Source organism: Pseudomonadota bacterium (assembly GCA_018823135.1).
Lineage (GTDB): Bacteria > Desulfobacterota > Desulfobulbia > Desulfobulbales > CALZHT01 > JAHJJF01.
The window spans coordinates 1-43,627 of the sequence record JAHJJF010000089.1 but is presented as its reverse complement, the minus strand read 5'-3'; the positions used below and the strand labels follow the sequence as shown (position 1 = coordinate 43,627).

General features: G+C 49.3%; 32 protein-coding genes. 22 read left to right on the top strand and 10 right to left on the bottom strand.

What is annotated here, in order from left to right; genetic code table 11:
* Positions 1-13 precede the first annotated feature (13 nt).
* On the bottom strand, positions 14-901 hold the full coding sequence (locus KKE17_09710; GenBank protein ID MBU1710267.1) for a YkgJ family cysteine cluster protein: 888 nt from the start codon (positions 899-901) through the stop codon (positions 14-16).
* Between the two features lie 182 nt (positions 902-1,083).
* On the opposite strand from KKE17_09710, the gene KKE17_09705 reads away from it, so the two are divergent.
* From KKE17_09705 to KKE17_09670, 8 genes are all read left to right on the top strand, one after another.
* Positions 1,084-1,299 carry a twin-arginine translocase subunit TatC gene (locus tag KKE17_09705; protein ID MBU1710266.1) on the top strand — a complete coding sequence of 72 codons (216 nt, stop codon included), beginning with the start codon at positions 1,084-1,086 and terminating at the stop codon, positions 1,297-1,299.
* Positions 1,212-1,850, top strand: a complete 639-nt coding sequence (gene tatC, locus KKE17_09700; protein ID MBU1710265.1) for a twin-arginine translocase subunit TatC — start codon at positions 1,212-1,214, stop codon at positions 1,848-1,850. The genes KKE17_09705 and tatC overlap by 88 nt, the downstream gene beginning before the upstream one ends.
* A 929-nt stretch (positions 1,851-2,779) precedes the next feature.
* Positions 2,780-3,466, top strand: coding sequence for an acylneuraminate cytidylyltransferase family protein (locus KKE17_09695; GenBank protein MBU1710264.1), 687 nt, complete (start codon positions 2,780-2,782; stop codon positions 3,464-3,466).
* A 37-nt stretch (positions 3,467-3,503) separates the two neighbouring features.
* Positions 3,504-4,562, top strand: coding sequence for an SPASM domain-containing protein (locus tag KKE17_09690; protein MBU1710263.1), 1,059 nt, complete (start codon positions 3,504-3,506; stop codon positions 4,560-4,562).
* A gap of 29 nt (positions 4,563-4,591) precedes the next feature.
* A complete protein-coding gene (locus tag KKE17_09685) occupies positions 4,592-5,416 on the top strand; it encodes an SDR family oxidoreductase (protein ID MBU1710262.1) in 825 nt (274 codons plus the stop codon).
* Between the two features lie 39 nt (positions 5,417-5,455).
* Positions 5,456-7,732 carry an N-acetylneuraminate synthase family protein gene (locus KKE17_09680; GenBank protein ID MBU1710261.1) on the top strand — a complete coding sequence of 759 codons (2,277 nt, stop codon included), beginning with the start codon at positions 5,456-5,458 and terminating at the stop codon, positions 7,730-7,732.
* A 94-nt stretch (positions 7,733-7,826) separates the two neighbouring features.
* Positions 7,827-9,287: a B12-binding domain-containing radical SAM protein gene (locus KKE17_09675; protein MBU1710260.1), complete on the top strand. Its 1,461-nt coding sequence runs from the start codon at positions 7,827-7,829 to the stop codon at positions 9,285-9,287.
* A gap of 32 nt (positions 9,288-9,319) precedes the next feature.
* Positions 9,320-10,192 (top strand): class I SAM-dependent methyltransferase, encoded by an 873-nt coding sequence (locus KKE17_09670; GenBank protein MBU1710259.1) that lies wholly within the window; start codon positions 9,320-9,322, stop codon positions 10,190-10,192.
* A gap of 82 nt (positions 10,193-10,274) precedes the next feature.
* Here the strand turns inward: KKE17_09670 and KKE17_09665 are convergent, their stop codons facing one another.
* Entirely contained in the window at positions 10,275-13,163 is a 2,889-nt protein-coding gene (locus KKE17_09665; protein ID MBU1710258.1) for a DUF115 domain-containing protein, read from the bottom strand.
* Positions 13,164-13,287: 124 nt separating this feature from the next.
* Positions 13,288-13,470, bottom strand: a complete 183-nt coding sequence (locus KKE17_09660; protein MBU1710257.1) for a hypothetical protein — start codon at positions 13,468-13,470, stop codon at positions 13,288-13,290.
* 230 nt (positions 13,471-13,700) lie between these two features.
* On the opposite strand from KKE17_09660, the gene KKE17_09655 reads away from it, so the two are divergent.
* The 7 genes from KKE17_09655 (at position 13,701) to aroB (ending at position 24,016) form a co-directional block, all read left to right on the top strand.
* Complete coding sequence (locus tag KKE17_09655) at positions 13,701-16,625, top strand: flagellar protein FlaB (GenBank protein ID MBU1710256.1); 2,925 nt, start codon at positions 13,701-13,703, stop codon at positions 16,623-16,625.
* Positions 16,626-16,896: 271 nt separating this feature from the next.
* A complete protein-coding gene (gene fliD / locus KKE17_09650; GenBank protein MBU1710255.1) occupies positions 16,897-18,957 on the top strand; it encodes a flagellar filament capping protein FliD in 2,061 nt (686 codons plus the stop codon).
* Between the two features lie 134 nt (positions 18,958-19,091).
* Complete coding sequence (gene fliS, locus KKE17_09645; GenBank protein ID MBU1710254.1) at positions 19,092-19,601, top strand: flagellar export chaperone FliS; 510 nt, start codon at positions 19,092-19,094, stop codon at positions 19,599-19,601.
* A gap of 5 nt (positions 19,602-19,606) precedes the next feature.
* The gene (locus KKE17_09640; protein ID MBU1710253.1) at positions 19,607-20,017 is read left to right on the top strand and encodes a hypothetical protein; all 411 of its coding nucleotides are present in this window, start codon (positions 19,607-19,609) and stop codon (positions 20,015-20,017) included.
* A gap of 134 nt (positions 20,018-20,151) precedes the next feature.
* Positions 20,152-20,562, top strand: coding sequence for a flagellar protein FlaG (locus KKE17_09635; GenBank protein ID MBU1710252.1), 411 nt, complete (start codon positions 20,152-20,154; stop codon positions 20,560-20,562).
* A 731-nt stretch (positions 20,563-21,293) separates the two neighbouring features.
* Positions 21,294-22,574, top strand: a complete 1,281-nt coding sequence (gene sat / locus KKE17_09630; GenBank protein ID MBU1710251.1) for a sulfate adenylyltransferase — start codon at positions 21,294-21,296, stop codon at positions 22,572-22,574.
* Positions 22,575-22,945: 371 nt separating this feature from the next.
* Positions 22,946-24,016 carry a 3-dehydroquinate synthase gene (aroB, locus tag KKE17_09625; GenBank protein MBU1710250.1) on the top strand — a complete coding sequence of 357 codons (1,071 nt, stop codon included), beginning with the start codon at positions 22,946-22,948 and terminating at the stop codon, positions 24,014-24,016.
* A gap of 354 nt (positions 24,017-24,370) precedes the next feature.
* On the opposite strand, the gene KKE17_09620 is transcribed toward aroB, so the two are convergent.
* Positions 24,371-27,175: a formylglycine-generating enzyme family protein gene (locus KKE17_09620; GenBank protein MBU1710249.1), complete on the bottom strand. Its 2,805-nt coding sequence runs from the start codon at positions 27,173-27,175 to the stop codon at positions 24,371-24,373.
* A gap of 260 nt (positions 27,176-27,435) precedes the next feature.
* Here KKE17_09620 and KKE17_09615 point away from each other — a divergent pair, with 260 nt between their 5' ends.
* A complete protein-coding gene (locus tag KKE17_09615; GenBank protein ID MBU1710248.1) occupies positions 27,436-30,036 on the top strand; it encodes a topoisomerase DNA-binding C4 zinc finger domain-containing protein in 2,601 nt (866 codons plus the stop codon).
* Between the two features lie 41 nt (positions 30,037-30,077).
* On the opposite strand, the gene KKE17_09610 is transcribed toward KKE17_09615, so the two are convergent.
* Together KKE17_09610 and KKE17_09605 are read right to left on the bottom strand one after the other, a co-directional pair.
* Positions 30,078-31,811, bottom strand: coding sequence for an FAD-dependent oxidoreductase (locus KKE17_09610; GenBank protein ID MBU1710247.1), 1,734 nt, complete (start codon positions 31,809-31,811; stop codon positions 30,078-30,080).
* Between the two features lie 126 nt (positions 31,812-31,937).
* A complete protein-coding gene (locus tag KKE17_09605; protein ID MBU1710246.1) occupies positions 31,938-33,056 on the bottom strand; it encodes a hypothetical protein in 1,119 nt (372 codons plus the stop codon).
* Between the two features lie 504 nt (positions 33,057-33,560).
* On the opposite strand from KKE17_09605, the gene dsrA reads away from it, so the two are divergent.
* The 4 genes from dsrA (at position 33,561) to KKE17_09585 (ending at position 37,440) form a co-directional block, all read left to right on the top strand.
* Positions 33,561-34,841 (top strand): dissimilatory-type sulfite reductase subunit alpha, encoded by a 1,281-nt coding sequence (dsrA, locus tag KKE17_09600; protein ID MBU1710245.1) that lies wholly within the window; start codon positions 33,561-33,563, stop codon positions 34,839-34,841.
* Between the two features lie 62 nt (positions 34,842-34,903).
* Positions 34,904-36,031 carry a dissimilatory-type sulfite reductase subunit beta gene (gene dsrB / locus KKE17_09595; protein MBU1710244.1) on the top strand — a complete coding sequence of 376 codons (1,128 nt, stop codon included), beginning with the start codon at positions 34,904-34,906 and terminating at the stop codon, positions 36,029-36,031.
* A gap of 23 nt (positions 36,032-36,054) precedes the next feature.
* Complete coding sequence (locus KKE17_09590; GenBank protein MBU1710243.1) at positions 36,055-36,288, top strand: dissimilatory sulfite reductase D family protein; 234 nt, start codon at positions 36,055-36,057, stop codon at positions 36,286-36,288.
* 525 nt (positions 36,289-36,813) lie between these two features.
* Positions 36,814-37,440 carry a YkgJ family cysteine cluster protein gene (locus KKE17_09585; protein MBU1710242.1) on the top strand — a complete coding sequence of 209 codons (627 nt, stop codon included), beginning with the start codon at positions 36,814-36,816 and terminating at the stop codon, positions 37,438-37,440.
* Between the two features lie 197 nt (positions 37,441-37,637).
* Here the strand turns inward: KKE17_09585 and KKE17_09580 are convergent, their stop codons facing one another.
* The 3 genes from KKE17_09580 to KKE17_09570 are packed head-to-tail and all read right to left on the bottom strand — an operon-like array spanning position 37,638 to position 39,985.
* Positions 37,638-38,222, bottom strand: coding sequence for a tetratricopeptide repeat protein (locus KKE17_09580; GenBank protein ID MBU1710241.1), 585 nt, complete (start codon positions 38,220-38,222; stop codon positions 37,638-37,640).
* Positions 38,222-39,349 (bottom strand): PBS lyase, encoded by a 1,128-nt coding sequence (locus KKE17_09575; protein ID MBU1710240.1) that lies wholly within the window; start codon positions 39,347-39,349, stop codon positions 38,222-38,224. Before KKE17_09575 ends, KKE17_09580 begins: the two co-directional genes overlap by 1 nt.
* Before the next feature lie 3 nt (positions 39,350-39,352).
* Positions 39,353-39,985: a tetratricopeptide repeat protein gene (locus tag KKE17_09570; GenBank protein ID MBU1710239.1), complete on the bottom strand. Its 633-nt coding sequence runs from the start codon at positions 39,983-39,985 to the stop codon at positions 39,353-39,355.
* Between the two features lie 363 nt (positions 39,986-40,348).
* On the opposite strand from KKE17_09570, the gene KKE17_09565 reads away from it, so the two are divergent.
* Positions 40,349-41,767 (top strand): cobyrinate a,c-diamide synthase, encoded by a 1,419-nt coding sequence (locus KKE17_09565; protein MBU1710238.1) that lies wholly within the window; start codon positions 40,349-40,351, stop codon positions 41,765-41,767.
* 650 nt (positions 41,768-42,417) lie between these two features.
* Positions 42,418-42,726, top strand: coding sequence for a hypothetical protein (locus tag KKE17_09560; protein MBU1710237.1), 309 nt, complete (start codon positions 42,418-42,420; stop codon positions 42,724-42,726).
* 41 nt (positions 42,727-42,767) lie between these two features.
* Here the strand turns inward: KKE17_09560 and KKE17_09555 are convergent, their stop codons facing one another.
* Positions 42,768-43,118: a hypothetical protein gene (locus KKE17_09555; GenBank protein ID MBU1710236.1), complete on the bottom strand. Its 351-nt coding sequence runs from the start codon at positions 43,116-43,118 to the stop codon at positions 42,768-42,770.
* Positions 43,119-43,627: the final 509 nt, after the last annotated feature.

The window sequence follows — 43,627 nt, the reverse complement described above, 5'->3', positions numbered from 1 at the left end:
GGCGTAAGTTCAATCAGCCCTTGTTTTTCTTGAACACCGGCTCAAGCTCACACATTTCAGCATACTCGGCAATTTCCTGTTTGAATTCCTGCACATGAGGGCAATCCCAGATAGCCAGGATTTTCTTCCTGGCAACATATGCAGGAACCACCGTGCCGTTTTCGTCCCGATTCCGGTCCGGCAGCGGTTCCAGGAGATACGGGAAAATCTGCGGGCGTCGGCAGGTGACCGGCCGCTGATCGTATATGACACAACCCCCTGAGGTTCGGTCCAGATGAGGACAGGCAGTCTCTTTGGGAAGGATGATGCTCCAGCCGGTTTTCCAGTGGTAGAGAGCCTGCGGATTTTTATAAAAAGGGATGTTGTCCGGAGAAAACGGCGGTTCCGTCAGTGCCGACAGGTTTCGGCTTTCTGCAGTATCAATACACGGAAGATCGAAAAGATTTATTTCATCCGCAGCCAGAGGGATCTCAAAAAAGTCCTGCTGCATTTCGTTGCTCGGGCCAACACAGCAGAGATCGCACCGGCAGGGCCCGCAGAGCTGGCTGTTTATCGTTTCAAGTTCTCGGGTGATGATCTGCTGGCCAACCATCAGGGAGATTGCCTCGAAAACATCCTCCTGCTCATATTGTTCATTCAAGATTATCCATGGGACCTTTTCAGCCTTTTTGAGCATTTCAAAATTTTTGAGAATCGGCAGGTAGGGGCGCAGGATTTCTCCTGGAGCCGGGTATACGGCGCTAACTGTTTCAACCGGTTCGGTTAATTCATCCAGAACCGAGTCAACGGAAGTTGAAGGCAGGGCCAGGTAAAGAAATTGCACAATCCTGGCAATGGGCAGTATCGGGTGCTTCAGAAGATCAACGCCCTGGGAAGCTGAAGATGATTTTTCTGTAACCATCGCTGTCTCATTTCCTTGACCGGGAAGTCAGGCGGTATTACTATGCAGTGGATGTGGCAAACGATGGCGTGAAACTCATTGCATCGTCCTGTTCGCATAGCAATTCATCCCAGAGTCTGGGGACTTTTTGAAATTCGGACTGAAAAATATTTAAACTACTAATAATAAACTGTCAATAACCTATGGAAGAATTTCAGGAACAATCTTTAACCGAGCATCTGGCAGAACTGCGAAGCTGTCTGCTTATTTCTCTTGCTGCTGCCGGAGTGGGTTTTTCCATTGCTTATTATTATGTTGAGAAAATCGGCCACTGGTTCCTGAAGCCGCTTTACGAAGTTCTCCCGGAAAACTCCTCCCTGATCTTTACCTCGTATCAGGGCGCCTTTTTTTTTACCTGAAATTAGCCCTGGTTGCAGGGATTCTATTGGCAAGCCCGGTAATTTTTTATCAAATCTGGCGTTTTGTGGCCCCCGGGCTGTATCACCATGAAAAGCGCCTGGCGATCCCTTTTGCGTTGCTTTCGGCACTATGTTTTCTTGGTGGCACGGCCTTCGGTTATCTGGTTGTTTTTCCACCCGCCTTCAGTTTTCTCATGAGCTATTCCTCAGACATCCTGAGTCCGATGCCCACTGTTGCCGAGTATTTTTCGCTCAGCCTCAAGCTGCTCATCGCTTTCGGGGTGATCTTTGAGCTTCCGGTCTTCATGGTTTTGCTGGCGCGGCTGGGAATCGTCAATGCGTCATTCCTCAACAAGCAGCGGAAATATGCGATCCTTTCAGCGTTTGTAATCGCTGCAATCCTCACCCCCACCCCGGATATTGTCAATCAGTTGATGATGGCCGTGCCGCTTATCGTGCTGTATGAGATCAGCATTGTCGGCGTCTGGCTGTTCGGCGGGAAGAAATCGTCTCAGGACGATCTTCATGGAAACGAACTGGGTGGCAAGTGAAAAGGCGTTTGTCTTTTCCACAAATAAACTAGTTATCATGAAACCCACCACCTCAGATGGTGGACCCGGAAAGATTCTACCGATCCGGCGAAAAATCAGTTTTTTTGAAATCGCAGAATATCGAACAGAAAAGCGTAGACTCCGAGGAATGTCGAAGTGAACAACATGAAGTTCAAAGAAGAAGACCCTTCATGAAGAAAGTTCGCTCCTCGAAACGATGAAGGCCTGGAAGTATCTGGAGGGACTATCCTTCGTCATTCGCTATTGTGCGGTTCGATTTCGATATTCAAATCTGTAGTAGTTAGGCCCCCTTTTAAGGGGCTACCTGAGATCTTCAGCTACGCTGGAGGAAACTCACTCTTTGGCAGTCCATAAAATGTATTTCTACAGCGTCATACTCAAAGGCCGCATTTCCCCGTTCTGATCACCAACAGAAAACCTCATTAACTGTCTGACAGTGGTTTGTCTGGACCATTCAATACATCCATCTTTGAAAAACTGATTAATCAGGCGCATCCAATAAAGCTCAGATATGGTCAAGCCCAAAGGGAATGAACGCGTCAAGATAATGACACATTTTGCCGCCGAACCTTTGAAAAGAGGGAAAAATTTTCTCTATATAAAGGGTCTATAATACACGAATTTTTATAACGCATTGTTTTCGTTGCATTATTTTTTTGTGAATCCGCGGCATGTAAATTGCTCCATAATTTATGGATCAGAAAGTAATGATGCCTTGTCTGAAGCGCACACCCATGGAGAATAGCCATTAATTATGCTTCAGTGCTTATTAAACTGGAAGAAGTTTCCGATAAGTTATGCACTGATAAGTTTTTGTTTATGGGGTGAATTCGGTTGTGATGCATGATAACGGCAGGAAATTATATGGAGAATGTTCCAGGAAGAGAAGCTTTGCCAGGTGAAATTGGATGAGAACAATAGCCTTTGTGCCTGCACGATGCGGCAGCAAATCAATACCCCTTAAAAATATTAAGTCGTTCTGTGGAAAGCCGTTAATTTACTGGGTCCTCAAAGCATTGGACGGCGTTGATAGAGTTGATGAGACCCATGTTGCAACTGACTGTGAAGAAATCAAGGCAATGGTGAAAGGGTTCGGTTTTTCCAAGACAAAGATATACATGCGCGAGCCGGAAAACGCCCAGGACCATTCCTCAACGGAAAGCGTGATTCTCGAGTTTCTGGAAAATCAGCACACCGAAGATGATTGCACCTTCCTGCTAGTCCAGGCAACCTGTCCATTGACGCAAAGCAGCGATTTCATAAATGCTCTGGAAATTTATAGGAACAGAAAGGCGGATTCTCTTCTTTCTTGCGCGCGAGTGAAGATATTTCTTTGGAGTAGAGAAGGGAAGCCATTGAACTATGATTACAATAATCGGCCTCGCCGACAGGAAATTCAGGGTGAATTAATGGAAAATGGGGCATTTTATATAACAAGCGTAGGGAATGTCAGGAAAAACAGGAATCGTCTTTCCGGGAATATATCAATATATGAAATGCCTGAGTATACTGCAATTGATATTGACGATGAAGATGATTGGCTTGTCGCAGAAATGTTGATGAATAAGTATATACTGAAAAATGGTGTTGAATGAATTTCAATTCACACGTATTACAGATCGGGGTTAATCAATGATTGATATTCATTTTTATATGAAAGTCTATGATTTAAAGAAAAAGATCATGAACGGTGAAAGGTTTGACCGGGAATATGTCTTTAATAAGCTTGAGGAATGCAGAAGAACGGCGCCGGTAGTATATAATATCGAAACAACAAACGCCTGTAATATGCGCTGCCAGATGTGCCCCCGAACAACAATGATGACCCGGAAGGTTGAACGGCTCGGGACTGGGGTGTTTGAGAAAATCATCGAGGAATTCGAGCCTTTTTCCGCAGCGGAATGGGAGGAATGGCAGCGCTTCGTTGAAAAGAGTTACCACATAGACCGCAACGACATGAGTGAAAATCATTATTTTCTCCATGTCATTCCAAAGGTCATACAGTTGCACGGCTATGGCGATCCGCTGCTGGATACGGAGATGCCGAACCGCATCAAGCAGCTGTCGGCACGGGGTTTCACCTCGTACTTCAGTTGCAACCCGGCAAATATCGATGTGGAAAAAAACATTGAGATGTTCAAAAACGGTCTTGGCTATATCAAGTATTCCATCGAAAGCGTTGATGATTTCCTCCATAAAAAAATCCGGGGAGACGCCTCGAATTTCGAGGCAAGTTTCCAGAAAATCAAACAGATGCTTGCAGCCAAGAAAAAGTACGATCTGGGCACAACCATCGTCATCACCATGCTTGACCTGAAGCGCGACGACCAGGAAGAGGAGTTTGCAAAACTCCGTCAGGCCTTTGAACGGCTGGATGTCTATATTTATATGAAAAGCCAGGACCAGCAATGGTACCAGGGCAAAGATGAGGGGACCAACTCCCTGCACTGGACGGAATTCTGCCAGTTCCCCTGGTCGTCCATGACCATCAAGTCAAACGGTGAGGCGGCCATGTGCGTCGAGGATTTCAACAATGAGATCATCCTGGGCGATACGAGAAAGGAAACCTTAACCGAGATCTGGAACGGTGAAAAATACGGGCAATTTCGTCGAGCGCAGTTTGACTTGAAAAAAGGGATTAAATGCACTGAGCAGTGCGACATGAAGCTGGTGGGCGGCATGTGCCTGTGATTTCCCGCCGGGCGGGTTGAAAAGGAACTATGACAAACGGATTATTTTCCATCAAGGATAAGGTCATACTGGTCACCGGTGCTTTCGGCCTTGTGGGCCGGGAGATCACCGCAAGCTTTCTTGCGCATGGCGCCAGGGTCATCGTTGCCGGGCATAATCCGGCGCAGGTGAAGGATGTTGGCAATGAATTGGCTGAAAACTTTGATTCTGATTCTTTTCTGGTGTGTGCCCTGGATGTCACTGCCGCCGAAAGTATAGAAAAATGCCTGTCCTCGGGGCTCTCCAGGTTTGGGTCAATGGATGTGCTGGTCAACAACGCCGCGATAAACGCCAAATTCGACAAGGGGGTTGTGGACAAAAATTATTTCAGTCGATTTGAAAATTATCCGATAGAGCTGTTGAGAAGGTCTGTTGAAGTCAATCTTGTAGGCGCGGTGCAGATGGCGCAGGCAGCATGCAGGCAGATGCTGAAACAGGGACAGGGCAATATCATTAATGTCGCCTCATCTTACTCCCTCATTGCCCCGAACCAGCAGCTTTACGATTTCGGTGAGGATGATGTGCAGTTCAAGCCCGTTGATTACGTTGCCAGTAAATCCTTCATGCCGAATTTTACGCGGTATCTGGCAACATTTTATGCAAAGGATAACATCCGCTGCAATGCCATTGCCCCCCATGGAATATTTAACGATCATGACGATAAATTCGTTCACAATTTTGCACAGTTGTCACCCATGGGCCGGATGTGTGAAAAGTCGGAGATCAGCGGGCCGTTCATCTTTCTGGCCTCGGAGGCCTCAAGTTATATGACCGGCACGGTGGTTGTGGTGGACGGCGGCTGGACAGCATGGTAGCAGGGCGATTCATTCCCATGGTTTTCATGGAGGAAAAGGATGATCATTGATAAGAATTTTGCCGATTATATAGTTTTTTCGGAAGACTGTATCTCGCGGGCCTTGAAAAAGATCGGCCGCAATCAGCACCGGTTTATCATTGCTGTGAGTCAATCGGGGAATCTCGAAGGGATCATGACGGATGGCGATTTCCGGCGCTGGGTCATGCAGCAGGAGGACATCAGCCTGTCGCAGAAGGTCGAGAAAGCGATAAACCGGCAATGCGAATACGCCTATATCACTGATTCGCCGGACGCCATAAAAAAACGGCTGAGTGCAAAGATCGAGGTTATTCCCCTGGTGGACAGACAGCATCGGCTGGTTGCCCTTGCCAGGAAAAGAGAGCCAAATTTATTCCTCGGCGATTTTAAATTAACCGAAGATTCGCCGGTTTTCGTGATCGCCGAGATCGGCAATAATCATAACGGCAGTCTGGCAAATGCCAGAAAACTCATTGACCAGGCCATCCAGGCGGGGGCCGACTGCGTCAAGTTTCAGATGCGCGACATGGACTCGCTTTACAAGAATAATGGTTGCGCAGATGATGAGAGCGCCGATCTCGGCGCGCAGTACACCCTTGATCTCCTCTCCAGATTTCAATTGAGCCGGGACGACCTGTTTGAGGCCTTTGATTATTGCAAGGTCAAAGGGGTCATGCCGTTATGCACCCCCTTTGACCAGGTCAGTCTCGAATATCTTGAGACATACGGCATGCCGGCCTACAAGCTGGCATCGGCTGACCTGACGAATCATGACCTGCTGCGGGCCATGGCTGAAACCGGCAAGCCGCTGATCTGTTCCACCGGCATGTCCACTGAAACGGAAATCATCAAAGGGGTGGAGATTTTAAAGAAATACGGGGCGCAGTTTGTGCTGCTCTTGTGCAATTCCACCTATCCCGCGCCGTTTAAAGACGTGCATTTGAACTATCTGGACAGGCTCAAGGAAATCGGCGGATGCTATGTCGGCTACTCGGGTCATGAGCGGGGTATCTCCATTCCCATTGCCGCGGTGAGTCGCGGCGCCAAGGTAATTGAAAAGCATTTCACACTGGATTGCGATCAGGAAGGAAATGATCATAAGGTCAGTCTGCTGCCGGATGAATTCGGCGAAATGGTCAAATGCATCAGGGAAGTGGAGCAGGCACTCGGCACGAAAGAGGAACGGGTGGTCTCCCAGGGTGAGATGATGAACCGGGAGGTTCTGGGTAAAAGCCTGATAATAAACTGTGATCTGCCCAAAGGGGAGATCATTACTCCGGATATGGTGGAGGTGAAAAGCCCTGGCAACGGCCTGTCGCCCTACCGCAAAGGAGAGCTTGCCGGCACTCGAGCAAAGCATGATTTCAAGGCGGGCGATTTCTTTTTTCCCTCGGATCTTTCTCCAGACCATATCGCGCCGCGCAACTACGACTTCGGCCGGCCCATGGGTATTCCCGTCAGGTATCATGATGTCCATGAGATGCTGGGGCTCAGTAACTTTGATCTGCTGGAATTCCACCTGAGCTACAAGGATATGCTGATCAATATTCACGAGGTGTTTACCCAGCCATTTGAGGTGGATTTTGTCGTCCACAGTCCCGAGCTTTTTGCCGGCGACCATATTCTGGATCTCTGTTCATTTGACGAGGCGTACCGGCGCCGTTCCATTGTCGAGCTGCAGAAGGTCATTGATCTTACCCGCGAATTGAAGCAGTATTTCCCCAAAACAACAAGGCCGCTGATCATCGTCAATATCGGCGGTGCCACCCAGCATGCGCACCTGCAACCGAAACAGCGGCAGAAATACTATGAGAAATTTGCCAAAAGCCTTGCCGAACTGGATATGGCCGGGGTGGAAATCATCCCCCAGACCATGCCGCCTTTCCCTTGGCATTTCGGTGGTCAGCGCTATCAGAATTTATTCATGGATCCCTATGAAACCGCCGAGTTCTGTGCAAAACACAAGATGCGGGTGTGTCTTGACATATCCCATTCAAAACTTGCCTGTAACCATTTTAAATGGTCGTTTACCGAGTTTATCGAAATCGTCGGGCCGTATACGGCGCACCTGCATATCGTTGACGCCCAGGGCCTTGACAGTGAAGGACTGCAGATCGGTGACGGCGACATCGATTTCTTCTCTCTGGCAAGGGATCTCGGGGTTTTTGCGCCGGACGCATCATTCATCCCGGAGATCTGGCAGGGTCATAAAAACCACGGAGAAGGTTTCTGGGTTGCCCTTGACCGTCTGGAACAGTGGTTCAAGTCGGAGTATATTAAGAGGCATGCCGCCTAAGTCTGCAGATTCGGGCTGACCGGCAGGTGAATCATCCGGGCTGCCCAGAATAAATTATCCGTAAGAAATTGTTTTTTTCAATGAAGGAGTGCTTATGAAATCAACGGGAAAGGTGCTGTTCATAATCCATGATGTGTACCAGGAAGATAACCAGTTTCCCTTGGGCGTTGCCTATATGGCAGCCATGTTGAGAAACAGCGGCGCCGAGGTGACGGTGTGCTGTCAGGATATTTTTCATTATTCCAATGAGGAGCTTGCCGAAAAATATCTCAAGAGTCAGGAGTATGATCTCATCGGTATCGGCTTTCTGGCTGCGCGCTTCAAGGAAACCGTGGTCTCGCTTTGTGAGACGGTTCACAAATATAAGAAGGGGGCGAGGATTATTTTCGGCGGCCATGGCCCATCGTCGGAACCGGAGTATGTTCTGAAGAATACCCTCGGGGATCTTGTCGCCATCGGCGAAGCCGAACAAACCATCGTCGAAGTGCTGCAGTTGATAGTTGCAGGGCGGGATTTTCAGGATGTGAAAGGCATCGCCTATAAGGACGAAACCGGCGAGGTGCATATCAACGAGCGGCGGAAACCCATCATGCGGGTGGATGAAATTCCCTTTCCGGCATGGGACCTTTTTCCCATGGATATATACACCACCAATATGCAGTACCATCTCCAGGATGAGGATGAAAAAGCCATCCAGATCCTCACCGGCCGGGGCTGTGTCAATCGCTGTACCTTCTGTTACCGCATGGAGAAAGGGGTTCGCTTCAGAAGCATCGACAATGTGTTGACCGAGATGAAACAACTTTATGAGGGCTATGGCGTGACCTATTTCGCCATCCAGGACGAAGTGTTTATCGCCTCGGTGGCCAGGCTGCGGGAATTTGTCCAAGGCCTCAAGCGGTTCGGCCTGCTCAACCGGATCAAATACAATATCAATGCCGGCATCCGGGCCAATATCGCCACTGACGAGTTGGCAACATTATTGAAGAATTCCGGCTGCTGCTATGTGAATGTCGGGTTTGAATCGGTCACCCAGGAATGTCTTGACGATTTCAAGAAGAACACCACGGTCACCGATAATTTCACAACGGCGAAGCTCATGAAGAAGCACGGTGTTCCCATGGGAATCAACTTTATCTGGGGGATTATGAGCGATACCGCCGAGACCCTTCAAAAGAGCGTGGCGTTTATCAAGGAGTTCCAGAGTTATAACGAGTTGCGCACCATCCGGCCGATTACGCCGTTTCCCGGCTGTGAACTGTATGACTACGCCATCAGCAAGGGCCTGCTGGCGGGTCCTGAGGATTTTTTTAATAAATTCAAGAATTCTGACCTGCTCACGGTGAACTACACCAGTATCCCTGATCAGGAATTCTACACACTGCTCCTAGCGGCAAACAAGGAGCTGATCCTCGATTATTATCAGCATACCAACGGTGATATGGTGCAGGCGCAAAGGATGATCGACAACTTTGAAAATCTCTATTTCAAGGGTGAGGTGAAGTTCCGGGGCGCGCGGCATTTCGAAAGTAAGAAATTCAAAAAAGCGGTATAAGCGCTGTCGGACTGCGCTTCGAATTGATGATAATGTCTGCTCAACAGGAATGCTACCTCTGCAGGGAAACCGATTTTTCATACAGGCCCGGCAGCGTCCGTGACAATCCCGCCCTGAAGGTCTGCCAGTGCAGCGGCTGCGGACTGGTTTACCTTTCCTCCTTTGCTCACGCTGAAAAGGATTTTTATGAAGAATCCGGCATGCACGGCGAGGCGCCTCTGGATGTAGCCAAATGGATGGCCAACACCGCGGCGGACGATGAACGGCGTTTTCATTTTCTCGAACCGCATCTTTCAGGGAAAAGCCTCCTTGATTTCGGCTGCGGAACCGGCGGTTTCCTCCTCAAGGCGCGGAAAACGGCCCGCGAAGTTCACGGCGTCGAACTGGAAAAACGGCTGCAATCCCATTTCCTGAAAAACCGCCTGACGGTGTTTGAAAATATCGAGGATCTGCGGGAGAGGCAAGGAGCCGGCCGCTATGATCTGATTACCCTGTTCCACGTTCTGGAACACCTTCCGGATCCTAAATCCATGCTGCAGTCCCTGGGAACCCTTCTTGCCGATTCCGGTGAGATCATCATCGAGGTTCCCCATGCCGATGACGCCCTTCTGACCCTCTACGAATGCGAGCCTTTTTCGCATTTTACCTACTGGAGCTGTCATCTCTTCCTTTTTACGGTGAGCACCCTGGAAATGCTTGTACGGCAGGCCGGTTTAAAGCCGAACTACATAAGGCAGGTGCAGCGTTACCCGGTGAGTAATCATCTGTACTGGCTGGCCAGGGGAAAGCCCGGCGGGCATATGGTATGGAATTTTCTGGACTCTCCTGAGCTGCAGACCGCATATGCGAAGCAACTGGCTGAAATGGGAAAATGCGATACCCTGGTTATGAGTGTGTCCAGATGATTGTCTAAGCCCCATCATTCAAGCCAAAAAAAATCCCCGCAGGCATCGGCCCTCCGGGGATTTTTGTATGGATCGAGAGCGATCAGTGCACCTGGGGCGGCGTCGGCAGACCCGCCATCAACTTCTCCTTTAACGCCAGGTAGGCGGCCTTGGCTGCTTCCGGCTGGTTCATGGCGACGTAGCAATCACCGATTTTTTTGAGCAGTCCGGTATTTTCCGGCCAGGCCATGAAGCATTTTTCGTAGGCGAAGATCGCCTCGTCGAATTGCGCGGACTGATAGAGGTTGTCGCCGATTTTTTCCCAGAACCCGGCGTATGATTTGTCAATCGCAACAGCTTTTTCCAGGTGTTTTATGCCTTGCTGGAATTCACCGAGGCCAAACAGGATGCTGGCGACATTGTGGTGGACTGACGCATCATCCGGGGTTATCGCAAGAATCCGGCTGTATGAATTGAGAACACCGGCTGTGTCGTCTTCGCTGTGCTGGATAACAATCAATTGCTGGTAAAAGCCGGCAATCTGGCTGGGCAGGAGATTTGCCCGCAGGACATCGTGCTCTTCAATGTCGCGGCACCAGGTTTTAACGAGGTCAATGCAATCCAGATGGGCTGGGGCTTTTGATGGATCCTGGGCCGCCTTTAAACCCTCGCTGGCATGCAACCGGACCACGTCTATAAGAGGCTGGTAATCGGAACAGTAACGCAGGCCCTTGATCAGCATCCTTCGCCGGCTTTTGACGTCGATGATAAAGTTCCTGCCGTATTCACGGTACTCCTCAGCCATCTGTTCCTGAAAGGCCCGGATTTTTTCAGCGTATACAGGGGCGGCTTGAATAGCGGCGCCGAAATGCCGGTCCGCGGCATCGTATTGTACCAGGTGGGCGGCGATAATTCCTCTGTAGAAATGAACCTCGGCCGAGTCCTGCTCTGCCGGGGGAAGGGTTTCAAGGACTTTCTCCAGGAGGACGATATTGCCGGTTTCGTAGTAGTGGCGTGCAAGTTTCATGGAATCCTTCACATGGTCTGTGACGCCTTTGTGAATCCGCTTCAGCAGTCGGTTCTCTGCTCTGTGAAATTCAAGGGTTTCTGAAAAATGTTTTTTGAAAAGGGCCAGTGCCTTGCGGCGCACATCGTTAATTTCTTCATAGCACTCCATGCTGCCAATAAGCCACTGGGAATATTTTTCCGGTTCTCCCTGGATTTTTTTTAAGGCATGCTTTTTCCGTTCGGAGTCGCGGATGCCTGCCAGGGTTAAATCCCGGATGATCTGCCACAGGGTGAGCTCCTTGTCCAGGCTCTGGTGGCAGTCATTGACGGCGATTATTTTTTTCTGCAGATCCGGTGGAAGGGTTTGCGGGGTCAGAGGATTATCCTTGCTTCGTTTCTCCTGCTTAAGCAGTTTGATAGCCTGTTGCGATATGGGGCTGTTTGCCTTGATGGTTTTCTGCACGGAAATTATTTTTTCGAGAAGCTTCTTGTATGCTGCCAGTAACTGTCTGGGGTCCGGGTGCCAGTCCTTACTCTCAGGGGGATGGATCCGGGAATCGATTTCCTGCTCGTGGCGGCAGAAGCGGGCCAGTGATTCCTTGAGGGGCAGAACCTGAGTTCCTTCAATATGAACGCCGCCCTCGGTGGAATTGATGATTTCAAAACCTGCAGCATTACTGATCATTTTTTCAAAATGGAGCCGCATCTCAAAAAAAGACCGGTTGGTCGCTACCTTGCCGCCGTTGACGCCGTCTGACCATATCAGGCCGTTTTCCGAGCCGATGGCCAGGTCCATGGTTTCCTTGTGGGTGAGCGTCGTGTTGTCGGCATGGTCCTTGTTGTCGGTGTAGGCCAGGTCCTGGCCCACAAAGATGATCGGCGAACAGCCAAGGATTGTTGCTGCCTGGAGGTTCAGATGGGCAACTGTCGCTGCGCCGCCGGTGCGGAGATGTCCGCCAAGTAAATCAAGGAGCCACGATTCAATGGGCAGGGCGGTGAAGGTCCAGAATATTTTTTTTGCCGGAAAAACCCTGGCCACTTTGCTTGAAACCCATGGCATGGTGATGATGGAGACGTCTCGGCATTTATCGGCAACATGGGCGAATTTTTCAAAGATCAGATCCTGGGCATCAATGGTGGTGACGAAGTTGGGGGTGACGCCATGGGCCAGAAGGGCAGGGAGGGTGGAATCCACGGCAATGATCACCGCCTTGCCTTGAGCCTCTTTCAATTGATCAATATTTTTGTCCAGCGATGGCCCGCCGGCAACGATAATCGCCGGGATTCCCTTGAATCGATTATGCAGGCGGTCAATGAGGCAGTGATGGTGGATGGTCTTCATGTTCTCAAGGCGGTTGGTGAGGTAGGTCTTGCCGTGATAAATATTGGTGTTGCCCTCAACATTGGCCCGGTTGAATCTTTCAAACAGTTGGTTGTTCAGTTCTTTGTAACCGGTTTCGTGCAGGGCAAAAGATGGCAGATGCCTGAGGGTGTGAATATTCTCAAGCATTAATGCCCGGAAGGCCGGTGTCAGTATCTTGTCGACCTCGGGGGTCGGAGTGACGCTCAGCAGCACCCGGGGGTCGCTGAGCAAATCGGCAAGGTCGATGTGCTGCATTGCCTGGCGGAAGATGCCGGGGTCAAGCTCAAATATGGCAAGGTGGCGGATATGAGGACGTTCATTGATGATCGCCAGGGCGCCATGGCCCAGGCCCATGCCGAGGAGGCCGACAAGGCCCGTGGCCTCTTCCGGAACCTGCGTGAGGAAGTCATCTCCCGCTCCTTTGGGGTTTTCAGCGCTGTGCATGGTGACAGTCTCGCCATCCCGGCCTGTCACCCGGAGGTTGAGTTCTCCTGATGCAGTTTTGTATACCTCGCCAACAGGATCGGGCGGCGATTCAGAAAAAGTTTCCCACTGGGCCGGGTGGTGTTTATGTAATAAGGCCATATTTGATTCAAAAAAATCTGGAAGTCTGTCTTCCATAGCATAATCTCCTTTAGGATTTTTACTTCCGTCAAAAAAACAACAGTGCATCAGTATATATATCGTCAGCTGCGACCTGTTTCTTAAATCTCTTTTCAATAAATCTGTTCAGTTCACAGGGTTTTTAGCCATTGCAGGCAGCCCTGGGCGATATTCTCTCCGGCGGCGTGCCGTACGTATTCTGAAAAACAGCAAGATACATGCCGCGCAACAGAATGATCGGGTAATTTCTTGCAACGCCTGATTTGTTTTTCCAGAGTCGAGTCAGGTTGACGAAAAAATGATCCCATGGGGAAAAAAGACTCAAGTCGTGCCATGAAGTGCCGATATGATAACTGAAGAAGGAGAGAAGGCATAACTCTGTATCCCGGGTTATGTGTTATTCTTTTTATGAAAATTATTTGAATTTAGAAACAGAGGAGGTGATGCCTGGGACTTGCAGAACAAGTGATGTTTAATTTTTACAGGACAAGCAAAAAAGTAATGAAGCGAAAAGGGAAAGGAATCCCGGAAAATCCATCATGGAGGAATTAAATTATGGCATTACGTATTAATACAAACGTGGCAGCGTTAAACGCCCACAAGAATATGATCAAGAATGATGATAATCTCTCAGCCTCGCTGGAAAAATTGTCATCAGGCCTGAGGATCAACAAGGCGGCGGACGATGCTTCCGGTATGGCCATTGCCGACTCCCTGCGGTCACAGGCCCTCGGTCTTGGCCAGGCAATCAGGAACGCCAATGACGCTATTTCCATGGTGCAGACTGCTGATGGTGCTCTTCAGGAGTCCATCAATATCGTTAACACCATAAAAACCAAAGCAGTCCAGGCGTCTCAGGACGGTCAGACCACGGAATCCCGGAAGGCGATTCAGGCTGATATCGACAAGCTGACGGAAGAGCTGGACATTATTGCCAAGACCACAGCATTTAATAATCAGAAACTGTTGTCCGGTAATTTTACCAACAAGAAGTTCCAGGTTGGTGCTTATTCGCAGGAAACGGTAAGTGTTTCCATTGCCTCTGCTGAATCAAGCAAGATAGGTCATGTCAATGCAAGTCGGCTGGATTTTTCAGGGACAGGAACTGCGGAGCTTGCTTTTTACAGCAATCTGCAGGACCAGACCTTCAGCCTGAATGCCATTAGCTTGAGTTATAATAATAACCGGGAAAACAGTCTGGGCGCAGTTAAAGATGCCATCAACAAACTGAGTGATGTTCTTGGGGTTACCGCAGATGCGGTTGTCTCTTCATCCACCACCGGTGCAATAGTGGCAGGGGCCACTGACTCGGATTTCGCCATCAACGGCATCACCATCGGTGCGATCAATGTTGCTGCCAATGACTCCGACGGTTCACTGGTAAAATCCATCAACCAGAAAACTTCTGAGCATGGTGTTATTGCAAGTGTTGACAACGAGGGCGCAATGACCTTGACCTCGGTTGACGGTCGAGCTATCCAGGCGACAAGCACAAGCATCTCCACCGGCAGCACAACCACCGGCGCCAATGCAATCTTTGGTGGCGACAGCCTGTCAACCCTTGGATACATCAATCTGATTCAGACTGGTGCTGCAGAGGTTCAGGTGAGTAACGGCGGGACAAGTGGGCTGGCTGTTACTACGGTAAATAATGTCGAGACCACTGGGAACTCCGCGGCAACAACCGCAGTTTCGACTTTAGCTGCAGGTTCCACCCTTGGTTCAGGAAGTGTTTTGAACTCGGGTACGGCGATCAGCAATAATATAACGGTTGCCGCCTTCACCGCTGGTGCGGGGACAACAATTGCCGGCGCCGGTTCGACGCTGAGATCCGGTACCAGCCTTGCGGCAGGGACTTCGGTTACCTCTGAAATCACCGTTGCCGCTACAGCAATTGCGGCCGGGGATACACTGGTTGCCGCCACCGGATCAATCCTGAATTCCGGGTCGGTAATCGGTTCTGCCACGACGATTAATTCAGTTGCGCTAATCTCTGGCAAGACCCTTGTCGGTGCTGCTACACTGGGCGTCGGTTCTATTCTGCAGTCCGGAACCTCCCTCATTTCCGGGACGGTTATCCAGGGTGACGCAATCGTTGCTGCTGCTACTGCTCAGGTGAATTTCCTTGCTGGTGGCGGTACAATTGCCAGTGGTTCAATTATTCTGGCAACCTCAACCCTGGTTGACGGCACTGTGTTCAACACTGCTGCCGATGCCACCGCAGCCTTGACCCATTTGGCTGCCAGTGCTTCAATTCTCACGGGCGCCGGCATCTGGACCCTGAGTTTTACAGCAGGCACATCGGGCGCCACTACGGGTACCTTTACCCTGGTGGGTGAAATATCCAACGTTCTTGGTGGTACCGACATTTCAACCGGTTCAACACTGAAGGCCGGTTCGTATGCGGTCAATGACGCCATCGTGATCCAGGATATGACCACGACTGACACCATGATCCTGCTCACCGGTTCAATCATTGCCAACCAGTCCACCCTGGGAGCCAATACCGTTGCCAATAATGACGCCTTTACGGTTCACGGTGATTTGCAGTTGACAAACACCATGACCATCCGGGGCGGCAGTACACTCATTACCGGCTCGAGACTTGCCGCACAGTCTGTTGCCGATAACGATGCCCTGGTCCTGGCGGCTAATGCCACCCTGACCGCGGCCATGACTCTGGTCACCGGTACCGTGGTTGTTGCTAATAGTGTTCTTGGTAATGGTTCCAGCGCTTCAAGCAATGATCTTACCTTGACTGCCGACGCCACCCTGACCAATGCCCAGACTCTGGCAATTGGTTCGGTTATTGGAGACGGTTCGTCCCTGGCCACCGGTTCCACCTTTGGTGCAACCCTGACCCTGGCTCAGACTGAAACCGTTGCTGTCGGCACCACCATGAATCTGGCAGCAGGCTCAAGTGCTGCTGCGGGCAGTGTTTTTGCTGCCGGCACCGTTTTGACCAACGCCATTAGCGGCACCGACGGTAACAGTTATGCCATCGGTGACACTCTGGTGTCGGCGGTTACCCTTGCTGGTGCTACCACCATGACTAATGCCCAGGACATCAAGGGCGGCTCTATTCTGACCGCCGGCTCAACCCTGGCCGCCAACACCTCCGGCAGCGGCTCTGCTATCGGTACGGTTGGTTCATCCACCATGACCAGGTTGTCTGAGATCAGTGTTCTGACCCAGGATGGTGCGCAGACTGCTATTTCGGTAGCGGACTCCGCCCTGAAGGATCTTGATAAGGTACGGTCCGATCTTGGTTCCATCCAGAATCAGTTGAACTCAACGGTTGCCAATATTTCGGTCACCAGGGTTAACGTTTTTGCAGCGGAATCTTCAATCCGTGACGTTGACTTTGCCGAAGAGGCAGCCAACTTCTCCAAGATGCAGATCCTGACCCAGGCAAGTTCCTTTGCAATGGCTCAGGCCAATGCCAGCGCTCAAACCGTTCTGGCATTGCTGCAAGGATAAGTTTCTACTGCTGCTGGATTATTTTATCAACTCAACCAAAAGGGGTTGCGGTCTTCGGGCCGCAGCCCCTTTTTTTGGTTTGGCGAGACGGTAAAATTTTCAGGGGAGTGAGCCCAGCGGGGTGGGCTTTTGTGCATTCTTGATAAAAATGCCTGAAAATGGAAATATATCTAAAGTCGGCAGGAGGCGTGGCCGATACGTTTATTGAATACAGGTACAGGAATTCAAGAAGTTTTTCTAACTACAGACAAAAATGTAAGGGGTAGGCTCAATGGTCGGTTCAATTTCCACCCTCGGCGTTGGTTCAGGGCTGGATCTGCAAGGGATTATTGATCAGCTGCGCGAGGTCGACCAGCAGCTCGTCGAGCAGAAAAAGACCGAAATTACTCAGGTTGAAGCGCAGCTTGAGGAGTTTACCGTTGTCAAGAACATGCTCTTTGATATCAAGAGCAAGGCACTTTCCCTTTCCCTTTCTTCCACATTCCTTGGGCGAAGCGCCTCCAGCAGCGATGAGGATGTGATCAGCGTTTCAGTAATAGACGGCACTTCGTTTCAGACCGCGTCCCTTGATGTTGCCCGGCTGGCCTCAAAAAGTTCCTGGGCATCCGGTAACCTGGAGACAACGGATTCGATCATCAATGTGCCGATCAGACAATATTCCGCTGTCGGTCTGGATAATTCCACCGATACCTATATACCGGCCTCATCAAGTATAACCGTGACCTATGGCGGCTCAAGTGTCTTTACCGTGGGTGGCGGCGGTGTCGGCAAAAGTCTCGATGATGTTGTGAGCGAGATTAATGCCGGGTCTCTGGGCGGTAATGTGACTGCCTCTGCCGAGCAGATCGACGGCAAGTATTATCTTCAGGTAATTTCCGATACAACAACCAACAGCGAGAGCAACCGGGTCAAGCTGACCTCCACCGGCACCTTGAGTTTCAGCAGCAGTCCGCCGGTGGCCCTGGAGCATTTTTCAACCACCGGGGTGGCCGATGCCGCAGTTGATACCTTTCTGGCGGCCAATACGAGTTTTGTCGTCAGTTACGGCGCATCTTCCCCCCAGGAGACGATCACCATCTCCGGCGGCGCCACCGGCAAGACCCTGCAGGCGGTGGTCGATGAACTCGACGCCCTCTCCGGCATTGCCGCCCAGGTCAAGACCATCAACGGCACCAGTTACCTGCATATTGAGAGCGAAGAGATCAGTCCCAATGAATCGTATCAGGTTTCAATCAATGCCAGCAACACGGTAATTGATTTTCAGGAAGGCAATCCGGGCGATACCTTTTCCTATGAAATCGACGGTGAAAATTATCTGGTTTATGTCCCCAAAGAGACGACCTTAAGCGGTCTGGTCAGTCTGATTAACGATGACACCAATAATCCCGGGATTTCGGCCTCGGCGGTGAATACCGGCATTTCAAGTAATCCTTATCAGCTGGTTCTGGAAGCGAATACCGAGGGAGAGGATAACCGGATCACCCTCAACGATCTTGACCAGCTTGCCCTGACCATGACCGAAAAACAGGGAGCGGCGGCCGAGTCCCTGAACGCCGGGTTTACCATTAATAAAATTGATTATGAAAGACAGACCAATACCTTCAGTGATGTGCTTTCAGGGGTGACTCTGACCCTGGAAGATACCGGCGCGGCAGTGGTTTCGGTGTCAATGAATACGGATAATCTGACCTCGCTGATTGAGGAAATGGTGGCGAGTTATAACGCCGCAATTCAGGAAATAAAATCCAACACGGGCTATGACCAGGACACCGGCGAATTCGGTATTCTTGCCGGCACTACATTCCGGGACCTGCCTTTTCAGCTGGAATCGCTTATGGTCTTTACAGTTGCCGGCACCGAGGATCTCATCAGCCGGACCCTCAACAGCGATGGCACGGTGACGACCACGGACAGCAACATCAGATCCCTGTTTGATCTCGGTATGGAGTTCAACCGCGATGGAACCATCACCATTGATTCCACGGTGTTGAGCCGGGCGCTTCACAACAACATCGATGCCGTCTCGCGATTTTTCCTGGGCGATACGGAGAATGATGTCACCGGATTTGCCGATCAATTGAATGACTATCTCCGGGGCAGCACTATCGGTACCGGGCTGATCGAGGCGGAGAAAAACGCTGCCCAGGAAAAGATAAGCAATCTTGAAGAAACCATTGAATCTAATATCGCCAGACTTGATAAAAGATATGAACTGATGGCTCAACAGTTTTCCGCGTTGGACCGATATATGAACCAGATGACCTCCATCTCAAATTTTCTCACCAGCCAGTTTGAAAGTCTGAGTTCCCAATGGGGCGGCAGCAAGAAGTGATTGAAAGGAAGATGTGTAGCATCTGAATTTTAAAAAACCGGAGCCTGGGTTGACCCTGTAAAATAATTTTAATGATTATTGAGCAATAACTTCAGGTAAAATAGAGTCAAGAGTAAATATAAGGAGGTATGCGAATGGTTGCAGCACACGCTCAACAGGTGTATCGGCAGACAGCGGCAGTTAATACAGGTATTGATCCGGTCAAACTTATCCATCTGATGTATGAGCGTCTTCTGGTTCATTTCAGGTTGGTGGAAGAAGGGATTGAGTCGAAGAATCCCCAGAAAAGGGGGGAAAATCTTGGCAAGGCCATAGCTATAGTTACTGAGTTGCTTGCATCGATTAATTCTGAGGATGATTCTGACGCGGCGGAGTTTCTCCGGGGCCTGTATGGAGCAATCCTTACAGAGCTTCCGAAGGTGTCTCTGGGGAATGACATCGGTATCCTGCACCAGGCCACCAGATATGTTGAAAGATTGAAAGAGATCTGGGAGCAGACGGCTATGCAGGAAAAGAAGTCTGCAGCAGAAAAGAATGTGGCGTATGATCAAAGCGTCACTGCTGGGAATATCTCAGACCGGAAAAACAAACCAGTGAGCCAGGGAAAGGACGGGAAAAAAACCGGCCTGTCCGTAGCAATATGATTTCCGTGATCTCTACGCAGAAGGATGGCGAAACACTGAAGTCGCAGGTGCTTGAGGCTTTTGAGGCTTTTGCGGCGATGACCGAAAAGCATGGCAGGGCATTAGCGGCCGGGGAGCTTAAATATGTTTCCCATTGGTGTGATGAGCGGGACAAGGCCTTCCGTCTGCTGCAGCAATGTCTTGAGAGATTGGAGGTGGAGCAGGGATATAAGGATCCAGCCTTTGCTGAAATGGTTCGGCAGTGGCTTGGTACGCTTATTGATGAGGAAAAGGTTCTGCATCAACAGGTTTCAGAGAAGCAGGAATTTATCGGAGGGAAGATACGTTCTCTTCGCAGAGGAAAGAAGGTGATAATGGGATACAATCCAGCTTCCGGGCAATCACCCCGGCCGAGATTTTTCAGTAACCGGACATAAGAACTTTATGCGTCTTGTTTTTAATTATAAATACGAGTGGGAATTGCAGGGAGTTTTGCTATATTTAAATGAATTCAAGGAAGAATTTATCATGCTTTACGCAAAAGAAGAACAAGGATGAAAGGAGGTAGCCAATGGTTGATATTAACATGAATACCGAGGCCAAAATTTTTGGCATGCCGACGGCTCCTGCCGTGGAGATGGAAAACAGATCTAAGCCGCAAATCCTGCCGATTAGGGAAAGCAGCGATTCAAGCAAGGCTGAACTGGACGAAAAGGCACTTCGTGGAAAAAAAGATGAGCCGCGCAAGAAAAGTCTGTCGGAAGAACAGGCGTCGGAGATCATTGATGAAGTTCAGCAGCGTCTTGAATCCATGGGAACGCGATTGAATCTGGTTCTCCTCAAGGAACCTGAAAGTGTAGTGGTTCAGGTCACGGACCGGAAAAGTGGAGAATTGATCCGCCAGTTCCCTTCAGAAGAGTTGCTGAATTTAAGGGCAAAACTGGATGATCTGCTTGGGCTTTTGTTGGAAACAGAGGTCTGAGGCACCCGGAAACCTGGTTCTGAATCAGGCACCTGCAGGTGTCTGTATTCTATCTGTACGCAGAGAAGGATATCGCGTAAGTGGTGGTAATACGTCTTCGCATGGTTTTAATCTCTATCGGGTCTAATTCCTCGAGGCGTGCCGCGTATAAATTATTTACCGATTAGAATTTGATACCCTGCGGCTCTGCGGCGGGGCCGTTCATTGAAAAGAAGTCCGCGTCAAGCGGGCTTTTTTTATTTAGTAGCTAATCATTGCAGATAAAGCGTAATAGTCGCGATATAACTATTGCCTCTACAATAATGGTCTTTTTCGCGAATTTCGGCGTCATGCTCAAAAGCCGCCGCCTCCCGATGTTCGCTCAGCTTGCCCGGAGGTAGGCGAACGGAGTGAGACTCTGATATCAGACAGAAGCCTGTGCTTATTTTTTTTGCGGTCCTTGATCTTCAAAAAAAACTCCTTTATGGGCAGACGCCAATTAATGTGTCTCTGTGGTATCCTTTTAATTGTTTTGGAAGTAACTTGTTTCGGCAGATGATTCCAAGACAAGATACTAAAGGTGACAGGGAACAGGGGGTAACGGTTTACAGCCGGTGTTTCCGGTTGAGATATAAGCCCATAAAACTTTTTTCTTGACAATTCCCATATCTATTCGTAGAGTTTTCGGCTGCGGGAAAATGAATGAGGGTTCAGTTATTGTCCAATAATATACTAATAGAAGGAGACGAAAAATGTCAAAATTAGTAGCTCCACATGGTGGAAAAGGTTTGGTATGTTGCAAGCTTCATGGCAGCGCGTTGACAGCAGAGCAGGAAAAAGCTAAGGGTCTTAAGAAAATTAAGATCAGCGCCCGCGCCAAAGGCGACGTAATCATGATGGGAATCGGCGGGTTCAGCCCCCTTGATGGTTTCATGAAGAAAGCTGATTGGAAAAGCGTTTGTGAGAATTTCACCCTGGCTGACGGCACCTTCTGGCCCCTGCCCATCACCCTGGATGTTTCCACCGCTGATGCTGATGGAATCAAGGTTGGTGACGAGATTGCTCTGGAAAACGCCGGTGTCATTTACGCCACCATGAAGGTCAGCGAGAAAGCGGTAATGACCGAAGCTGACAAAAAATGGGAATGTGAAAAAGTATTCAAAGGCCAGGGCGAAGAGTCTGCCGATGATAAATTCTGGAAAATCGCCATGGAAGATCATCCGGGCGTGCAGATGGTTATGGCCCAGAAAGAAGTCAATCTGGCCGGTAAGGTCAAGGTTCTTTCCGAGGGCGAGTATCCCGTCGAGTACAAGGGTGTTTACCTTACTCCGGCAGAGACCCGCGCCATGTTCGAAGAACGCGGCTGGTCTGACGTTGCTGCTCTTCAGCTCCGTAACCCCATGCACCGGTCCCATGAGTTCCTTGCCAAGATCGCCATTGAGGTATGTGACGGCGTTCTGATTCACTCACTGATCGGCAATCTGAAGAAGGGTGATATTCCTGCAGACGTTCGCGTAAAAGCCATCGATTGTCTGGTTGAGAACTACTTTGTAAAAGACAACGTCATTCAGGGCGGTTATCCGCTGGATATGCGTTACGCCGGTCCCCGTGAAGCACTGCTTCATGCCACCTTCCGTCAGAACTACGGTATCACCAAAATGATCATCGGTCGTGACCATGCCGGTGTTGGCGACTTCTACGGCTTGTTTGAAGCGCAGACCATCTTCGACACGATCCCGACTCCTGCCGACCCAGGCAAGGCACTGCAGTGCATGCCGCTGAAGATCGACTGGACCTTCTACTGCCACAAGTGTGACGGTATGGCTTCCCTTAGAACCTGTTGCCACGGTAAAGAAGATCGCGTTATTCTTTCCGGAACCAAACTGCGTAAGGCCCTTTCCGAAGGTACCGTGGTTGTTGATCACTTCGGTCGAGAGGAAGTTCTGGTTATTCTCCGCAAGTACTATGCCGGTCTCACCGAGAAAGTTGCAGTCAAGATGCAGGGCGCAGCTTCCGGTGATGTAATGAAGTAATTTTTGCTTATTGTCTAAGCTCTGTTTATAAAGGAGATGCCTGTGCGGCATCTCCTTTTTTTTTATGAATTGATATGGGGGCTGATACCTGAGTAAAAGGTCTGCTTGAAAGAAATACGCCTGCCCAGATCCAATCCTTCCGTTTCATTTCCTTGCAATTATCAATAATCATCCTATATTGATGAAATCGTAAAAAAGAGTGATTTCATCGAGTTATTGCGTGGTTAACCTGTTGATTCTGTGTGGTGGACCTTTTCCCTCCGCGAACTTTCAGGAGTCCGGCATATATATTGGGTCTGGGCTTTATGCTCAGCTGACCGGAGAAATTCGGTTGTAAAAACAGTTGTCAGAACATTTTGAGGATAATCCATATGAAGCAGATACAGGTCGGCCTCGGAGAGCGGGTTTACCCGATAATTATACAAGAAGGATTGCTGGAGAATATCGCCGAGGATTTACGGGATCGGAACTTTGGCAAGCGATATATTGTGATTGCGGACCAGTATGTGGCGGAATTGTATGCCGACAAATTACTTGGGTCCTTGCGGGATAATGGCCTGCCGGTTGATTTGGTGACCTTCCCCCGTGGCGAGGGCAGTAAGAACCTGCAAACAATCGCGGCACTTTCCAGCCGGCTGGCCCAGCTTGGCGTTGATCGGAAAGACGCGCTCATTGCCCTTGGCGGCGGAGTTACCGGGGACATTACCGGATTTCTGGCGGCGATTTATATGCGCGGCATCCCCTTTGTCCAGGTGCCCACAACTCTACTTGCCCAGGTGGACAGTTCCGTTGGCGGCAAAACCGGGGTGGATATCCCGGAAGGCAAAAATCTTGTGGGCTGTTTTTATCAGCCTCGCGCCGTCTACATCGACAGCAGCGTGCTGAAGACGCTTCCGCGGTCCGAGCTGTTAAACGGTCTTGCCGAGGTTATCAAGTACAGCGTTATCCGGGATAAGGAATTTTTTGAGTTTCTTGCCGTAAACCGCGAAGGGATTCTGCGCCTTGATCTGCAGATTCTTGAAGAGGTCATTTTGAAATGCTGTACCATCAAGGCCCAGGTTGTCGAGGCGGATGAAAGGGAATCCGACCTGCGGCGCATACTTAATTTCGGTCACACGCTGGGACATGCGGTGGAAGGCGCCTCGGATTATTCCATTGATCATGGTCTTGGGGTAGCCATCGGCATGGTTGCGGTCTGTGAAATTGCCGTGGAAAAGGGCCTGCTTTCCAAAGACGATGCAGGGCAGGTAAGAAAGCTCATTGCCGACTTCGGCCTGGCGGTAACAATTCCTGCGCTGCTTGATCGAAAGCGTATCAAGGGGTATCTGAAAACCGATAAAAAAGCGGTCTCCGGCAGGCCTTTTTTTGTGCTGCCCACGGAGATCGGCAAAGTGATAATCTCTGATGATGTTTCTGAAGACCAGATTGATGCGGTGCTTTAGTTGTCATGAAACCCGCCACCTCTGGTGATGGACCCGGAAAGGTTCAACCGATCCGGAGAAAAATCAGTTTTTATTGAAACTGCTGAGGTCATCAGGAATGTCGAATTTCGAAGTGAACAATATGAAGTTCAAAGAAGAAGACCTTTCATGGGGACAGTTCACTCCTCAAAACGATGAAGGTCAAGAGTTATCAGTAGGTATTATCCTTCATCATTCGCTATTCTGCGGTTCGATATTCGATATTCAAATCTGTAGTAGTTAGTCCCCCTTTTAATAGGCTACCTGAGGCCTCCAGTTATGCTGGGGGAGACTCACTCTGTTGATTGTGGGAAGTCGACATGCAATACCAAAACATTACGATCGTTCCCGGTCACTTACCGCGCACCTGAAGCCAATGGTGTTGGACCAGTAAGCACCTCTTTCCAGGAGACGGGCGGCGATGGTAACCGGCCCGGCCGTGGCCCAGGAGCCGCCCTTGAGGATATAAACGGCAGCCGTCGGTTTGATATGGCTTGCCGGGTCTTGCCGATATTCCCCGGAAGTCCACTCAAACACATTGCCCAGCAGATCATAAATCCCGAAAGGGCTTGCTGATTTTTTTCCGTAGTGATCCACGGCAGTCGTGCCGCTGTGGCAGGCCCCTTCAAAATTTCCATTATCAGCGCCCCACATATTGCCCCAGGGGAAAAGGCGATCGTCATTGCCACGTGCACCTGTCTCCCACTCTTCTTCTGTAGGCAGGCGTTTCCCTGCCCATGCTGCAAACGACATGGCATCCCTGCGGCTCACCTGGACTACGGGATGATTATGCCGATTCTCAATTGAACTGCCCGGGCCGTCCGGGTGCCGCCAGTTGGCGCCGTTCATACTTTGCGCCATGGCGCTCCTGGTCATGGTAAACAGCTGCCTGCCTGATTCCGGGTCAATGGTGTCGCGGCATTTTCCTTCGACAACAACCCCATAGCCCGCCTGTTCGGCGTCGGTCTCATAGCCGGTATCACGCACGAATAGTTCAAAAAGATCATTGGTGATGGGAAACTGGCCGAGATGAAAACTTTTGAGCAGAACGGTCTTCTTGGGCTGCTCATTTGCTTTTGGGTGCTTACTGCCGATGCTATATCGCCCTTCAGGGATTGTGATGAATTTCGGGGTGAATCGTTCCATGATTTGCGCAATATATTCTTCATGGGATTCATTGAGGGTTTTTGGTGTGTCTGCCAGGGCTTCCTGGGGATTCATGTATTCCGATAAAACTTCAAGAAGCCGTGGTTTATCTGCCGATTCACCGTCTGCGGCAACCCCGGTGGCAGAACCGAGAGCTGCTTTGATTCGTTTGATTTCCTCAAGGGTTTCCTGATCGACTTCCAGAATTTCTTCTTCATCGACCTCCTCAAGGTCTTCGGTTTCAATATCTTCAGCCAGGCTCTCCTCCATGGCATCAGTCGAGACATCTTCGATTTCTTCTGACTCTAGAATTTCCTCGAACCCGTTTGCTTCGGTTGCCTCGAGTTCGGCAGATCCAGTTTCTGCAACTTCGACTTCCTCAATTTCTTCGAATTCTTCAGTCAGTTCTTTCAGGGCTTCATCCTGGATTTCATCCTCTGCTTCGATGATTTCCATGTCTTCTTCCGCCATCCAATCGGGCAGACCCTGGGTCTCTCCTGTATCGGTAACACCTGAATCATGTTCAGTTCCTGCCCAGAACCCAGGACCTGCAGATTCTTCAGATGATTCACCTGCTGCGCCGGGCCCTTCCCCTCCGTCATCCGCGCTGAGGCGTTCAGCATCATCCGGGCCGATTCCATCGGCTTCGGCCACGATGTCCTGGATTTTCTCGAGGGTTTCGTCGTCAACCTCGATGATCTCCTCCTCATAGTCCTCCTGGATATCATCGGTCAGGCTGCTTCCATCAGGGCCTTCGGTTACGGACGGAGTGGATGTCGTCTCCCCGGCAGTCCCCTCATCGGCCAGGGAGACGGATTCTTCGGCAATTGCCTCTACTGGCGTGTCCAGGGTTTCATCAAGAATTTCATCGTCCGCCTCAATGATCTCAACGTCTTCATCCGCCAACCAGTCGAGCGCACGCTGGGTCTCTTCCGCATCGGGAATACCCGAACCAGGTTCAGTTTCTGCCCCGAATCCGTGGCCGGTATCACCGGGAGCTGATCCACCTGCTGCCCCGGAACCTTCATCCCCGCCAGCTGCACCGAATCCTCCAACATTATCCGGGCCGATCCCGTCAGTATCCGCCACGATATCCTGAATTCTCGCAAGTGTTTCATCGTCAACTTCAAGGATTTCCTCTTCCTCGAACTCAGTCTCTTCGAGCTCATCAGCACCTGCTGGGGTTTCCACTCCGGCTTCGGGCTTTCCAATTTCACTTTCCGCGCCAATTGTTTCAATTCCGTCGTCGTCGCCGACCTTAGCGGCAGCGTCATGTTGTGAAGCATCGGAAGACAGAAATTTTTCAGGGTTTTCGGGACCCGATTTTATATCATCGATACCGCCGGTTTTTCCGGCTTCAGAATCTTCAATATTGCCTTGTGCCGTTCCATCAACTGATGCACCGGGTGTGGGCCTCAAATGTATAGTCTCTTTTTCTTCTCCGTCCGGGTAGGAAGGTGTCTGTCCAAGGTCATCCGGGAGGATGTCGACAAGATTCTGTACAACTGATTGTGTGTTCTCAAGTTCTTTGATCAGTTTTTTTACAGCACTGTTGTCTTGTTTTTCAGTTATTTCAGCGAACAGTTTCTTAAAGGATGAAACCATCTCCAGAAGTGATCTGGTCGCTTCTGAGCTGACGTCGATTTGTTTGATTAATGAATCTTTTTTTTCATCGGAGATGGTAAAGAGATTATCTTTGCCGATGGTTATTCCTTCAGGGTTTTTCCCATCTTTGTCCAGTTCTTTAAGAGATTTATTGAGCGAGGACTTGGTGCTGCTGAAATTTTTTCGTTTGGCACGGATTTCTTCTGCAGAATCGATTTCCCAGATGCGGGCGATAAGGATTTCGGTGGGGATGGGGTCGGTGGGGTATGAATCTTCATTCAGGTAGTAGGCGTATACCGCCTCAATGAATTTCGCCTTAAGGGTTCCTGGCCGGAGAGTAAGGCCCTGTATGGCTTCGGTAATTCCTTTGGAGGAGATCTGGATCGGCATCTTACTGCTCCGTGGCCATCTTAATTGCCAACAGTTTTGGACTTGCTGTATTCAAGCAGATAATGGACATACTTTTAAACTGGTGCGACCTAAGGTTATTATCGAACAATTTGTTTAATTTTCTTAAATAAAAATAAAATTCTAGCATGTTTTCTTTATATATTAAACAGTATCCTTTTACTGTATAGTACCGGTCGGACCATTGGGACAAACGGTTTTGAGGAGAAGCGAAACCATAAAGAATCACGGAGAGATCTTTTATGGCAAAAACGGTTGTGATTGTCGATTCTGAGGTTAAGGCGCAAACATTAAGAGCAAACGCAGCTCTTGACATAGAAACAATCCTTCTGCTGTCAACGCCCATGAAGGTATCTTTTGTAGCGTCGGGCGACGAAGAACCGGAAGAAGGAGGTCTGAGTTTTGATTTCGCTCCCACAGAGCAGGCCCGGGAATTTTCTGTGCAATTGCTGGCATCTGCCGCCAGCGGTATTTATCTCGCTCTTGACAACGACCATATGGGAGATTACTGGTCATGGATGATTGCAGGGTTTCTTGCTTCCAAATCAGAGGATTTTCCACCGGCCAGGAGGCTGATGCCTGCTGGGTTGAATCCTGAGGATATCGCCACCGCATTTGAAGAGGCGCAACCCGTCGAAGATACCGGCGGCTGGAATTTTCTGATCAGAACCCTGTTCAGTTCCTGTCTTTCCCGGCATCTGCAAAGACTGATCGGCACAGCATCCGGGCCGGGCGATCTGCAGTTGAACTCATCAAGCCTCACCACCCTTTTTCTCCTGGGCGAACGAAAAAACGAAATCGAACTCTATTCCCCCACCATGAAATGGCAGGTGAGGGTCAATCTTTCTGCTGAACAGGGAGAACTTTTCGCTCGCCTGCAGCACGTGCGGCATCTCAGTGATGATGGCTTCATAGAGGATCCCGACCAGGTAAGAGCCATAGTCAACAGCTTTAAAGAATATCCTTTCACCGTTACATCGGTGAACCGTTCATCCATTGAAATCCCCGCCCCGTCGCCTTATAGACTTCCTGATTTATTACAGGATGCTTTTTTGTTCCACGGTATTTCGCCGAAACAGGCATTCCAGGCGGTTACTGAGTTGTTTGCAGGCGTCGTCATTGACGGCAAACGTCTCGGTTTGATTTCATCATGTCTTCCCATGGATAACGGTGTCACTCTCGGGATGATTGAGAAGATCAGGCAACAGGTTTCCGAATCCTTTGGCAAGGATGCCCTGGGCCGGGGAAATGATGTTGACCCGGACTCCGGGCACATAGTTCCCTTGAAGCCGGAAATCCCGGAAAACGCGGTCAGGCAGGCATCTGGGGAAACGGCATCAAGGATATATTCCTTGATTCGCAACAGGGCTTTGGCAAGCCAGATGATCCCTGCGGCAGGCGAGACTATAGGAGTGGATTTTTCTGCGGGCGAAAACTGCGCGTTTCATGCGAGCATGCGTTCGGTGCATGAAAAAGGCTATCTCCGTGCCTGCCACTCGCCCCAGGAAAAGTCTTTGCTTGACCCCTGTCCTCTTGCCGGGGCAGTGGAAGGGCAGATTTTTTCTCTGTTGAAAATTCTGCCTGAAAAGATCAGTGTCTTTCCTGCGGAACTGTATACCCTTGACAGCCTGTTTGTCGACCTTGCTGATTTTTCAATGATTTTTGACCGGACTGGCGTGGATTTGATCCAACAGCTTCTGGACCTGAAATATATTGAAATCGACCAGGACGGCTATCTGCAATGTCTTGATAGATTGTTCAAGGTCACCGATATTGTCAACAGGGTTTTCCCGACCATGACCGGGATTAATCTTTCTGCCTATATCGAACAGACTGTCGAAGAAGTAGTGAGCGGCCGGAAAGCCCCTGATTTTGCACTCAATCAGTTCGAGCAGACTTTTTACCAGCAGGGCAAGTCTTTGGGGAAGGCAGCCCAATCACAACAGCAGGTGTCTTCCCAGGCAGCGCCGCAAATGCCCAGGCGGCAGCAAACCTCAAGCCGTATTTTTAAGGCGTCTCCATCCGCGCCGCCTCAGAAGCTCCCGTCAAGGGAGATCGAGCCGGCGGAAGTAAAAATCCCCGAGGAAAGTGGGCAAATAGTGGATTCGGCTGATCTGCAAACCGATGAGCTGGCTGCTGTCATTGAAACTGAAGACGCAAGACTTGCGGAAGGGGTGGGCGAAGGACTTGACCAAAAGATGGAAACAGCAAATGCTTCCCTGGAGGATGATATCCAGGGGGGAGATGAACAGGCCGATGAGGTTCAAGTGGCAGGAGCACTCGATGATCTGCCGGCAGAGATGGAAACCGGGCCGGAGCCGGACATGCCCGGCCAGGCGATCAGTCCGGCAACCAAGGAATCAAGAAAATGTCCCCAATGTGCACGGCCTCTTCTGCTGAAGGGGGATAAGTATGGAAAGTTCTGGGCATGCTCGGGTTTTCCAGCGTGCCGGCACACGGAAGCCTTTGTCGGGACACAGGACGAAGGCATGGAGTGTCCTGTGTGTCGCCAAGGCACGGTAATACTTAAGAGGACACCGGCCGGGAAGGATTTTTATGTATGTCCCGAAGATAAATGCGAATTCATGGCCTGGTCAAAACCCCATCCAGTTGTCTGCCCGGCCTGTAGTCTGCCGTATCTCGTGGAAAAGAAAAATATTCGCGGAAAAATTGAACTGCGCTGCCCCAGGGCCGGTTGTAATTACAAACAGTCCTTGTCCGGAGCGGCGGTGCCTGACGACGCAGGCGATGCCTCAGCAGCACCCCAAAAGAAAACAGTAAGGATCAGGAGAGTTCCGGGAGGCGGCGTCAAGAGAAGAGTGGTGGTGCGGCGGAAAAAATAATTACAGTGATTGCCGCCGGGATATTTTCATGCGGCTTGTCATCAGTTTTCTGAGCCGGGCCACCAAACAGGACCCAGCCTGCGAAAAATGTTGAATCCGCCTCCGAGGACGAGGCTGCCAACCCTTCCTGTGCTGTCCAGAAAGCACTGTATCTCATAGGAACGCGTACCGGCATCGCAGATGATGATCAGGGTTTTATCCTCAGGCAATTCCTGAAAGCGCTTCCGAACTTCAACATAGGGCATGGCAATCCAGCGGCCGCCATAGAGGGCGGCGAATTCCCCTGCCTCTTTCGGGTGCCGGATGTCAAGGGCAACCCACTCAGACTCTGATTCAGGATTGTTCATCCAGTGGTCAAAATGTGCTACCCCAACGGTCCGCAGGCGGCCGGCAATATAATTTTCAGCAACATTACCCGTGGCATTAAGCGCATCAAGTGCCGTGGAAAAAGGCGGCGAATATGCCAGGTCCAGGATGCTGAAATCGTCTACGGTTGCGCCTTTTGCAATGAGGCCGGCTGCGGCATCGATTCTGGCAAGAACCGCATCGGACGCGGGGCCGAATCCCTGCAGGCCCAGAACCCTGCCGTTTGATCTGTCGAAGACCATCATTAATGGAATAACCGCCTGGGTGGGAAAGAAATGCGCTCTGTCCGACTGGGCGGTGATTACCGAGGCCGCATCGAAACCTTCGGCCAGGGCAATCTCGAGGCTCAAGCCGGTGGCGCCGATGCAGCACTCAAAGGCCTTCATGATGAAGCTGCCGACAATGCCGTTAAACGTCTTATGGTTTCCGGCAATATTGTCGGCAACGACGCGTCCCTGGCGGTTTGCAAGGGACCCCAGTGGTGCGTAGGATTTACTGCCTGAGACCAGGTGGGTGGTTTCTATGCAGTCGCCGGCGGCGTAAATGTTCGGGTCGGAAGTCTGCAGCCGGTTATTAACCACAATGGCTCCCTGGGGTGAGACCAGCAGGCCGGCATCCAGGGCAAGTTCGCTCCGGGGGCGGACGCCCACCGCCATGATCACAATGTCTGTTTCAAGGGTGCGCTTATCGGTGACCACTCTCGCGACCTTGCCGTTTTCATCGGCTTCGAGTTTTTGAGCACTTTCGTTGGTGTGCACGGTGACGCCGTTTTTCTCAAGATGATGGGTGAGCATTCCGGCAAAAACCGGATCGACAATGCGCGGCAGCAGTTGCGGCATGAATTCGATGATAGTCGTTTCAATGCCCCAGAGGTCGCCGAAGGCCTCGGCCATCTCTACGCCGATGAAGCCGCCGCCGATTATCACTGCGCGGCCGACCTTGCCCTTGGTGAGGCGTTCTTTGATCGCCATGGCCTTGTGCATGTTGTTCACCGTGAAGATGCCGTCAAGGTCGGCGCCGGGAATCGGAATGACATTGGGTTTACTGCCGGTGGCAAGCACCAGTTTGTCATAGGCAAGGGTGCTTTTTTCGGAGGTTATGACATTTTCAATGTGAACCGTTTTTGCTTTCCGGTCGATTGACAGGGCGCGGGTGGAAGTAAGCGCCTTGACGCCTTTGGCATTTTCAAAGAAATCCTCGTCGCGCACCACATGGAAACTCGTGGTGCGTAATTCCTTTTCATCGGTGACATCTCCTGAAACGAAATACGGTATGCCGCAACCGCCATACGAAATGAGATTGTCCTGGTCAATTATTGTGATATCCGCATTGGGCATAAGACGTTTGAGGCGGCTTGCGGTTTTCGGTCCTGCTGCGACTCCGCCGATGATTACTATTTTTTTATTCATTGTATGTCTCATTTATTGGGAGTGGACTTTTCTGGGTGAGTGCCGTGTGTAAGGCCGAAGAGAGAATCTAAAAGAAAAGCCGAAGAATTTCAAGGAGTATGCCGAAAGAATTTCAGGTAATTTTTTTTAAAGTCGGGCGATTTCACCGCAGACTTCAGCAAGATGATTTTCGAGATGCCGGGATATGAACTGGTGTTCCCGGGGGTTTTCTGCAAGGTAGACATCCATCAGGGGCTGGATGATTGCGCTGAAGTCGCTGGCGGTATAGGATTGCAGAATGCCGATTATTTCCTGCGACGAGTAGGGCAGGGACCTTCTCAGGGACTCATGCATTCTGATCCCTTCAATAAATCCTCTGAGGGTTGCCGTGACTGAAAAGTTTCCTGCCCATACGGCTTGGTCGGTGCCTTCAACTTTATCAAGACGGGTACGGACGGTAAGATGCAGAAAGAAAATCAGCAGGGAGAGCAGTGGGAAATGGGGGGAGTCGTTTTCAAGTTCAATGATCTGCCGGTAATCACGGGCCGTAGTGAGTTTGACGGCGGTTGTTCCGTTATTGTCACGAATAATAAAATCCCCTGCAGCATGATGCCATGGGTGGATCTGTTTGCCGGTATTGAAATCGTAATACACGGTAAGGATTAGGGCTACCTGGCGGAAAATTTCAGTTTGCTCTCCTTCCGTAGCAATCCTGTTTCCCTTTGTATTGTCCCATATCTTGATTGCTTCTCCATCGGCGGTAAGATGCCATTCGTGATAATCCTCGAACCACTCGGAAGCAACGAGGTTTAAAATTTCTGTCTGCTGCTGGCTGCCGCAGTCCAGGGATCCTTTACAATATATTCGAGGTATAAAGGATGGTCCGTGGGTCTCCCCCAGAGACTCAAGGACGGCGGTATCTCTGATCAGCGTTTCTTTTCCCTGGGCGGTGATGGCTGAGCTGATGGCGAATTTTTCACGTGTTGACGGAGAGACGATTTCAGCGCTGGCGATATGATAGAGGGCGCCGTGTTTTTCGGTGCGCAGGAATATTGTCTGTATATCTGCCATGGCAAGAGAGGGTTTAAGCTCTGAAAGAATTATGTCGAGGTTTTGTTGAATAAAAGCAGCAAGTGTTTTGAAATAATCGCCAAGGGTTAAACAGGGATGAGTCTCTCCGGGGTTCAGTATCAGAGGCCGGGTCCGGTGCTGCTGATCAACGGGGATGTCACCGTTGGGGGAAGAAAAAAGAAATATGAACCGCATGATGGATTATCTGAATTTGATGGAATTGGATGGTTCTACCGTAATGGCTGATAAGTGAAACAAGTCACGGCTATAACTTCAATCTTTCCAGCTGTCAATGAAAAGGGCTATGTGGAATCTATTGAAAGTACCAGGCGATCCCGGTGAGCATGCACCGATCAGAGAATATATTTAATAACAGGTGAAAAATATTTGTTATTAATAAGTAGGTAATATCGAACCCTTGAATTCTCCGCTGCGTTACGCAGTCAGTGTTTTCAAGATTTCCCCCATCTTTTTATTTTTTGTTGACAAACATATATTTGACGGATATTGTCTGCTGATTAAAAATGAATGAGTATTCAATTAGTGGTTTTTCTTGAGTTTTCATAGGCTTTAAGTCAGCGAACTTGTGGAAAATCTTTAATGAAATAGGTGGTATACCTTCAGGGATGCCATAATGTTGGAATTGTTTTTTAGGTTATTTATTATTCAAAACCAATAATTTTTTAAGGAGGAAAGAGAATGCCAAAGCATGATACGCCCCTCTTGGACCAATTAGAGAGTGGTCCATGGCCGAGTTTTGTAACCGACCTGAAACGGATGGCAAAAAAGAAAGATCAGTGCTGGGATATTTTGGGCCAGCTGGAACTTTCTTTTAAAGACAAAATTACTCATTGGAAGCACGGCGGCATCGTCGGTGTATTCGGATACGGCGGTGGTGTTATCGGTCGTTATTCCGATTCTCCGGCTAAGTTCCCTGGTGTTGCTCATTTCCATACAGTACGTTTGAACCAGCCGTCCAGTAAGTACTACTCAACGGAAATTCTTCGCAAAATCTGTGACATGTGGGAAAAACGCGGTAGCGGTATGACCAATATGCATGGTTCAACCGGTGACCTCGTACTTCTTGGTACCACCACTGATCAGCTTGAGCCGATTTTCTGGGACGCCACGCATGAATTGAAGATGGATCTTGGTGGCTCCGGTGGTAACCTGCGGACTCCTTCCTGCTGTCTTGGTAAATCACGTTGCGAATGGGCATGTTATGACACTCAGGCTGCATGTCATAATATCACCATGACTTATCAGGACGAGTTGCATCGTCCGGCTTTCCCGTACAAATTCAAAACCAAATTTTCCGGATGCCCCAATGACTGTGTTGCTGCTATTGCCCGTTCGGACATGGCTGTTATCGGTAACTGGAGAGACAGCATCCGCATTGATCAGGCCGCAGTAAAAAGTTACATGAAAGGCGATTTCCCTTCTAACGGCGGTGCGCATGCCGGCCGTGATTGGGGCCCATTCGATATCCAGAAAGAAGTTATCGACCTTTGCCCCACCGGTTGCATGTGGATGGAAGGCGATAAACTGAAAATAGACAACAGCGAATGTACCCGCTGCATGCATTGCATCAACGTAATGCCTCGCGCGCTTCGCCCAGGTAAGGATCAAGGCGCGACAATTCTTTTTGGAGCAAAAGCCCCGATCCTTGACGGCGCCCAGATCGCTACCATGGTCGTTCCTTTTATCAAAATGGACCTTGAGAATGAATTCGCAGAGTATAAGGAAATTATTGAAAAGGCATGGGACTGGTGGATGGAGCATGGCAAAAACCGTGAGCGTATCGGTGAGTCCATTCAGCGTATTGGTCTGCCGGCTTTCCTTGCTATCATGGAAATCACGCCCATTCCTCAGCATATCAGAGAGCCTCGTTCCAATCCTTACGTTTTTTGGAAGGACGAAGAAGTTGAAGGCGGCTTTGAGCGCAGTGTTGCGGAATTCAGAAAAAAACATAAGATGTAAGCAGTCTTTGGTTCATTAACTGAAAGTTAAATTACGATTTAATGATATAAGGAGGTAATACGATGGGCTATGATCCAGAAAATCCGATGAAGGACAGGATAACAGATATTGGTCCCCAGCATTATGCGCAATATTTTCCGCCGGTCATCAAGAAAAACTTCGGAAAATGGCTTTACCATGAGATCATTCAACCAGGTGTTCTTAAACATGTCAGTGAAACCGGCGACGAATGCTACACCGTTCGCGTGGGTTGCGCTCGACTGATCAGTGTTATGATGATTCGTGACTACTGTGATATCGCTGACAAACACGCTGACGGCGTCATGCGTTACACCACCAGGAACAACGTGGAATTCATGGTTGACAGTGCTGCCAAGGTTAAGCCTCTGCTTGATGCTTGCGCCAAACATGGCAGTATGCCAGTCGGCGGCACCGGTGCCGGTGTAACCAATATCGTTCATACCCAGGGTTGGGTACATTGCCATACCCCTGCAACCGACGCTTCAGGTGTTGTTAAAGCTGTTATGGATGAACTGTTTGATTATTTCACCAGCATGAAACTGCCGGCGCAGGTTCGTGTTGCTCTTGCCTGCTGTCTGAATATGTGTGGTGCGGTGCATTGTTCTGATATCGCTATCCTCGGTGTTCATCGTAAGCCGCCGATGATTGATCACGATACCATTACAGCAGTCTGCGAGTTGCCCCTGGCAATCTCTGCTTGTCCTCTTGGAGCGGTTAAACCTGCCAAGGGCATCAACAGCAAGGGTGAGGAAGTAAAATCCGTAGCTGTTAATAATGATCGCTGCATGTTCTGCGGTAACTGTTATACCATGTGTCCGGCTATGCCTCTGGCAGATCCAGACGGTGACGGAATTGCAATCCTGGTTGGTGGCAAAATCTCCAACTCCAGATCAACTCCAAAATTCTCCAAAATGGTTATTCCGTTTTTGCCCAACACCCCGCCTCGTTGGCCAGAGACTGTTGCTGCAGTAAAGAACATTCTCGAAACATATGCTAAAGATGCTAAAAAGTATGAGCGTGTTGGTGAATGGGCTGAGAGAATTGGCTGGGAGAAGTTCTTTGAAAAGTGCAACATTCCGTTCACTGATAAGAGCATTGATGATTACCGTCTGGCATATGATACCTGGCGGACCACCACCCAGTTTAAATACACAAGCCATATTAAGTAAACCTTTACTAAGGGAGTTATGTCATGGCTGATAATATTAACGAGGAACTCAAAGCTGCAATTTTAGATCTGTTATTGACTGCCAAAAAACCGCAACTGTATCTCAAGGATATGCAGACAAAGGTCGGTGATTTCAAGCCACGCGAGATCAAGAATGCGGCAAATCAATTAGTTAAAGACGGCCTTGTTGAATTCTGGTCAAGTGGCAGCAGCACAATGTACGCTGCTAAGGGCCGAGGCCAGAGCGAAGAAAAATAAGTCCGGAAACAGCGGATTTAGAGTATGTTGATTCATAAGGCGCAAGGGGATAAATTATCCCCTTGCGCCTTTTTTTATGCATTATTAGTCTATGTCTGAGTTGAGGGATTTTCTGCCCGGGTATGTACCGATCTATTCCAGCAATGGCTTTCAGTAAATCCTCAACACACGGGAAAATGCCTGGGTTTTTTAAAAAAACTCATTGCACAAGATTTCAGCACATCTTTTTATTATTGAATCGCTGGATGTTGGCTATTTGTACCTTATAAGTAATTTTCGTGTTTTTTACACCCGTCAAGCGAGTACTGAACTGAGTGGCAAGACTTTTAATAACTAGTTTGATTCTAATAAGTTACACCTACTGTTAAGGTACTTATCCAGGGCCTTTATTTATTTCCAGTAAATCTGGGTTAGAGAGTGGCGCTGAGAGTAAATCTACAAGGCCCAGTATTTTTTTGCTAAGGGAGTTTCAATTAGCTATTCCAGCTCTTTTCACCTTGAATTGAAATAAATCATTATCCGAAAATGCAAGAAATATTCAAAAAATACCACTCTCTTCTCGAAGCAGTGAATTCATCTTTTGCGCAGATCAAAGGGGCTTTCCCGCAGGAAGTGCATTGTCGGCCAGGTTGTGTTGACTGCTGCAATGCCTGCTTTGATATCAGCTTTATCGAAGCGGTGTATATCAGGATGAATATGGACAACGTTTTCACGGAATCAGCTGAGCGGCAGCGACTTTTTGAGCGTGCTGATCAGGCAAAAAAACAATTTGAATCAAAGCTGAATTCTGTTGAGGACGAAATAAGCCGGCAAGATCTCCTTGAGAAATTTTCCCTGTGGCGGGTACAATGCCCATTGCTCAACGATCAGGGGGAGTGCGCCATGTATGAATGGCGCCCTGTAACCTGCAGAGTCTATGGCCTGCCAACGGCAATCAATGGCAAGGGGCATGTCTGCGGCTTATCAGGTTTTAATAAGGGAGAAATGTATCCCACAGTTAAGCTCGATACTATTTTTGACCACCTGCTGAAATTATCAAGCACTCTGGGGGTTAATTATCCGGGCATCCCGGAAGAAAGGGGAAGCAAGCGGTTTCATATCCATGAAGCATTGACCATGGACCTTGATCCGGGATTTGAGGGTGATTTATAGATTTGTTGCCCTGGGATGACAGGATCCAAGAGCCGATTTGTCTTGAACTATTAAAGTGTTTTTTATCCGAACTGGCCCGGAAGGGGAGCAGAGGATGGTGGTTCTCCAGAGGTTAAGGCAATTCGCAGACTCCTGACAAACTGCTTTGAACCTCACAGTGGAGCGTATCTGTATTCTCAACCTATTTGGTGCATAAACTATTGTGGTTGACCGGCCAATTCAGTGGCCTTATTCAGGAATATTTGAGCCTGATTCGGATGACCGTAATTGTTGTGGATTGAAGCGGCAGTATTGTATGCGTCAATGGCTTTATCTTTTTCATTGGTTTCAACATAAAGCTCGGCAATTTTTTCAAGCATTTCAACGATGAGACCAGGGTTTTTCCAGTCACTGAAAGTGTCGAATAATTCGAAGTAAATTTTTAATGTTTCCTGGTGTTGTCCAAGGCTAAGGTAGGATACTGCCATTTTTTTCTGTAAGGAAATAACGCTGGCCGCGTCTTTAAGGCGATCGCAGATATCAAAAGCCCGTCTATAATGTTCAAGGGCTTTCTGGTATTCATTTCTTTCCTGGCAGATATCACCGAGTTTGTCACTGGCGTTGGCTACACCGGATTCATTATTGCTTTGTTCAAAACCGATTAAGGCATTATGAAAGGCATTGGCGGCTAGGGCCGTGTCTAAGTCCGAGTGGAATTTCTGGCCTTGTTCGTAATCTTCCTGGGCAGGATCTTTTGGTTTTAGTTCTTCAGCGGTTTCCTGATTAAGTTTTTTTTCACTCATTATTTTTTATCTCCTTGACGATTAATTGAGTCCAGAGCTTGTTTGGCTAAAGCTGCTACGGTGGTTTCTGTTTGTTCACCTGCTTCATAATAGGTGAAGGAAGAAGAGTCAACGGTGAGTTTCTCAATGGTGCTTGTTGCTTCTTTTGCGGTGATACGGTCACATAATATCAGTGTAAGGCCGCGAACCAGCGCATCGGGATGCATAAGGTGATTGAGCAGCGGATAGAACGAGATGCTGCGGATCAGGTCCGGTCTGGTCTTGGCAATTTTTCCAAGGGACCAAAGAACCAGCGGCAGGGTCGCCGGATCATCAAGATAATTTAAAAGATGTCGCGTAAAGGCCCCGAAAATATCGGTCCGTTCGCCGATGATTGAGCCAATGGTTTCAATGGCTCCCCAGCTTGAGGCTGCGGAGTCAGAGCATGCGGCGAACAATCGGTGCAACAGATCACTGACTTTGCCGGGTTGGCGGGTAGCCAGACGGGCGCAGACTTTGCCGATGACATGAGCTGTTTTCCAGCGCAGGACATCGTCAGGAGTGTAGAGTATGCGCTGGAGGAATCGCAGGGTTTTTGTGTCGTCGAAAACAAGATCCACGAGCCCGTCAATATCTCCGGCCGCTGCCATTTCCTGGATGATTTTTTTGTCGGCCCGCTTCTTTTTACGTTTAGGGTCTCGGGTGGGTTCCAGGTCCGGGATGGTATTTTTCCTGTCGGAAGAGCTTGGATTGTAATCCTTATTCTGTGATCGGGCGGCGATCTCGCTGATATCTTTGTGGAGGCGGATAAAGTAAATGACACCTTTGACTTTTCTGCCGTCGAGATTTTTTGTTTCAATCACCTGATTGGTAATTTCATCGTAATTTTCAAGTCGACCGGTCAGGTAATCCGTTTCAGGGATCAGTTCCCACGCAAGGTCCCAGTCGTCATTGCAGGCGTTAACCATGCATTCGACTATTGCTGCTCCAACATTGAAGCCGGTTGGATCGCAACTGTATACGGCGCCGCACTGACAACTGCCCTCAGTAAATTCACCAAGCTTTCGATTTTTAGAGGGGCGGGGCTTGGCAATGGTCTGGCCACAAAAAACGCACCAGGGTTTGGTTTTAATAGCTGATTTTGCCATGACTTACTGGAGCGCCTCTTTGATTGCAGCAGTAAATCTTGGGTCAACGGCATAGCCCATTTCAAGGGCCTTGTCAGCATGGACCTTGGCTTTTTTGTAATCCTTATTGTAATAGAGAGCTACTGCCAGGTTGTTGTGAGCCATGGGGAAATCAGGGTCCAGGGCAACACCCTGTAATGCTGCTTTCAGGGCCTCTTCGTTGTTTTCTGCAATAATGTACGCAACGGAAAGGTTGACCCAGGCATTAACCATTTTTGGATTGTGTCTTGTGGCTTCAGTGTAGGCGTTAATAGCTTTGTTGTTTTCGCCTCGCTGCTGGCGGATAAGCCCGATGTTTGCGTGGGCCTGGGCGGTCTTGGGGGAGATTGCCAGCGCCGCCTCGTTTGCAGCAAGGGCCTTGTCGATTTCGCCGATTTCAAAATATATTGCACCCAGGTTTACATAGGGTTCAGCGGAAAGCGGATCGATTTCAGTTGATTTCTGAAATTCGATGATTGCCTCGTCGATCCTTCCAGCTTTTTTGTAAACCAGGGCAAGGTGGTGGCGGGCTATGAAGGAGTTCGGCTTCTCGTCGCGTTTTTTCTCAAGCTCTTCTATTACACTTGAAATATCATCCTGTGCTTTTTTGTCAGTCATTGTTCCTGTCCTCTTTTGACCTACTGATTAGTTCCGGAAAACGGATATTTTTTTCACCTGCCGCACATAGGAATTGAAGGATTTAATGGATAATACCGCAGGTGGTTGCGTTGACTCAACAAGACCGGTAAAACTACCATAAGAAGGGGGGTTAGTCAAAAGATTTGGTGGGCGATAATAAAAATGTGGTATATGTTTTTTGCGATTTCAAAGTTCATGTCTGTGATGCAGCAAAAAAAAAAACGCAAAAAAATTTTTCATGGCCTTCTTGACTTGACAGGACAGGTGTTTCAGTGGTCATTTCAGTGTATTATTTTTCACTGGCCAGGGTCAGGCAATCAAGCGGGCCGGATAGAGTAAAAAATGGATCAAGCTATCAAATCGACATCTAAAGGAATTATCGTAGCCGGGCTTGGTGGCGGCTCAGGGAAAAGCGTTGTGGCCGTAGGGTTGGTTGCAGCCTTGACCAAAGAGGGGCACCGTGTTGTAGCGTTTAAGAAGGGGCCCGACTATATTGACAGCGGCTGGCTGTCACTTGCCGCCGGCAGGCCGTGCTATAATCTTGACCCATATCTGATGAGCCGGGAGGTCCTTGAAGAGTCTTTTTTCCGTCATTCGGCCAGTGCCGATTTGGTCATTATGGAAGGAAATAGGGGGCTGTTTGACGGCGTCGATGTAAAGGGCTCCTTCAGTACTGCCGAGCTTGCAATCACTCTTGAACTTCCTGTTCTGCTGGTTGTTGACTGTACCAAAACGACCAGAACGATTGCTGCTCTGGTGCTTGGCTGCCGGGAGTTTGACCGGCGGGTCAATATCTGTGGTGTTGTTTTAAACCGGGTCGGCACTTCCCGCCACGAGGCGATTGTAAGAGAATCAGTTGAAAAATACACCGGTATCCCGGTGCTGGGTGCAATTCATCGTTCCCGGCATGACGTATTTCCTCAAAGGCATCTGGGTGTGACCCCGGGGCCGGAACACCGGGATGCGCCGGATGCCGTTGCCACGCTTGCCAGGCGCGCCGAAGAGTCCCTTGATCTTGATGGAATCAAGCAAATGATGGCTGATTTCACGATTCCGGAAAAATATCTGCCGACACCGGAAGCCATCAAGCCGCCGAGGGATGGAAAAAAGGATGTGCGTATCGGCATTATCCGGGACGAGGCATTTCAGTTTTATTATCAGGAAAATTTCGAAGCGCTGGAAGCGCAGGGCGCCCAGCTGGTTGAAATCAACGCGTTACACGAAAGAGAGCTTCCTGAAATTGATGCCCTCTATATTGGCGGGGGTTTTCCTGAAACCAGTGTCCGCGAACTTTCCGCAAATATTTCATTCAGGGAGTCGGTAAAGAATAAAGCCCGTGCTGGGTTGCCGATTTATGCTGAATGCGGCGGCCTGATCTATCTTGGCGAGCACTTGGAGTATGAAGGTGAAACCCATCCGCTGGTCGGTATCTTCCCGGTGGATTTCAAGATTGAAGATAAGCCTCAGGCCCATGGATATACTGTCCTGAAGGCAACCCAGGTCAATCCCTTTTATGCAGTCTCCACGGAGATCAGCGGCCATGAATTCCGTTATAGCAGGGTCACCAGATGGGATGGAAATCCCGAGGATCTGGTCTTCCGGGTGGCAAGAGGTGTGGGGCTGGCCGGCGGCCGGGAGGGACTTGTTTTTAAAAATGTCCTGGCTCTCTACACCCATATTCATGCTGTTGCTACACCACAATGGGCAGCAGGTCTTGTTGAAAAAGCAAGGCAGTGTAAACGGCTAAAGAAAAATTTCTAAAATTATCCGACAGGCTCCTGGCCCGAGTTGTGAGCAGTCTTGAAGAAGAACCAGCTTAACTATTTTGTTGTGTTAACTTATTGTTTTTCATGTATTTTCCCGGATAAGGTTTGCACAAGGAGGATGAATAGATTTTTTGAGACGATTGTTCCTCCTTCCGGCAAGACGATACATCCGAATAGCCTTCAATGTAAGGCTTCTATGCTTGTGAAATTTCCGGGTTTGCTCCGTACCCCAAGTATGGTGAGCATCTTTGAGCCTTGAAGTTCAGGCTTATCTGTATATTCAATCTGCCTGTCTCGTGAGGTATCCGGCAAACGGCCTTCTGTTGCCCCTCAAATAATTGTTCCCGCCCTGGTCCCTTTTTCCCCGTTAACATTTAACTGAATCATGAAAAACGGTTGATACCCGAGGTGTTTCCCGTTGCATGGTGCGGCTCGCCAGGAAGTACCACATTGTGGTATGAAAAAAATAAGTTCAGGGTTGTTTTTCAAGAGGGTATGAGGTATAATCTAGGTATTGTAACTCCTTAGTATTTCAACATAAGTGAGACATCACTCATTTTGACCCGGGCAGGAATGTGGAAATCATGGAATCCTGGATATTTGATTGAGTGGACGTTCGTTTCGAATCATTCTGAGGAAGGTAAAATGAAGAAATACAGATGCTCCAGCTGCGGCCATGAAAGTTCCAGCGCCAAGCCGTTTTGCCCTGAATGCCGCACGATGTATACTAATTTCCGTGAGATGAAAATGCGGGAGCGAATTGCGAGATATACAGGTATTTTCCCGATATTGGGAATTTTTTTGGGGGCGCTTGCCGCACCAGCCCTGGGGCTTGATAAACCCATTGTCGCTCTGGCCGGGATCTTGCTCCTGCCAATGATCGGTTATCCGATTACCCGTTTTGCGTTCATGAAAATATCTAAGGAAAAGAAATATCGGTCGGAATGTCATTGACCCGGATGCCCCTTAATTAAAGGGGCTTTTCCGGATGAAAGCTAATTAGGTTTTGTTCCCAGCGCCTTTATCTCGATCATTTTTTTGTTATGCTCTCCCGGGGCGGGTTCCACCCAGTGGATGAATGCCTCTTTGACCCTTGTATAAGCGCCATCGTCTTCTTTGCACTTATCGCATATGCTTTGTGCCGAATCCCGGTAAATAATGACCTTACTAGCCGGTTCGCCGTTTGCAGCCACCGCCGCCATCTTCCTGCAGCCGCATTGTAGCCTGACTACCGCAACACCCACTGCATCCGGACTGCCTTCAATGATACCTTCGATCATCGCCTCTTCGGATTTTATTGCTGCCAGGGCGGCTTCTTTTTTTTTCTTGTCTGGTTTGAGTTTCATTATTATCCACTGTTATTGCTGGTTGTTAAGAGTGTTAATCCCAGGCATCGTAAAAGATCATTTGCTTCAGGTCAACAGGAATCAATAATTTGAAGCGTGCGGAACTGAAAAAAGATCGGATTAAGCCCCGTGGCAGGAAAGTACCTGCAAGAGGCATGGACTCCGCGCTGCGAGCAATGTTTCTGGACCACTCGTTTCAGCACTCCACTTGAGTGGGATAAGCGCTTTGCTTTGCAGGTTCAGCAGGTTCAGCAGGTTGGGAAACGTAACAGGGTCCTGTTGGCAACAGGATTGTCGGTTTCGTGAAAACTGCGAGATCAAAGTGGGTCTCGTTGTAACTGGTTGATTTGCGGAGTGGTTTTGAAGCTTTTCTGAGTAGTTTTTTGTCAGGCGCAGTTGGCGTATATTGGTGTCTCGCAGATAAATGGAGTGAGGTGGGGGCTTAGAGTTCGCTTGCCTGCAGGTTCGTTAAATTGCTAAGCAATCTTGCGCCATTTCTTGCTTGACAT

Bases quoted from the DNA above. Each gene is read 5' to 3' on its own strand.
- KKE17_09620 (MBU1710249.1), bottom strand. From the start codon at position 27,175: ATGCCGATCCAGATCTCCTCCAAAGGAATTACCGAAGCCATACAGGGC.
- KKE17_09665 (MBU1710258.1), bottom strand. From the start codon at position 13,163: ATGGAAGACAGACTTCCAGATTTTTTTGAATCAAATATGGCCTTATTA.
- dsrA (MBU1710245.1), top strand. From the start codon at position 33,561: ATGCCAAAGCATGATACGCCCCTCTTGGACCAATTAGAGAGTGGTCCA.
- dsrB (MBU1710244.1), top strand. From the start codon at position 34,904: ATGGGCTATGATCCAGAAAATCCGATGAAGGACAGGATAACAGATATT.
- KKE17_09580 (MBU1710241.1), bottom strand. From the start codon at position 38,222: ATGAGTGAAAAAAAACTTAATCAGGAAACCGCTGAAGAACTAAAACCA.
- KKE17_09690 (MBU1710263.1), top strand. From the start codon at position 3,504: ATGATTGATATTCATTTTTATATGAAAGTCTATGATTTAAAGAAAAAG.
- KKE17_09555 (MBU1710236.1), bottom strand. From the start codon at position 43,118: ATGAAACTCAAACCAGACAAGAAAAAAAAAGAAGCCGCCCTGGCAGCA.
- KKE17_09575 (MBU1710240.1), bottom strand. From the start codon at position 39,349: ATGGCAAAATCAGCTATTAAAACCAAACCCTGGTGCGTTTTTTGTGGC.
- KKE17_09560 (MBU1710237.1), top strand. From the start codon at position 42,418: ATGAAGAAATACAGATGCTCCAGCTGCGGCCATGAAAGTTCCAGCGCC.
- KKE17_09615 (MBU1710248.1), top strand. From the start codon at position 27,436: ATGGCAAAAACGGTTGTGATTGTCGATTCTGAGGTTAAGGCGCAAACA.
- KKE17_09570 (MBU1710239.1), bottom strand. From the start codon at position 39,985: ATGACTGACAAAAAAGCACAGGATGATATTTCAAGTGTAATAGAAGAG.
- KKE17_09670 (MBU1710259.1), top strand. From the start codon at position 9,320: ATGTCTGCTCAACAGGAATGCTACCTCTGCAGGGAAACCGATTTTTCA.
- KKE17_09655 (MBU1710256.1), top strand. From the start codon at position 13,701: ATGGCATTACGTATTAATACAAACGTGGCAGCGTTAAACGCCCACAAG.
- KKE17_09565 (MBU1710238.1), top strand. From the start codon at position 40,349: ATGGATCAAGCTATCAAATCGACATCTAAAGGAATTATCGTAGCCGGG.
- KKE17_09610 (MBU1710247.1), bottom strand. From the start codon at position 31,811: ATGAATAAAAAAATAGTAATCATCGGCGGAGTCGCAGCAGGACCGAAA.
- KKE17_09705 (MBU1710266.1), top strand. From the start codon at position 1,084: ATGGAAGAATTTCAGGAACAATCTTTAACCGAGCATCTGGCAGAACTG.
- KKE17_09590 (MBU1710243.1), top strand. From the start codon at position 36,055: ATGGCTGATAATATTAACGAGGAACTCAAAGCTGCAATTTTAGATCTG.
- KKE17_09675 (MBU1710260.1), top strand. From the start codon at position 7,827: ATGAAATCAACGGGAAAGGTGCTGTTCATAATCCATGATGTGTACCAG.
- KKE17_09605 (MBU1710246.1), bottom strand. From the start codon at position 33,056: ATGCGGTTCATATTTCTTTTTTCTTCCCCCAACGGTGACATCCCCGTT.
- fliD (MBU1710255.1), top strand. From the start codon at position 16,897: ATGGTCGGTTCAATTTCCACCCTCGGCGTTGGTTCAGGGCTGGATCTG.
- KKE17_09695 (MBU1710264.1), top strand. From the start codon at position 2,780: ATGAGAACAATAGCCTTTGTGCCTGCACGATGCGGCAGCAAATCAATA.
- aroB (MBU1710250.1), top strand. From the start codon at position 22,946: ATGAAGCAGATACAGGTCGGCCTCGGAGAGCGGGTTTACCCGATAATT.
- KKE17_09635 (MBU1710252.1), top strand. From the start codon at position 20,152: ATGGTTGATATTAACATGAATACCGAGGCCAAAATTTTTGGCATGCCG.
- KKE17_09585 (MBU1710242.1), top strand. From the start codon at position 36,814: ATGCAAGAAATATTCAAAAAATACCACTCTCTTCTCGAAGCAGTGAAT.
- fliS (MBU1710254.1), top strand. From the start codon at position 19,092: ATGGTTGCAGCACACGCTCAACAGGTGTATCGGCAGACAGCGGCAGTT.
- sat (MBU1710251.1), top strand. From the start codon at position 21,294: ATGTCAAAATTAGTAGCTCCACATGGTGGAAAAGGTTTGGTATGTTGC.
- KKE17_09680 (MBU1710261.1), top strand. From the start codon at position 5,456: ATGATCATTGATAAGAATTTTGCCGATTATATAGTTTTTTCGGAAGAC.
- KKE17_09685 (MBU1710262.1), top strand. From the start codon at position 4,592: ATGACAAACGGATTATTTTCCATCAAGGATAAGGTCATACTGGTCACC.
- KKE17_09710 (MBU1710267.1), bottom strand. From the start codon at position 901: ATGGTTACAGAAAAATCATCTTCAGCTTCCCAGGGCGTTGATCTTCTG.